At 70.1% G+C, this 50,870-nt stretch carries 51 protein-coding genes and 1 pseudogene; 26 read left to right on the top strand and 26 right to left on the bottom strand.

The annotated features are described in order from the left end of the window. Window positions 1-146 precede the first annotated feature (146 nt). Complete coding sequence (locus ACWGO6_RS16125) at window positions 147-602, bottom strand: VOC family protein (RefSeq protein WP_452327258.1); 456 nt, start codon at window positions 600-602, stop codon at window positions 147-149. A gap of 105 nt (window positions 603-707) precedes the next feature. On the opposite strand from ACWGO6_RS16125, the pseudogene ACWGO6_RS16120 reads away from it, so the two are divergent. The 7 genes and pseudogenes from ACWGO6_RS16120 to ACWGO6_RS16090 all read left to right on the top strand — a co-directional run. After that, a pseudogene (locus tag ACWGO6_RS16120) lies at window positions 708-1,316 on the top strand (helix-turn-helix transcriptional regulator); the annotation flags it as partial. Window positions 1,317-1,413: 97 nt separating this feature from the next. Beyond that, complete coding sequence (locus tag ACWGO6_RS16115; protein ID WP_029263097.1) at window positions 1,414-1,656, top strand: ribbon-helix-helix domain-containing protein; 243 nt, start codon at window positions 1,414-1,416, stop codon at window positions 1,654-1,656. Then, a complete protein-coding gene (locus ACWGO6_RS16110; RefSeq protein WP_452327257.1) occupies window positions 1,653-2,024 on the top strand; it encodes a type II toxin-antitoxin system RelE/ParE family toxin in 372 nt (123 codons plus the stop codon). Before ACWGO6_RS16115 ends, ACWGO6_RS16110 begins: the two co-directional genes overlap by 4 nt. Window positions 2,025-2,058: 34 nt before the next feature. After that, window positions 2,059-4,389 (top strand): phosphoribosylformylglycinamidine synthase subunit PurL, encoded by a 2,331-nt coding sequence (purL, locus tag ACWGO6_RS16105; protein ID WP_452327256.1) that lies wholly within the window; start codon window positions 2,059-2,061, stop codon window positions 4,387-4,389. Continuing rightward, window positions 4,386-4,541 carry a hypothetical protein gene (locus ACWGO6_RS16100; RefSeq protein ID WP_168429579.1) on the top strand — a complete coding sequence of 52 codons (156 nt, stop codon included), beginning with the start codon at window positions 4,386-4,388 and terminating at the stop codon, window positions 4,539-4,541. The genes purL and ACWGO6_RS16100 overlap by 4 nt, the downstream gene beginning before the upstream one ends. Before the next feature lie 286 nt (window positions 4,542-4,827). Then, entirely contained in the window at window positions 4,828-5,151 is a 324-nt protein-coding gene (locus tag ACWGO6_RS16095; protein ID WP_136041811.1) for a cupin domain-containing protein, read from the top strand. 154 nt (window positions 5,152-5,305) lie between these two features. Further along, window positions 5,306-6,010, top strand: coding sequence for a DUF2786 domain-containing protein (locus ACWGO6_RS16090; RefSeq protein ID WP_168429578.1), 705 nt, complete (start codon window positions 5,306-5,308; stop codon window positions 6,008-6,010). Between the two features lie 29 nt (window positions 6,011-6,039). Here ACWGO6_RS16090 and ACWGO6_RS16085 read toward each other — a convergent pair whose 3' ends face one another. Further along, window positions 6,040-6,612: a TetR/AcrR family transcriptional regulator gene (locus ACWGO6_RS16085; RefSeq protein WP_452327255.1), complete on the bottom strand. Its 573-nt coding sequence runs from the start codon at window positions 6,610-6,612 to the stop codon at window positions 6,040-6,042. Window positions 6,613-6,681: 69 nt separating this feature from the next. Between ACWGO6_RS16085 and ACWGO6_RS16080 the strand changes: the two genes are divergently transcribed. From ACWGO6_RS16080 to ACWGO6_RS16070, 3 genes are all read left to right on the top strand, one after another. Then, window positions 6,682-9,228, top strand: coding sequence for an MMPL family transporter (locus ACWGO6_RS16080; RefSeq protein ID WP_452327254.1), 2,547 nt, complete (start codon window positions 6,682-6,684; stop codon window positions 9,226-9,228). A 262-nt stretch (window positions 9,229-9,490) separates the two neighbouring features. Beyond that, a complete protein-coding gene (locus ACWGO6_RS16075; protein ID WP_136041807.1) occupies window positions 9,491-9,835 on the top strand; it encodes a TraR/DksA family transcriptional regulator in 345 nt (114 codons plus the stop codon). A 201-nt stretch (window positions 9,836-10,036) separates the two neighbouring features. Beyond that, window positions 10,037-10,474 carry a VOC family protein gene (locus ACWGO6_RS16070; RefSeq protein WP_136041806.1) on the top strand — a complete coding sequence of 146 codons (438 nt, stop codon included), beginning with the start codon at window positions 10,037-10,039 and terminating at the stop codon, window positions 10,472-10,474. A gap of 15 nt (window positions 10,475-10,489) precedes the next feature. Here ACWGO6_RS16070 and ACWGO6_RS16065 read toward each other — a convergent pair whose 3' ends face one another. From ACWGO6_RS16065 to phnD, 7 genes are read right to left on the bottom strand one after another with little or no spacing between them, the layout of a single operon-like run. Further along, entirely contained in the window at window positions 10,490-10,756 is a 267-nt protein-coding gene (locus ACWGO6_RS16065; protein WP_452327253.1) for a type II toxin-antitoxin system RelE family toxin, read from the bottom strand. Further along, window positions 10,753-11,013, bottom strand: a complete 261-nt coding sequence (locus ACWGO6_RS16060; protein WP_452327252.1) for a type II toxin-antitoxin system prevent-host-death family antitoxin — start codon at window positions 11,011-11,013, stop codon at window positions 10,753-10,755. Before ACWGO6_RS16060 ends, ACWGO6_RS16065 begins: the two co-directional genes overlap by 4 nt. 53 nt (window positions 11,014-11,066) lie before the next feature. After that, complete coding sequence (locus ACWGO6_RS16055) at window positions 11,067-11,693, bottom strand: TetR-like C-terminal domain-containing protein (RefSeq protein ID WP_452327251.1); 627 nt, start codon at window positions 11,691-11,693, stop codon at window positions 11,067-11,069. Then, window positions 11,690-12,457, bottom strand: a complete 768-nt coding sequence (locus tag ACWGO6_RS16050; RefSeq protein WP_452327250.1) for a tyrosine-protein phosphatase — start codon at window positions 12,455-12,457, stop codon at window positions 11,690-11,692. The genes ACWGO6_RS16055 and ACWGO6_RS16050 overlap by 4 nt, the downstream gene beginning before the upstream one ends. Next, on the bottom strand, window positions 12,454-13,305 hold the full coding sequence (gene phnE, locus ACWGO6_RS16045) for a phosphonate ABC transporter, permease protein PhnE (RefSeq protein ID WP_452327249.1): 852 nt from the start codon (window positions 13,303-13,305) through the stop codon (window positions 12,454-12,456). Before phnE ends, ACWGO6_RS16050 begins: the two co-directional genes overlap by 4 nt. Continuing rightward, window positions 13,289-14,200 (bottom strand): phosphonate ABC transporter ATP-binding protein, encoded by a 912-nt coding sequence (locus tag ACWGO6_RS16040; RefSeq protein ID WP_452327248.1) that lies wholly within the window; start codon window positions 14,198-14,200, stop codon window positions 13,289-13,291. Before ACWGO6_RS16040 ends, phnE begins: the two co-directional genes overlap by 17 nt. Next, entirely contained in the window at window positions 14,197-15,141 is a 945-nt protein-coding gene (gene phnD / locus ACWGO6_RS16035) for a phosphate/phosphite/phosphonate ABC transporter substrate-binding protein (protein ID WP_452327247.1), read from the bottom strand. Before phnD ends, ACWGO6_RS16040 begins: the two co-directional genes overlap by 4 nt. 155 nt (window positions 15,142-15,296) lie before the next feature. Here phnD and ACWGO6_RS16030 point away from each other — a divergent pair, with 155 nt between their 5' ends. Both ACWGO6_RS16030 and ACWGO6_RS16025 read left to right on the top strand, forming a co-directional pair. Then, window positions 15,297-16,160 carry a hypothetical protein gene (locus ACWGO6_RS16030; protein WP_452327246.1) on the top strand — a complete coding sequence of 288 codons (864 nt, stop codon included), beginning with the start codon at window positions 15,297-15,299 and terminating at the stop codon, window positions 16,158-16,160. Next, window positions 16,157-17,005, top strand: coding sequence for an SMP-30/gluconolactonase/LRE family protein (locus tag ACWGO6_RS16025; protein WP_452327245.1), 849 nt, complete (start codon window positions 16,157-16,159; stop codon window positions 17,003-17,005). Before ACWGO6_RS16030 ends, ACWGO6_RS16025 begins: the two co-directional genes overlap by 4 nt. A gap of 220 nt (window positions 17,006-17,225) precedes the next feature. On the opposite strand, the gene ACWGO6_RS16020 is transcribed toward ACWGO6_RS16025, so the two are convergent. Then, entirely contained in the window at window positions 17,226-18,080 is an 855-nt protein-coding gene (locus ACWGO6_RS16020; protein ID WP_136041798.1) for a fumarylacetoacetate hydrolase family protein, read from the bottom strand. A 13-nt stretch (window positions 18,081-18,093) separates the two neighbouring features. After that, window positions 18,094-19,068, bottom strand: a complete 975-nt coding sequence (locus ACWGO6_RS16015) for a C-terminal binding protein (RefSeq protein ID WP_452327244.1) — start codon at window positions 19,066-19,068, stop codon at window positions 18,094-18,096. A 238-nt stretch (window positions 19,069-19,306) separates the two neighbouring features. Here ACWGO6_RS16015 and ACWGO6_RS16010 point away from each other — a divergent pair, with 238 nt between their 5' ends. Then, entirely contained in the window at window positions 19,307-20,056 is a 750-nt protein-coding gene (locus tag ACWGO6_RS16010; protein ID WP_136041796.1) for an SDR family NAD(P)-dependent oxidoreductase, read from the top strand. Then, on the top strand, window positions 20,049-20,423 hold the full coding sequence (locus ACWGO6_RS16005; protein ID WP_240745049.1) for a nuclear transport factor 2 family protein: 375 nt from the start codon (window positions 20,049-20,051) through the stop codon (window positions 20,421-20,423). The genes ACWGO6_RS16010 and ACWGO6_RS16005 overlap by 8 nt, the downstream gene beginning before the upstream one ends. Window positions 20,424-20,811: 388 nt before the next feature. Here ACWGO6_RS16005 and dinB read toward each other — a convergent pair whose 3' ends face one another. Continuing rightward, window positions 20,812-22,008: a DNA polymerase IV gene (dinB, locus tag ACWGO6_RS16000; protein ID WP_136041795.1), complete on the bottom strand. Its 1,197-nt coding sequence runs from the start codon at window positions 22,006-22,008 to the stop codon at window positions 20,812-20,814. A 103-nt stretch (window positions 22,009-22,111) separates the two neighbouring features. Here dinB and ACWGO6_RS15995 point away from each other — a divergent pair, with 103 nt between their 5' ends. Continuing rightward, window positions 22,112-22,942 carry a zinc-ribbon domain-containing protein gene (locus ACWGO6_RS15995; RefSeq protein WP_452327243.1) on the top strand — a complete coding sequence of 277 codons (831 nt, stop codon included), beginning with the start codon at window positions 22,112-22,114 and terminating at the stop codon, window positions 22,940-22,942. A 184-nt stretch (window positions 22,943-23,126) separates the two neighbouring features. Here the strand turns inward: ACWGO6_RS15995 and ACWGO6_RS15990 are convergent, their stop codons facing one another. From ACWGO6_RS15990 to ACWGO6_RS15975, 4 genes are read right to left on the bottom strand one after another with little or no spacing between them, the layout of a single operon-like run. Then, window positions 23,127-24,203 (bottom strand): enolase C-terminal domain-like protein, encoded by a 1,077-nt coding sequence (locus ACWGO6_RS15990; RefSeq protein WP_452327242.1) that lies wholly within the window; start codon window positions 24,201-24,203, stop codon window positions 23,127-23,129. After that, a complete protein-coding gene (locus ACWGO6_RS15985) occupies window positions 24,200-24,955 on the bottom strand; it encodes an SDR family NAD(P)-dependent oxidoreductase (protein WP_452327241.1) in 756 nt (251 codons plus the stop codon). The genes ACWGO6_RS15990 and ACWGO6_RS15985 overlap by 4 nt, the downstream gene beginning before the upstream one ends. A gap of 53 nt (window positions 24,956-25,008) precedes the next feature. After that, window positions 25,009-26,400 (bottom strand): hypothetical protein, encoded by a 1,392-nt coding sequence (locus ACWGO6_RS15980; RefSeq protein ID WP_452327240.1) that lies wholly within the window; start codon window positions 26,398-26,400, stop codon window positions 25,009-25,011. A gap of 34 nt (window positions 26,401-26,434) precedes the next feature. Next, window positions 26,435-28,666 carry a peptidase C14 gene (locus ACWGO6_RS15975; protein ID WP_452327239.1) on the bottom strand — a complete coding sequence of 744 codons (2,232 nt, stop codon included), beginning with the start codon at window positions 28,664-28,666 and terminating at the stop codon, window positions 26,435-26,437. A 150-nt stretch (window positions 28,667-28,816) separates the two neighbouring features. On the opposite strand from ACWGO6_RS15975, the gene ACWGO6_RS15970 reads away from it, so the two are divergent. From ACWGO6_RS15970 to ACWGO6_RS15955, 4 genes are all read left to right on the top strand, one after another. Continuing rightward, on the top strand, window positions 28,817-29,467 hold the full coding sequence (locus ACWGO6_RS15970; protein ID WP_452327238.1) for a GntR family transcriptional regulator: 651 nt from the start codon (window positions 28,817-28,819) through the stop codon (window positions 29,465-29,467). 8 nt (window positions 29,468-29,475) lie between these two features. Continuing rightward, the gene (locus ACWGO6_RS15965) at window positions 29,476-30,318 is read left to right on the top strand and encodes an SDR family NAD(P)-dependent oxidoreductase (protein ID WP_452327237.1); all 843 of its coding nucleotides are present in this window, start codon (window positions 29,476-29,478) and stop codon (window positions 30,316-30,318) included. Between the two features lie 133 nt (window positions 30,319-30,451). Next, a complete protein-coding gene (locus ACWGO6_RS15960; RefSeq protein WP_452327236.1) occupies window positions 30,452-30,637 on the top strand; it encodes a hypothetical protein in 186 nt (61 codons plus the stop codon). Window positions 30,638-30,732: 95 nt separating this feature from the next. After that, a complete protein-coding gene (locus ACWGO6_RS15955) occupies window positions 30,733-32,175 on the top strand; it encodes an APC family permease (RefSeq protein ID WP_376102051.1) in 1,443 nt (480 codons plus the stop codon). A gap of 417 nt (window positions 32,176-32,592) precedes the next feature. On the opposite strand, the gene ACWGO6_RS15950 is transcribed toward ACWGO6_RS15955, so the two are convergent. From ACWGO6_RS15950 to ACWGO6_RS15910, 9 genes are all read right to left on the bottom strand, one after another. Then, on the bottom strand, window positions 32,593-34,746 hold the full coding sequence (locus ACWGO6_RS15950; protein WP_452327235.1) for a peptidase C14: 2,154 nt from the start codon (window positions 34,744-34,746) through the stop codon (window positions 32,593-32,595). Between the two features lie 109 nt (window positions 34,747-34,855). Next, entirely contained in the window at window positions 34,856-35,773 is a 918-nt protein-coding gene (locus tag ACWGO6_RS15945; protein WP_452327234.1) for a GNAT family N-acetyltransferase, read from the bottom strand. Beyond that, a complete protein-coding gene (locus ACWGO6_RS15940) occupies window positions 35,770-36,729 on the bottom strand; it encodes a hypothetical protein (protein WP_452327233.1) in 960 nt (319 codons plus the stop codon). Before ACWGO6_RS15940 ends, ACWGO6_RS15945 begins: the two co-directional genes overlap by 4 nt. Further along, window positions 36,726-37,739 (bottom strand): hydroxyacid dehydrogenase, encoded by a 1,014-nt coding sequence (locus tag ACWGO6_RS15935; protein ID WP_452327232.1) that lies wholly within the window; start codon window positions 37,737-37,739, stop codon window positions 36,726-36,728. Before ACWGO6_RS15935 ends, ACWGO6_RS15940 begins: the two co-directional genes overlap by 4 nt. Further along, entirely contained in the window at window positions 37,736-38,821 is a 1,086-nt protein-coding gene (locus tag ACWGO6_RS15930; RefSeq protein ID WP_452327231.1) for a dihydrodipicolinate synthase family protein, read from the bottom strand. The genes ACWGO6_RS15935 and ACWGO6_RS15930 overlap by 4 nt, the downstream gene beginning before the upstream one ends. Next, a complete protein-coding gene (locus tag ACWGO6_RS15925) occupies window positions 38,821-39,855 on the bottom strand; it encodes an NAD-dependent epimerase/dehydratase family protein (RefSeq protein WP_452327230.1) in 1,035 nt (344 codons plus the stop codon). The genes ACWGO6_RS15930 and ACWGO6_RS15925 overlap by 1 nt, the downstream gene beginning before the upstream one ends. Window positions 39,856-39,874: 19 nt before the next feature. After that, the gene (locus tag ACWGO6_RS15920; protein WP_376102038.1) at window positions 39,875-40,792 is read right to left on the bottom strand and encodes a carbohydrate ABC transporter permease; all 918 of its coding nucleotides are present in this window, start codon (window positions 40,790-40,792) and stop codon (window positions 39,875-39,877) included. Beyond that, complete coding sequence (locus tag ACWGO6_RS15915; RefSeq protein ID WP_136041780.1) at window positions 40,789-41,694, bottom strand: carbohydrate ABC transporter permease; 906 nt, start codon at window positions 41,692-41,694, stop codon at window positions 40,789-40,791. The genes ACWGO6_RS15920 and ACWGO6_RS15915 overlap by 4 nt, the downstream gene beginning before the upstream one ends. A 76-nt stretch (window positions 41,695-41,770) precedes the next feature. After that, the gene (locus ACWGO6_RS15910) at window positions 41,771-43,012 is read right to left on the bottom strand and encodes an ABC transporter substrate-binding protein (RefSeq protein ID WP_376102036.1); all 1,242 of its coding nucleotides are present in this window, start codon (window positions 43,010-43,012) and stop codon (window positions 41,771-41,773) included. 189 nt (window positions 43,013-43,201) lie between these two features. Here ACWGO6_RS15910 and ACWGO6_RS15905 point away from each other — a divergent pair, with 189 nt between their 5' ends. Genes ACWGO6_RS15905 through ACWGO6_RS15880 form a run of 6 tightly spaced genes read left to right on the top strand, consistent with a single transcriptional unit; the run spans window position 43,202 to window position 49,231 of the window. Continuing rightward, window positions 43,202-44,386 carry an ROK family protein gene (locus ACWGO6_RS15905; RefSeq protein WP_452327229.1) on the top strand — a complete coding sequence of 395 codons (1,185 nt, stop codon included), beginning with the start codon at window positions 43,202-43,204 and terminating at the stop codon, window positions 44,384-44,386. Next, complete coding sequence (locus tag ACWGO6_RS15900) at window positions 44,383-45,408, top strand: Gfo/Idh/MocA family protein (RefSeq protein ID WP_452327228.1); 1,026 nt, start codon at window positions 44,383-44,385, stop codon at window positions 45,406-45,408. Before ACWGO6_RS15905 ends, ACWGO6_RS15900 begins: the two co-directional genes overlap by 4 nt. Continuing rightward, entirely contained in the window at window positions 45,405-46,430 is a 1,026-nt protein-coding gene (locus tag ACWGO6_RS15895) for a Gfo/Idh/MocA family protein (RefSeq protein WP_452327227.1), read from the top strand. Before ACWGO6_RS15900 ends, ACWGO6_RS15895 begins: the two co-directional genes overlap by 4 nt. A gap of 40 nt (window positions 46,431-46,470) precedes the next feature. After that, window positions 46,471-47,688 carry an aminotransferase class III-fold pyridoxal phosphate-dependent enzyme gene (locus tag ACWGO6_RS15890; protein ID WP_452327226.1) on the top strand — a complete coding sequence of 406 codons (1,218 nt, stop codon included), beginning with the start codon at window positions 46,471-46,473 and terminating at the stop codon, window positions 47,686-47,688. Beyond that, a complete protein-coding gene (locus ACWGO6_RS15885; RefSeq protein ID WP_452327225.1) occupies window positions 47,685-48,434 on the top strand; it encodes an amidohydrolase family protein in 750 nt (249 codons plus the stop codon). Before ACWGO6_RS15890 ends, ACWGO6_RS15885 begins: the two co-directional genes overlap by 4 nt. Next, complete coding sequence (locus ACWGO6_RS15880) at window positions 48,431-49,231, top strand: amidohydrolase family protein (RefSeq protein ID WP_452327224.1); 801 nt, start codon at window positions 48,431-48,433, stop codon at window positions 49,229-49,231. The genes ACWGO6_RS15885 and ACWGO6_RS15880 overlap by 4 nt, the downstream gene beginning before the upstream one ends. A gap of 48 nt (window positions 49,232-49,279) precedes the next feature. Here the strand turns inward: ACWGO6_RS15880 and ACWGO6_RS15875 are convergent, their stop codons facing one another. After that, the gene (locus ACWGO6_RS15875) at window positions 49,280-49,555 is read right to left on the bottom strand and encodes a hypothetical protein (protein ID WP_136041772.1); all 276 of its coding nucleotides are present in this window, start codon (window positions 49,553-49,555) and stop codon (window positions 49,280-49,282) included. A 431-nt stretch (window positions 49,556-49,986) separates the two neighbouring features. Here ACWGO6_RS15875 and ACWGO6_RS15870 point away from each other — a divergent pair, with 431 nt between their 5' ends. Further along, window positions 49,987-50,781 carry an SDR family NAD(P)-dependent oxidoreductase gene (locus ACWGO6_RS15870; RefSeq protein WP_452327223.1) on the top strand — a complete coding sequence of 265 codons (795 nt, stop codon included), beginning with the start codon at window positions 49,987-49,989 and terminating at the stop codon, window positions 50,779-50,781. The last annotated feature ends 89 nt before the right edge of the window (window positions 50,782-50,870 follow it).

Genomic DNA, 50,870 nt, shown 5'->3' with positions numbered 1-50,870 from the left:
ACACCCCCTACCCCCGCAACCCTGTTTTTTCCTTTGTGGGGGGGGCTGTTTTTTTTTAATCCCACCCCGCTCGGCGCCCCCCCCGCCCCGTGGGGTGCGCACGCAAGGGGCCGGGTCGAACGGAAGGGGGTGGTTCGGCAGTGGGGTCAGCCGGCCTGCACGTCGAGCACCCAGGTCACGCCGAAACGGTCGGTGAGCATCCCGAACCCGGCCGACCACGCCGAGGCCGCGAGCGGCTCGATGACCGTCGCACCGTCGGCCAGACCGTCCCAGTAGCCGCGGATCTCGTCGAGTGAGTCCGCCCGCAGCGACTGGAAGAACGTCCGGTCGGTGATCGTCGCGCCGTTCTCCCGGCGTGTGGTGCCGGCGGTCGCCGTCGGGTCGGGGTCGTCCAGTCCCGGGATGTCGTACGCCATCAGGCGGAGGCCGTCCGACTCGAGCTGCCCGAACACGATCTTGTCGAAGCCGGGCACCCCTTCCGGCATGCCGAACTGCCCGTAGGTCGCGGCGGTGACCTCGCCTCCGAAGACGGACCGGTAGAACTCGAGCGCCTGCCGAGCCGTGCCGCGGAAGTTCAGGTGGGTCGTGGTGGTGATGCTCATGAGATGTCTCCTTCTCGTGCGGCCCGCCGTTCGGAACCGCCTGAGTGCAACGATCACAGGGGTAGCGGTCGGTTTCTGTCCTCTACCTCGGGCAGACTGAATCCCATGACCGGAAGCTCGTCGCGCATGCTCGCGCTGCTGTCGCTGCTGCAGACACCGCGCGACTGGCCGGGCCACGTGCTCGCCGAACGCTTGGAGGTCAGCCCGCGCACGGTGCGCCGCGACGTCGATCGGCTGCGCGAGCTCGGCTACCGGATCGGCGCGATCAAGGGCCCCGACGGCGGCTACCGTCTCGCGGCCGGCTCCGAGCTGCCGCCGCTGCTGTTCGACGACGACCAGGCGGTGGCGATCGCGGTGGCGCTGCAGACCGTCTCCTCCAGCGGTGTCGACATCGAGGAGGGCGCGGCGCGGGCACTCGCCACCGTGCGGCAGGTCATGCCCTCGCGGCTGCGGCACCGTGTCGACGGCATCCGCTTCACGGGTGCCGCTGCCGATGTGCGCGTCGATCCGGCGGTGCTCGAAGCGGCGAGCGCGGCCGTGCGCGACCGGCAGGTGCTGCGCTTCGACTACGGCTCCGACCGCGATCGCCCGGCCCGACGCACCGAGCCGCACGCGGTGGTCGCCCGCGAAGGCCGCTGGTACCTGCTCGCGTGGGACCTGGATGCCGCGGACTGGGGCACGTTCCGGTTGGATCGGATGCAGCCCCACTTTCCTCATTCTCTGCAACTGCGCCACCGCGGGAGGGAATCGCTGCCCCGGTGACGTTCACTAGTGCAATGACAAACTTTGCCATCGGTATTAGCGTGGAGGTATGGCCACGATGAACATCTCTCTTCCGGACGCGCTGAAGGACTTCGTCGAAACGCAGGTGGCCGAGCGCGGCTACAGCAACAGCAGCGAGTTCATGCGTGAGTTGATCCGCCATGAGCAGGCCCGCGAGCAGCTGCGATCCCTGGTTGTCGACGGGATGACGTCGGGGCCGGGTTCCGAAGTGGACCAGGCGTACTTCGATCGCCTCCGAGACCGCGTCCACGCAGACGCCGCCGACGCGTGACTGCAGGGCGAGTCGTCTCCACCAGGCGGGCGGATGAGGACATCGACGGCGCGGTCGCGCGCTACCTCGGCGAAGCAGGGCCGCCGGTCGCGATCGCGTTCATCGACGACCTCCAGCATGCGATGAGCCGGCTCGCTGCGTATCCCTCGCTGGGATCGGCGCGCTTCGAGCTGGTGACCGAGATTCCCGACATCCGCGCCTTCCCTCTTCGAAACCATCCGTACCTCGTCATCTACACCGATGATCCGGACGCCGTGCGAGTCCATCGCGTGCTTCACACGAGGAGAGACATCGCTGCCGCCCTCACCGAGAGCGATCTGACCGCCCGCGCTCGCGGGAGAGCCTCGCTACCCGCGCCGGTAGACTGAGCATGCCCCGCCGGCCCCTTCCTTTGGAGTGCGCGTGACCACCGCCCCTGCACCTTCCCACCAGCACGTCCCCGACTCCGTCGAGAACGCGATCGCGACGCCCGAGAAGGAGCAGCCGTACGCGGCCCTCGGACTCAAGCCCGACGAGTACGAGCGCATCAAGGAGATCCTCGGCCGCCGCCCCACGTCGGGCGAGCTGGCGATGTACTCCGTCATGTGGTCGGAGCACTGCTCCTACAAGTCGTCGAAGAACTACCTGCGCCGCTTCGGCCAGAAAGTGTCCGACGAGATGAAGGAACGGCTCATGGTGGGCATGGGCCAGAACGCGGGCGTCGTCGACGTCGGCGAGGGCTGGGCCGTCACCTTCAAGGCCGAGTCGCACAACCACCCGTCGTTCATCGAGCCCTTCCAGGGTGCGGCGACCGGCGTCGGCGGCATCGTCCGCGACATCATCTCGATGGGCGCTCGCCCGGTCGCGGTCATGGACGCCCTGCGCTTCGGCGCGGTCGACCACCCCGACACCGCCCGCGTCGTGCACGGCGTGACCAGCGGCATCAGCTTCTACGGCAACTGCCTGGGTCTGCCGAACATCGGCGGCGAGACGGTCTTCGACTCGGTCTACCAGGCAAACCCGCTCGTGAACGCGCTCGCGGTGGGCGTGCTGCGCCACGAAGACCTCAAGCTCGCCAACGCGACCGGCGTCGGCAACAAGGTCGTCCTGTTCGGTGCCCGCACGGGTGGCGATGGCATCGGCGGCGCCAGCATCCTGGCCTCCGACTCGTTCGACTCCACCGGCCCGACCAAGCGCCCCGCCGTGCAGGTGGGCGACCCGTTCGCCGAGAAGGTGCTCATCGAGTGCTGCCTCGAGCTCTACCGCGGTGAGCTCGTCGAGGCGATCCAGGACCTGGGTGCCGCCGGCATCTCCTGCGCGACCAGCGAGCTCGCCGCCAACGGCAACAGCGGCATGAAGGTCTCGCTCGACAACGTGCTGCTGCGCGACCCCACGCTCACGGCCGAGGAGATCCTCATGTCGGAGTCGCAGGAGCGCATGATGGCGATCGTCGCTCGCGAGAAGCTCGACGCCTTCCTCGAGGTCGTGAACAAGTGGGAGGTCGAGACCTCCGTGCTCGGCGAGGTCACCGGCGACGGACGCCTCATCATCGACTGGCAGGGCGAGCGCATCGTCGACGTCGACCCCTCGACCGTCGCCGTCGACGGCCCCGTCTACGACCGTCCGGTCGCGTACCCGACGTGGATCGACGCCCTGCAGGCGGATGCCGCCGAGAACCTGCCCCGCGCGAACGACCCGGAGACGCTGCGCGAGCAGTTTCTCGCCCTCGTCGCCTCGCCGAACCTGGCCGACACGAGCTGGATCACCAACCAGTACGACTACTACGTGCTCGGCAACACGGCCCTGAGCTTCCCCGACGACGCCGGCATGATCCGCGTCGACGAGGAGTCGGGCCTCGGCTTCGCGATCTCGACCGACGCCAACGGCCGGTACTGCCAGCTCGACCCGTACGCGGGTGCGCAGCTCGCCCTGGCCGAGGCCTACCGCAACGTCGCCGTCACCGGTGCCGTGCCCACGGCCATCACCGACTGCCTGAACTTCGGCTCTCCCGAGAACCCCGAGGTCATGTGGCAGTTCGGTCAGACGGTCGACGGCCTCGCCGACGGCTGCTACGAGCTCGGCACCCCGGTCACCGGCGGCAACGTCTCGTTCTACAACCAGACCGGCGACGTGCCGATCCACCCGACCCCGCTCGTGGGCGTGCTCGGCATCATCGACGACGTCTCGCGCCGCATCCCCTCCGGATGGCAGGACGAGGGTCAGAACATCTACCTGCTCGGCACCACCTCGACCGAGCTCTCGGGTTCGGCCTGGGCCGACGTCGTGCACGACCACCTCGGCGGACTGCCGCCCAAGGTCGATCTCGCCGGCGAGAAGCGCCTCGCGGGTCTGCTCTCCGCCGCCCGTGACGAGTGGCTCATCTCGTCGGCGCACGATGTCTCCGAAGGCGGCCTCGCGCAGGCTCTCGCCGAGGGTGTCATGCGCTTCGGCGTCGGCGCGCGCGTCTGGCTGAACGAGATCATCGAGAGCAACGGAGTGGACGCCGCATCCGCCCTGTTCTCCGAGTCGACCGGCCGCGTGATCGTGACCGTGCCGCGTGAGGACGACGTGAGGTTCCGCGGCCTGTGCGAGGGACGCGACTACCCGGTGATGCGCATCGGCGTGACCGACACCGAGGGCGCGAAGCTCGAGGTGCAGGACGTCTTCACCGTGTCGATCGCCGAACTGCGCGAGCGCTCGCAGGCCACGCTGCCCTCGTACTTCGGTCCCACGGTCACGGAGGTCAGCGCATGAGCGACCTGAGCCGGCAGAACCCGAACGAAGAGGACTACGGCGACCTCGGCGAGAAGCGCAACCGGCGCATCCGCATCGTCGCCTGGACCGTGATCATCGCGCTCATCCTCGGCGGTGGCGGCGCGACCGTGATCACGCTCATCCTCGGCTGAGGCCGCGGCTCCGGGCCGCTGGCGCCTCCGTCGTGCGTCGCTTCCGTCGGCATAAAGCAGTTCCCGCGGCCTCTTCGCGCCGAGAAGGCCGCGGCAGGCGTAGTTGGCCGAGGACGGCGCGGCTGGAGTCGCACGGGCGGCGCGCGTCGCTTCCGTCGGCAGAATGCACTTCCCGCGGCCTCGCTGCGGGCAGAAGGCCGCGGCAGGCGCTTTTCTCCGCAGGAACAGTCCTGACTCTCGACGCCGTCGCGCCGCGCGCGTACCCTCGGGCGGGAACGGAGGCACCATGACCATCCAGCCCAGAGACGTGGCCCGCGATGAAGACATCGAGGGATACCTGCTCGGCTCGCCCGTGAGCATCATGCGCGAGTTCATCACGACTCCCGGTCGAGGACCGCGACTGCATCAGCATCCGTATGCCGAGACGTTCGTCATCCACCAGGGCCGCGCGCTGTTCACGGTCGGCGACGAGCAGGTCGTCGGCGTCGGCGGTCAGATCCTCGTCGTCCCCGCACTCGTCTCCCACCGTTTCGAGGTGCTCGATGGCGGCACGTACGAGGCGACCCACATCCACGCGAACGACCGCTTCGTCACGGAGTGGCTCGAGTAGTCACGGCATCCGCTCGTACTCGCGACCGGCAACCGCGGAGCAATCCTCCACAGGTCATCCGAGAACAGCCTTCTCCCCACTCGTCGTGATCGCCCCTCTGAATGCGGGTGCCCCCGCGGAGGATACGAAGCATCACACCACCAAGGGGGATGCCATGACCGAGGCGAAACTCGATCTGATCACGAAACTGCTGGCGAAGGCCGAGAGCACGACGCCGGAAGAGGCGGAGGCTCTGACCGAGCACGCCGAGCGGCTGATCGTGAAGTACGGCATAGATCAGGCCCGTATCGACGAGCGTCGCGGTCGACTCGGGAAGGCTCAGGAGCAGATCGTTCACGAGCGGATGCTGTTCAGCGGCGTGTACGCCCGGGATCTGCAGGAGATCGGCTCGGGAGTCGCGCAGGCGCTGGGCACCGTGCGGCCGCTGGGTATCGACATCTCCCCCGGCGCGGCACTCCTCCTGGTCGGGCATGCGTCCGACGTCGCGCAGGTGCGCACCCTCACTGCGAGCCTCGAGGTGCAGGCGATGGTCGCGATGCGGAAGTGGTGGTCCGTGCACCGCGAGATCTACGGGCGGCACACGGAATCCGAGAAGCGGCGCGCGCGCAGCGGCTTCCTGCGAGGCTTCGCCCGAGGCGTCATGAGCCGCATCCAGGACAGCCGACGATCGATCGTCGAGGAGGCCGGCACCGGCACCGCACTCGTCTTGGCCTCCCGCCGAGATCGAGTGGACGAGGCGGTCGATGCGATGGCGACCCGGCACGCCCGGCCGCGGCGCAATCCCGATGCCGGTGCGTTCGCGTTCGGGCACCGGTCCGGCCGGGAAGCGCAGACCGGCGAACGAGGCCACCTGACGTGACCGCAATCCCATGTGCCATCCGCCGACACTCAGCGGCGGAGGAGGTACCCGACCAGTCCGACGACCGCCGCGGAGTCCCGGGCTTCGCGGCCGAGGGATTCCACGATGATCGCGCCGAGGATGGCCCTGCCGATCTGAGCGACCGGCGCATCGGCCGGCAGCTGCCCGTCGCGGATGCCGCCGCGCAGGCGCTCCGACAGATGCTGCTCGACTCCGAGACTCTCACTGAGATGCACACCCACGTCGGCATCATCGGCGGCTGCGGCGACGAGCGACCGCAGCAGCGCATCACCCTGGGGCGCCTCCAGGATCGACAGCACCGAACGCAGCCAGGTCTCGACGTCGGCGAGCAGGTCACCGGTGTCGGGCACGACGAAGTCCACGGGGATGAGACGGCCATCCACGAGGCAATCGGCGATCAGTGCACCGCGCGAGGGCCACCAGCGGTAGATCGTCTGCTTTCCGACGCCGGCTTCCTTGGCGATGCCCTCGATCGTGAGCCGGTCGTACCCCTGCGCGTGGAAAAGCCGAGAGGTCGCATCGAGGATCGCCTCGCGCGCCGCCGTGCTGCGCACAGGCCCGCTCCGATGCTCGTTCACCATGCGTTCAGGATAGCCACAGATCGCTAGACGAGACGTGCCGTATGATCTTTGAGTCTGAAGGAGACCACTGTGGCATCACTGCTGTACCGTCTGGGTTCGTTCGCTGCGCGCAAGGCGTGGACGGTGATCGTGTCGTGGATTCTGATCCTCGGTCTCGGCGTCGGCGCCTTCCTCACACTCGGGGGCACGCTGAGCAACAGCTTCGACATCCCCGGCACCGCCTCGGGCGCGGTGACCGACGAGCTCGCCGAGAAGCTCCCGGATTCCGCCGGCGGCACCGGAACGGTCGTCTACCGGACCACCGACGGTTCGGCGTTCACCGACGAGCAGAAGCAGGAGATCTCGGACCTCGCTGCCGGCGCGGAGGACCTCGACGGAGTCGCGTCCGTGATCGATCCGTTCGACGCACAGCAGCAGCAGGCAGATCGGGCCCAGGAGCTGGCCGACGGCGAGAAGCAGATCGCCGACGGCCGCACCCAGCTGGATGCCGCTCAGACGCAGATCGACGAGGGCAGAGCCCAGATCGAAGCCGGTCTCACGCAGCTCGCGGCCGCCCGCACCCAGGCGGAGCAGGCCGGCGCCGGTCCCGAGCAGCTCGCCGCCCTCGACGCCCAGGTCGCGGCACTGAACGCCCAGGCCGCCGAACTCGAAGCGCAGAACGCGAAGCTCGATCAGTCCCGCATCACCCTGCAGGAGAACGCCGACCAGGCGGAGCTGGGCTCGACCCTGCTCGACCTGGCCGATGGCATCGGCGTGGTGTCCGAAGACGGCTCGACCGCCATCGTCAACGTCTCGTTCGTCGACCCGCGCCTGGAGCTCTCGGAAGAGGTCAAGCAGGGCACGATCGATCACTTCGCCTCCGCTCCGGTCGAGGGGACCGAGGTGGACTTCGGCACCGACATCGCGCAGGGCGTGCCCGAGATCTTCGGCGTCGGCGAAGCGGTCGGCCTCGTGTTCGCCGCGATCGTCCTCATCGTGATGCTCGGCTCGCTCATCGCCGCAGCCCTCCCCATCGTCACCGCCATCGTCGGCGTCGGTGTCGGAGTCACGGCATCCCTCGCCTTCTCCGGTGTGGTCGACATGGCCTCGGTGACCCCGGTGCTGGGTGTGATGCTCGGTCTCGCGGTCGGCATCGACTACTCCCTCTTCATCGTCAACCGGCACCGCAAGCAGCTGCTCGCCGGCGTCCCGGTGCGCGAATCGATCGGCCTCGCCACGGGCACCTCCGGCACGGCCGTGGTGTTCGCGGGGACCACCGTGATCGTCGCACTGCTCGCGCTCAACGTGACCGGCGTGCCGTTCCTCGGCCTCATGGGCACGGTCGGCGCCGTGTGCGTCGCGGTGGCCGTGCTCGTCGCGATCACCCTCGCCCCCGCCATCCTCGGCCTCGTCGGCGACCGTCTGCTCAGCCGTCGCGCTCGCGCCACGGTCGGTCAGGAGCACGCGGCCGGCAAGCCCGTGAAGCGCATGTCGACCCTGCGCGCGGTCGTCACGACGCTCGCGAGCGTGGTCGCGCTGCTGATCATCGCGATCCCCGCCATGTCGATGCGACTCGGCCTGCCCGACGGATCGAGCGAGCCGAGCGACTCGACCAGCTACCGCGCGTTCCAGACCGTCGACGAGCAGTTCGGCGAAGGGGCCAACGGCCCGCTGCTGGTCACCGCCACCCTCGACGACGCGGTCAGCGACGACGACCTGCTCTCCACCCAGGTCACGATCGCGCAGGCCATCGCCGACCAGGACGACGTGGTGGCCGTCGCGCCGATCGCGGCATCCGACGACAACACCCTCCTCGCGTTCCAGGTCTTGCCGAAGGAAGGGCCGAACAGCGTCTCCACCGAGAAGCTCGTGCAGGACCTGCGCTCGATGCCGGCGGTCGGCGACGGGATCACTCTCGGCGTCGCCGGTCAGGCCGCGATCAACATCGACATCTCCGAGGCGCTGGCCGGAGTCCTGCCGCTGTACCTCGTGGTCGTGGTCGGGCTCTCGCTGCTGATCATGATCGTGGTGTTCCGCTCGCTGCTCGTGCCGCTCATCGCCACCGGCGGCTTCGTGCTCTCGCTGTTCGCGACGTACGGCCTGATCGTGGCGGTGTTCCAGTTCGGCTGGGGCGCCGAGATCATCGGGCTGCACAGCACCGGGCCGATCCTGAGCTTCCTGCCGGTGATCCTCGTCGGCATCCTTTTCGGGCTCGCGATGGACTATCAGCTGTTCCTTGCCTCCGGCATGCGCGAGGCGTACGTGCACGGCGCCTCGGCGCGCGATGCCGTGGCCCAGGGCTTCCGCGCCGGCCGCTCGGTCGTGACCGCCGCCGCCCTCATCATGGTGTCGGTGTTCGGCGGGTTCATCTTCTCGGAGTCGACCATCATCCGCTCGATCGGGTTCGGTCTCGCGTTCGGTGTGCTGCTCGATGCGTTCGTGGTGCGGATGCTGCTGATGCCCGCGCTCATGCACCTCCTCGGCCGCTCGGCCTGGTGGCTGCCGCGCTGGCTCGACCGCATCCTGCCGAACGTCGACATGGAGGGCGCGGCGCTCGAGCGCGACCACCCCGGCATGAAGGCCGTGGCCGTTCCGACGACGACCGACTCGGTGCCGACGGCACGGCACTCGTCCTGAGGGCCCGGTGTCGGCGGGGAGTGTCGGTCGACGGGCAGTCTGCGTCGGGCGGAGTTCTCCGTGTCGGGAGGACGAACTGGGCTGAAAGCTCCGCCCGACGGGGAGTTCTCCGCTTGGCGGGAAGTTCTCCGCCCGACGGGGAGTTCTCCGCCCGACGGGGAGTTCTCCGCCCGACGGGGAGTTCTCCGCCTGGAGGCCCGGGCGCCAAACGACACCCGCCGACGTCGACCCGGGTGTCGGTGGACCTGCCTAGAGTGAGGGCATGACCGCCCGGGAACGTCTGCTCGCACTGCGCGCTCAGGCCGAGGCGCGGGTGCAGGCGACGGCCGCGACCCTCGACGAGCTCACCCACGACCGCGAGAGCTCGAACGACGACGACGAGCACGACCCCGAGGGCGTCACCCTGTCGTCGGAGTGGTCACGGCTGACCGGGCTCGCCGAGGCCGCGGCATCCGAGCTCCGCCAGGTCGACGACGCGCTGGCCCGAGTGGATGCCGGCACCTACGGCGTCTGCGCCAACTGCGGCCGGCCGATCCCCGCGGGCCGGCTCCAGGCGCGCCCGTTCGCCGAGTACTGCGTGGCCTGCGCCGAGAAGCTCGGGCACTGACCCCGACTCCCCGTCCCCGCTCCCGTCATCTCCGCGCCATCCCGACTCCCCCGCCCGTCCGTCCCCGCACGCACAACTTCGGAGATCGCGAGCGACACGCCGATCACGAAGGGCATTACGTCGGCGCGTCGGTTCCAGGATCCGAAGTTGTGCGGGAACTGCCCGGGGACACGGCGGGCGCGCGCGAGTAGCATCCCTCCCATGCCCATCACACTCGAGAACGTCGGGATCGCCGTGCGCGACCTGGAAGCGACCATCTCCTTCTTCACCGACATCGGCCTCACGGTGCTCGGTCGCGACGAGGTCAGCGGGGAGTGGGCGTCGACCGCGGTCGGACTCGACGGCAACCACGCCAAGATCGCCGTGCTGCAGACCCCCGACGGACGCGGCCAGATCGAGCTGTTCGAGTACATCCACCCGGACGCGATCGAGACGGAGCCGACCCTGCCGAACGAGATCGGCATGCACCGCATCGCCTTCTCGGTCGACGACATCGACGAGTCGCTCGCGATCGCCGCCCGCCACGGCTACCACCCGCTGCGCGGCGTCGCGAACTACCAGGACGTCTACAAACTCACGTATCTCCGCGGCCCGAGCGGCATCCTCGTGATGTTCGCGCAGGACCTCACGAAGAGCTGACGCCGGCAGCACACATCACAGGTCGGCGTGCACGTCCCGACGATGCGCGACCCGGAACACGGACACCACCACGACATCGTCGACGACCTCGTACAGCACGCGGTGATCGCCGATCCGGATGCGCCAGGCATTGTCGAAGCCGGTCAGCTTGCGGACTCCTCTCGGACGCGGCTCCTTCTCCAGCGCGGCGATGCCGGCGAGGATGCGACGCCTGACCTGGGGGTCGAGCTTGCGGATCTCCTTCGCGGCCGGCGCAGTGAATTCGACGCGATACGCCGTCACGAGAACTCGGCGCGAAGATCGTCGAGCGAGATGCGCTCGCCGTCATCCGCAGCCTTCGCTGCACGGAACTCCGCCGCATCGCGCGCGGCCTCCAGTTCCTCCAGCAGCTCGAGATCGTCGACGCTGATCACGACCGCGGTGAGCTTGCCATGCCGCGTCACCCCGACGCGCTCCGACCCGTAAGCGACTCCACCGAGCACATCGGCGAGGCTGTCGCGAAGGTCCTTGGAGGGGATGCTGCGGGTGAGCGTGGTCATGCCTCCATTATAGGCATAAGTGCTATTAGAGGCATTATGTACATAATTGCCCCTCAGGCCACCATCCCGCGCCAGATCACCTGGATCGCGGCCCGCATCCGCTCGACCACGGCGGGGTCGCTGACCCGGTCGCCGCGAACCACGAGCTGGTAGTAGGCCACCCCGGCGATCGCGTCGAAGCAGGCCTCGACGTCGAGGTCGGGTCGCAGCTCACCCCGCGCCATCCCCGCGCGCAATGCGTTCTGCAACGGCACCCGGCGCCGCGACACGTGCGACTCCCAGTACGTCTTCTGCAGAGCGCGGTCCGCCATCACCAGACGGATGCGCTGCCGGAACCGCTCTTCGGAGTATCCGGGAGCCGAGGGGGCGACTCCCTCGGCACCGAGCCCGAGCCCCGCGAACAGGATCTCGTGCAGGTCGGCATCCGCCGGGTACTCGGGCGGCACCTCGCGGCCGACGTCGAGCGCCGCCGCGATCAGCAGCGTGAGCGAGGGCCAGCGTCGATACAGGGCCGCCCGGCTCACCCCGCTGCCGGCGACCACGCGCGACACCGTCACCTCGTCGCCGGCGTCGATGATCGCGAGCGTCGCCGCGACGATCTGCCCGTCGAGGTCTTCGTCGCGCGGACGACCGGGGCGGCGGCGAACCGCGGCCCCGGCGTCCGCCGTCAGAACCGTCACGCGGCGAGCGCCCGCTCGCGCAAACGGGCGATCGTGGCATCCGAGAGCCCCGCGGCGCGCAGCGGGGTCAGCGGGTCACCGTGCTGCGCACGGAGGGTGTCGAGCAGGCTGCGCATCGACACGTCCATCGAGCCTTCGAGCAGCGATGAGGTCTTCCCGAGCGCGTCGGCGTCGAAGCCGAGGGCCTTCCACATCGCCCCCATCACGGGTGCGGTGCGCGCCATGATCGCGACCATGTTGTCGCCCGTGCGAGCGTAGTCCGTGACGATGTCGTCGTCGTGCGCCCCCAGGGCGAGCAGCAGCATGGCCGCGAGCACCCCGGTGCGGTCGCGGCCCGCCGCGCAGTGGAAGGCCGCCGTGCCGGGGGTGTACGCGATCACGTTGAGCGCGATCACGAGCTGCGGCGCCGCCCCGTCGACCATGCGCCGGTACATCAGACCCATGGCCTCGTGCGTGAGGGCCGGCTTGTCGCGGTCCATCGACTCCCCGACATCCGCGATCAGGGGCAGGTGGTGGTACGCGACCGGATGCTCGCCCAGCGGTCCACGGCCGGTGACCGAGACCTCGAGCGGCGAGCGCAGGTCGATGATCGCGGTGAGCCCGCCCGCGACGAGCTCGTCCGCGACCTGCTCGGTGACGTAGGCGAGGTCGTCCGTGCGGATGGCGACCCCCTCGCGGAGCACGCCGCCGTCGATCGCGATGCCGCCGAGGTCGCGCAGGTTGACCGGTGCGCTGAGGACGAGGTCGGTGTCGATGATGGTCATGTGATTCTCCTTCGGATGAGGGCACTGCCCTGGTCGATCACCGTGACGAGCACGATGATGCAGATGATGATGGCGCTGAGGTGGCCGTAGTCGTACATGCGCATGGCGGTGGTCAGCTCGAGGCCGATGCCGCCGGCGCCGACGAGGCCGAGGATGGTCGCACCGCGCACGTTCCCCTCGAACAGCAGCAGCGTGTACGAGGTGAGCAGGGGCGCGGCCTGCGGGAGGATGCCGTACTGGATCACCTGGCGCTTCGAGGCACCGACGGCCTCCATCGCGACGACGGGTCCGCGGTCGACCTGCTCCATCGCCTCGGCGAAGATCTTGCCGATCGAGCCGATGGAGCCGAGCGTCATGGCCAGGATGCCGGCGAAGGGTCCGAGCCCTACGGCCGAGACGAACATGAGAGCGAACACCAGGTCGGGCACCGAGCGGATGACGTTCATGATCCAGCGCGTCGGGTAGTACAGCCACTTCGGCGCGAGGGTCGATGTGGCCCCGAACGCGACGATGAGCGACAGCACCGCACCGAGCACGGTGCCGACGACCGCCATCTGGAAGGTCTCGAGCAGCAGCGCCAGGATGGTGCCGATCTTCGAGAAGTCGGGCGGGAACAGGCGCGAGAGGAACTCGCCCATGTTGACCGCGCCCTCGCCGAGCTTCACGAAGTTGAACTCGGCGCCGTTGAAAGACCAGAGCAACAGCAGGAACGCGACCGGCAGGCCGATCAGGAAGCGGGCGCGTGGCACCCGGAACGCGCTCTCGAGCCGGGCGCGCTCGGCCGGATCGAGCGTGGGGCGCGCGGTGCGGTCCGTTCGGTCGGCCCGCGGTTCAGTGGTCGTGGTCATCGCCGTCCTCCTCGTCGTCGTACAGCGGGCTGAGTGTGGCGGCATCCAGCTGCGAGGTCACTCCCGAGACGAGCATCTCGCCGTGCCGCAGTCCCACGATCCGATCGCTGTGGGCGAGGGCCAGGGGCAGCACGTGCAGGCTCACCAGCACCGGGATGCCGTCCTGCGTCGCGATCTCGCGCAGCAGTTCGAGCACCGAGCCCGCGAGGTTCGGGTCGAGTGAGGCGACCGGCTCATCGGCCAGGATCACCTTCGGCTGCTGCATCAGTGCGCGCGCGATCGCCACCCGCTGCTGCTGTCCGCCCGAGAGCGAGCGCGCGGGGGCGGATGCCTTGTGCGCGATGCCGACCCGATCGAGCAGCTCGAGCGCCCGACGGCGGTGTGCGGTCGAGAAGCCCCCGGCGAGGTTGATCGGCCCCGCGCCGTGCAGTGCGCCCGTGAGCACGTTGGTCATGACGCTGAGCCGCGGGATCAGGTTGAACTGCTGGAACACCTGCCCGACCTCGGAGCGCAGCGTGCGCAGTTCGCCGCGGGCGAGGTTCGTGACGTCGTGCCCGGCGACCCGCACCGTGCCGGCGGAAATCGGCGCGAACCCGGTCAGACTGCGCATCAGGGTCGACTTGCCGGAACCGGAGGCCCCGAGCAGAGCCACCATCTCGCCCGGGAACAGGTCGAGGTCGACGCCGTCGAGCACGGTGTTCTCGTCGTACGCCACCTGCAGGCCGCGGACGGTCACGAGCGGGAGCGCCTGGCGCAGTTCGGCGGTGGGGGTGCGCACGTCGGAGGCCTCCGTGCCGAAACCCAGACCATCCGTGCCGGGTGCGGCGGGTCGGTCCGCGACACGCCCACCCGGAGCCGCTTCGTCTCCGTTTCGGCGGTGGATCAGCACGGTCACTTGAGGTCCTTGAGCTCGACGCCGGCGACGGCCGCGATCTGGGCGAAGGACTCGAAGTCCGCTCCCTCGGGGTCGGCCGTCTGCGGGGCGGCGGCGAACGCGCCGAATGCGCCCAGACGCTCGGCGTTCTCGGGGGAGAACACCTCGGCGATGCCGTCCTGGATCACCTTGCGGGTCTCGGCATCCAGCGACTGACGACCGAGCACGGCGCCCTGGATGTCCATCGCCGGGCTCTCGCCCACCGCGCGCCACTCGCCGTCCGCGAACGGGAACATCGGGGCGCCGAGCTCGGTGAGCATGACCGCGGTGCACGCGGCATCCACCTGCCCCTGCTCCAGCGCGGCGAAGCTGCCCTCGTGTCCACCCGCGAAGATGGCCTCGTAGTCGGCGCCCTGCTCGAGCCCGGCCTCGTGCAGCATGTACACGGGCATGAAGTAGCCCGAACTGGAGGCCTGGTCGGCGAACGCCACGGTCTTGCCCTCGAGGTCTTCGACGGTCTGGATGGGCGAGTCCTCGAGCACGACGCAGGTCGAGACCGGCTTGCCGTCGCCCTCGAAGGCGACCAGGGCATCGACCTCTCCGGTGTTCACGGCGAGCGCGGAGGGGAAGCCGCTCATGATGCCGATGTCGACGTGGTCGGCGCGGATCGCCTCGACGACGCTGAGGTAGTCGGGCACGTCGGTGACCTCGACGTCGCGGCCGGTCGCGGCTTCGAACAGCTCGGCGAACACCTCGATCGGGTTCTCGGCGGTGGGATCGTCGCCGACGGGAAGCGTGGCGATCGTGATGGGGGCGTCGGGATCGGCCGGGGCCGCCTCGGCGGTCGGGCTCTGGCATGCGGTGAGGGCGAGGGCGGCCACGCCCAGGAGGCCGACGACGGGCAGGGTGAAGCGGCGCATGATGACCTTTCGGGAGGAGAGTCCTCGGAATTCCGAGAACATCGGTATTCCAACTCCCGAAGGTGACGGGCAATTACGAGACCGCCGTACTCCGAATGGAACGTCGGGTGAACGGATGGTGTCGGCGCTCGGGTGCGCGGGTCTCCGACGAAGACCACGCATCGCGCGAGTACCCCGAGAAGTAGGCTGAACGCATCATGGACGAGTTCATCCAGGGCTTCTGGAACTTCGCGGGCAACTACTGGTGGCTCATCTTCCCCATCATGGGGATGGCCGGCGGTGCCGCGAAGGCATGGGAGCAGGGCTCCAAGCGTCGTCATGAGCGCCGCCTGGAGACTCTGCGCATGAAGGCGCAGCTGAAGACCGCCGAGATCGAAGCGCGCGCACTCACCCAGCAGGCCAAGCGCCGCGGACCCTCGGTGGTCGACACCACGGCATCCGTCGCCCCGAACGACCTCGTCGCGCGACTGTTCGCCGAGCACGACGAGATCACCGCGCGCTGGCTCGACTACGAACTCGACGTCGCGAAGCTCATCGCCTTCCCCGCCATGAGCGATGGTCGTCAGCCGCTGACCGCCGCGTTCCTGCGCGCCAAGAAGACGGCGGATGCGCTGCGACCGGCATCCGCCGAGGCGAAGGTGTCGGAGCAGCAGATCACCGAATACCTGCAGGCCGTGGGCGACTATGCGGTCGCGTTCGAGATCGCGGAGAAGGATGCCCGGCGGCTGCGCGACTCGACGTTCACCGAGCCGGAGCGCAAGCGCCTCGAGCGCGCCCAGCAGCTGCTCAAGGTCGCGGTCGACGAATCGGCCACGCAGGCCGAGCGCAACGTGGCCTACAAGCGGGTGCGCGAAGAGCTCGACGGCCTGATCCTGCTCTCCGACGACGCCGTTACGGTGCTCGAGAAGCAGGTGGCGCGCGAGCTTCCGGCCGGGGCAGCCACCGCTCCGGCATCCGCAACCGACTCCGCGCCCGGAACCGCACCGGAACCCGAGCGGATGCCGATCGTCGACCCGCTCCGCCCGGCACCCCCGCGAACCCAGCCGAGAGAAGAAGCATGACCCCGGAGAACGTCACCGGTCCCGTCGCCCATCACGCCGAAGGTCCCGTGTGGTGGCCCGGCTGGGGCGGGCTGCGGTGGGTCGACGGCGAGGCCGGCGATCTGCTCACGCTGCGCTCCGACGGGGTGACCCGCCAGCACATCGACGACGAGTACCTGGCCTTCGCACGGCCACGCACGAACGGCGGGCTGGTGGCCGTCGGCGCCCGCACGCTCTACCTCGCGGACGACGTCGACGGCGAGACCCGCGCGGCGGCGACCCTGGGCGACGACCCGCACGTGCGCATGAACGACGGATGCTGCGACCCGCGCGGCCGCCTGCTGGCCGGGTCGATGGCCTACGACTCGACCCCGGACGCGGGGTTCGTGCTGCGCGTCGACGCGGAGCTCGGCACTTCGACCGTGTTGCCCCGGGCCACCATCTCGAACGGCATCGGGTTCTCGCCCGACGGCCGCCGCGCCTACTACGTCGACACCGCCACGCACCGCATCGACGTGTTCGATGTGGCCGAGGGCGAGCTGCGCGGGCGGCGGGCGTTCGTCTCGATTCCCGAGGAGCAGGGATCGCCGGACGGGTTGACGGTCGCCGCGGACGGCAGCGTGTGGGTCGCCCTCTGGGGTGGCAGCGCCGTGCACGGCTACGACGCGACCGGGGCGCTCCTGCAGACGATCGACCTTCCCGTGCCGCAGGTGTCGGCCTGTACGTTCGGCGGAGATGACCTCGGCACGCTCTACATCACGACCTCGGCGCAGGGGCTCCCGGACGACCACGGCACGGAGGCGGGTTCGGTGTTCGCGGTGCGGCCCGGCGTGCGGGGGCTGCCCGTCGCGCTGTTCGCCGGCTGAGACGGGCGCGCCGCGGACTGCGCGCCCTTTCGGCCCCGCCGAATCAGGCGAGTCCACGAAAACAGGCTCCTTCGCAGCGCATCCGCCTGATTTCGCCGGATCGCCTGATCCGGGACATCCCTCCGCGACACCGACGGACCCCCGACGACCTCTGCCCGAGGCACGGTGCACTCAGCAAAAGGAACCGTGCCTCGGACACAGGCCGCCGGGTGGCGCAGGCTCAGCCCAGGTGCACCCGCTCGGTGCGCTGGTGCTGGCGGCCGAGACCCTCGATCTCGATCGTCATCTCGTCGCCGTCCTGCAGGTACGGGAAGCGGCCGGAGAGCGCGACGCCCTGCGGGGTGCCGGTGTTGATCACGTCGCCGGGTTCGAGCACGAGGTACTGGCTCAGCTCGTGCACGATCTGCAGCACCGGGAAGATCATGTCGGCGGTCGACGAGTCCTGACGCGGCTCGCCGTTCACGAACGAGCGCAGCCGCAGCGCCTGCGGGTCGACCTCGTCGGCGGGCACGAGCACGGGACCGAGCGGGTTGAACGTCTCGGAGCACTTGCCCTTCGACCACTGGCCGCCCGAGACATCGAGCTGGTAGGCCCGCTCTGACACGTCGTTCGAGATCGTGTACCCGGCGATCACCTCGCGCGCGGCATCCGGCGACGACAGGTACCGAGCCGTCTTGCCGATCACGATCGCCAGCTCGACCTCCCAGTCGACCTTCTCGGCGCCCGGCGGCAGCAGCACGACGTCGTTCGGGCCGACGACGGTGTTCGGATGCTTGAAGAAGATCACCGGATGCTCGGGCGGCAGCGACCCCGACTCGGCTGCGTGCGCGGCGTAATTCTGGCCGATGCAGACCACCGCGGTCGGACGAGCGACCGGGGCGCCGATGCGCAGCCCCTCGACCTCCGCCGTGGGCAGCTCGCTGCGGCTCAGTGCCGCGCGGACGCGCGCGATGCCGTCGGACGCGAGGAAGGCTCCGTCGATCTCGGCGGTGAGGGGTGCGAGGTCGTAGACGACACCGGCCTCGCGGACGTACGGGCGTTCCTGGCCGGAGGCGCCGAGTCGCAGCAGTTCCATGATGATCCTTCGGTCAGCGCGCGGGGGCGTAGGTCGGGTTGACGATCGGCACGGACTCGCCGGCGAGGTACCGGATGATGTTCTCGGCCGCGTGCACGGGCAGATCCGCCAACGCCTCGGGAGAGAACCAGGCGGCGTGCGGGGTCAGCAGCACCTGCTCGAGGTCGCGGAGCGGGGAGTCGGCGGCGAGGGGTTCGCCCGCGAACACGTCGAGGGCGGCGGCGCCGAGGTGCCCGGCGCGGAGTGAGGCCGCGAGCGCCTCCTCGTCGATGAGCGGACCGCGGCAGGTGTTGACGACGACGGCCCCCGGCTTCATGGTCGCGATGGCTGCGGCATCGATCAGGTGCCGTGTCTCGTCGGTCAGCGGCACGTGCAGGGTGAGGATGTCGGCCCGAGCCACGGCATCCGGGATCTCGACGAGCTCGCAACCGGCCTCGCGCACGGCGTCGGCGGGGGCGTACGGGTCGGCGACGAGCACCCGGAAGCCCAGCGCACGGCAGCCGCGGGCGACCATCGATCCGATGCGACCGAAGCCGAGCACCGAGACGGTGGTGGCCGAGGGGCGCACGGCGAGCGGGCGGGCGTCGACGGCCTTCCAGGTGCCGGCGCGCACGGCGCGGTCGTAGGCGGGGAGGCCGCGGGCCTGCGTCATGATCATCGCGATCGTGTGCGCGGCGACCTCTTCGATGCAATAGCCGGGGGTGTTCGCGACCGCGATGCCGCGCGCAGTGGCGGCCTCGACGTCGACCATGTCGTAGCCGATGCCGACGCGGCTGATGATGCGCAGGTTCGGCATCCGGTCCATCACCTCGCCGGTGATCTGCGCCCACTGCACGACGAGCCCTTCGGCGTCGGAACCGGCCGCGGCGATGTCTGCGAGGCTGCCGGAGGCGGCACGATCGGCACGCAGCCCCGCCTGCCGGAGGGTGTCTTCGATGACGGTTCCTGGCAGGTCGCAGTCGCTGACGAGGATGAAGGGCTCAGTCATGACAGCGATGCTATAGCATCTAGCAGATGTCTGCACGGCGCTGCTGCGAGCTGGCGCCGTGAGCTGGCTCCGTGGGGTGAGGCTGTGGGGCTCGCTCGGGTCGAGGCCACCGGGGCGAAAACCCAGACGAACCGATGCGGCATCCGCGTGTCGAGGCTCGGCGCGCCGTAGCCGCCCTCGATCGTCTCCCTTTTTTGGCCTCGGCGCCGCACCCGCATTTTGCTATAGCATCGGACGCATGACTACGCGCCGCGCTCTGATCACGGGGGCCAGTTCCGGCATCGGAACCGCCGCCGCCCTCGACCTCGCCCGGGAAGGCACCGCCCTCTGGATCACGTATGCGGGGCGGGAGGCCGAAGCCCTCCGTGTCGCCGAGGAATGCCGCGCTGCCGGATCGCCCGAGGTGCACGTCTCGCGCCTCGACCTGCGCGAACGCGAGTCGATCGACGCGCTGGTCGACGAGATCACGGCCGCCTGGGGCTCGCTGCACGTGCTCGTCAACAACGGCGGCGTCTGCCCGTACACCCCCTATGACGACATCGACTTCGACGAGTGGGACATGGTCCTCGAGACCAACGCCCGCGGCACGTTCTTCCTGACCCGCGGCGCCCTCCCGCTGCTACGGTCCGCCGAGGGAGATCGCTCCGTGATCAACATCGCCTCGATCGCCGGGCAGGTCGGCGCGCTGCAGACCGGCATCCACTATGCCGCGAGCAAGGGAGCGATGCTCGCCATCACGCGCAGCTTCGCCCGGCACCTCGCATCCGAGGGCATCCGCGTGAACGCCGTCACCCCCGGCCCGGTCAAGAGCGCGATCACCGACCAGTTGCAGGGCGCGGGCCGCGAGAAGCTCGAAGCCGGCATCCCGCTCGGGGCGTTCGGGCAGCCGGAAGACGTCGCCTGGATCATCTCCTCCCTCGCATCGGAGCGCGCTCGCTTCATCACCGGAGCCACCTACGACGTCAACGGAGGCGTTCGCATTGACTGACCTCATCTCCCGCTCTGCCACCTCCCGCTCTGCCGCCTCCCGCTCTGCCCTGGACACCGTGCAGGCGCAGCTCGACGCGTTCAACGCGCACGACCTCGACGCCTTCGTGGCCACCTATGCCGCGGATGCTGTGATCACCGGCGTCGCTCCCGAGCCCGTGGTGGGGTCGGCCGCGATCCGCGCGTTCTACGAGCCGCGGCTGCAGAACCCCGAGCTGTCGTGCGTGATCGAGACGAGCGTGCTGTTCGGTGCCCGGTGGGTCGTCGCGCAGGAGCAGGTCATCAACGGGGGCGTCGCCACCGAGACCATCGCGACCTTCGACGTGGTCGACGGGCTGATCTCCCGCGCCTCGATGCTCAAGGCCTGATGCTGCGCAGGACGCGGCGTCACATTCGGCGGTAGACGTCCGAGCGGTGGGCGATAGAGCCGTCCCGACGCGAAGGAGCCCTCCCAGCGAGAAGGCGCCCTCCTTACCTGAAGGAGATCTCGCGGCTAGGAGCCCTCCCGGCTACATGACCTCCGACATGAAAGAGATCTCGCCGCTAGGAGCCCTCCCGACATGAAGGAGATCTCACGAAATGAAGGAGATCTCGCGAAATGAAGGAGCCATCCGCGAAAAGACTCCTTCATATCGTGTGATCTCCTTCAGAACGCGCGGTCACAGCGGCCGAACGTGCGGTCACAGCGACCGAACGCGCGGGCACAGCTGCCGAACGCGCGGTCGCAGCGGCCGAACGTGCGAGGCCCGGCGCGGCTCACTCGTGCTCGGGCAGGATCGGCGACGACCACCCCGGGTCGCGACCCAGCTGCGCCGCCCGCGAGACCGAAGTCGACCCGTAGCGGTCACGCAGCGTGTCGAGCACGGAGTCGAGGCGCGCCTCATCACCCCAGTCGATCGGCAGCTCGGGCTGCACGTCTCCTGCGCGGTCGAGCTGCGACAGCGAGATGCCGATCAGAGTGATGCCGCGCGCGGTGATGTCGGCCTGAGCCGCGGCGAGCAGGGCACGGGCAACGGTGAGCACGATGGCGGTGCGGTCGGTGGGAGCGCGCAGCGAGCGAGAACGGGTGGCTTTCGTGAAGTCGCCGAAGCGCAGGCGCAGCACGACGGTGCGGCAGACGCGGTCGCCGTCGCGGAGCCGCCGAGCGAGCCGGTCGACGATCTGCGTGAGGATGAGGTCGAGCTCCTCGGCAGATCGCGGGCGTCTCCCGAGCGCACGCTGCGAGCCGATGGATCCCCGCCGCCGAGTGGCGTCGACCGGTCGCGGATCCCGTAGCCGAGCGAGCGCGTGCACATGCGCGCCCGTCGCCTTGCCCAGCATCCGCTCCGCTGTCGCGGCTTCGAGCTCGGCGAGCTCGCCGACGGTGCGGATGCCGTAGCGGTGCAGCTTCTCGGCCGTCACGGCTCCCACACCCCACAGCCGTTCGACCGGGAGCGGCAGCAGGAACTCCTCCTCCCGCTCGGGCTCGACGACCAGCAGGCCGTCGGGTTTGCTCACGGCGCTGGCGACCTTGGCGAGGAACTTCGTGCGAGCGACCCCGACCGAGATCGCCAGCCCGGCCTCCGCGCGCACGCGTTCGCGCAGCCGCGCCGCGATCTGCTCCGGCGTACCGGCGATGCGTCGCAGACCCCCGACCTCGAGAAACGCCTCGTCGATCGAGAGGCCCTCGACGAGCGGCGTGGTGTCGCGGAAGATCGCGAACACGTCTTTGCTCGCGGCGGAGTAGGCGTCCATGCGCGGAGGGACGACGACGGCGTCGGGGCAGAGTTCGCGCGCCTGCCGGCCGCCCATCGCCGTGCGGACACCGCGCGCCTTCGCCTCGTAGCTCGCGGCCAGCACGACCCCGCCGCCCACGATGACGGGACGACCGCGCAGCTCGGGCGCATCACGCTGCTCGACCGAGGCGTAGAACGCATCGAGGTCGGCGTGCAGCACCGTGGCTTCCCCGCGCATCCGTTCTCCCGTCGACGTGCGGATCGTCGCACGGACCGGGGACATCCGGGTCGGGATCGAGCAGGGGCGGCGGGATGTCGGTGCTCGCGGATATCGTCGGCGCGTGCCGGAACCGGTGATGCAGTGGTGGGCGCGACGGCAGTTCTCCCGCGGTCGCGCCGTTCCGTATGACGTGGGCACCTACCGCGCCGGATGGGCGGCGTACCCCGAGCTGATCCGCCAGTACCACCCGGAGCTGAACCACGGCATCGCCCTCTCGCAGATCCCGCTCGCCGCGGACGTGCTCCTGTGCTGGGAGTGCCCGGTCGGGCATCGGTTCGCCGCCACCCCGGCCGAGCAGCGCGAACGCCCTGGGCAGGTGCGGCGCCGCTCCGCCTGGTGCCCGGAGTGTTCCGCGCTGGCCCGCCCGCAACCGGTCGTGCTCGGCGAAGCACGCGCCATTCCCCGCAAGCCCCGTCGCCCCGCACCCGCACTCTGCACCAAGACTCCCGACCTTCCCGCCGGCACCGCGTTCGTGAGCGAGTGCGCGCCGCGGCCGGCATCCGCGGCGGAAGGACGCCTGCGCGCGGAGCTCGCGGCACGGATCGAGTTCGACGCGGCCGTGAACGCGGTGAAGGTGTCGCGTCCGTTCTTCCGCCACACCGAGATCTGGCCCGACATCGTGTTCCCGGAGCTGCGGGTAGCGCTCGAGTACGACACGGTCGGCCGTCACGGTCTGGAGCACGTCGGCAAGAGACAGGATGCCGATCTGCGGAAAGACCGCGCCCTCCGCGCCGCGGGGTGGGAGGTCATCCGCATCCGCACCGGGAAGCTCGAGCCCCTCGGGCCGCACGACCTCGCGCTGTCGTCGGTGAGCGGGAAGAGTATCGCGCGGATTCTCGACGAGCTGCGGGCGATCCGCGGCGCACTCCTCGTGGACGCGTATCTCCGGTGATGTGGGTCTAGGTATGCCAGGCGTCGAGCAGCGTCCGGCTCCGTGCAGCGTGCGGCGCTAGGTCGCTCTCCCCGGCCGCGCGGCCACCCGTCGCGAAGGAGAACTCTCGAAATGAAGGAGCCGACAGCGCAGAGCGGCCTTCATTCCGCGAGTTCTCCTTCAGAACGTGCGGCGGACCGTCCCCTCAGTCCTTCCCGAACCGGAACACGCCCGGATCGAGCGCGAACCCGAGGCCCGCAGCATCCGTCGGCCGGATCCGCCCCTCGAACGACGGACCGCCGCGCACGAACGACGGCGCCGGGTCATAGGGGTTGATGCCGCGCGCGAAGGTCTCGACGCCGATGCCGAGGTGGGCGGTGACTTCGGGATAGACGTGCCCCGAGACCGGCACGCCGCGCTCGGCGGCCCAGGCGATCAGCTCGCGCGCCGGGGTCACACCGCCGATCGCCACCACGTCGATCCGCAGCGCATCCACTTCACCGACCTCGACCAGAGCCTTCAGCACCGCAGGGTCGGTGACCTCATCGCCGACCGAGAGGGCAAGTCCCGACTCCCGACGGATGCGTGCAACACCCGCGGCATCTTCGGGCAGCAGCGGGTCTTCGAGCCAGGCCAGCTGCGGGTCGCCCCACTGCGCGATCTCGGCCAGGGCGGCATCGGCATCCGGCCAACCGAAGCCGACATCGACGATCAGGCCGGTCGCGGAGGGCAGCTCGGCGTTCAGCAGAGCGAGCAGCTCACGCATATATGCCGGATCCGGAATGCGCGAGATCTTCACGTGCGTCCAGCCGTCTGCCTGCGCGAGCACCTCGTCGGCGACCTCGCGCGGCGTGCGGGATGCCGACGGATACGCGGCGACGAGGATCGAGTCCCGCGGGGCGTCTCCGGTGCCGAGCATCTTCCACAGCGGCACGTCCGCCCGCCGGGCCGCGATGTCCCACAGTGCGATGTCGACGAGGCCGATCGCCCGCCGCACGAGACCCACCCGGCCGACGATGGCACTGCCGCGCAGCATCCGCTCCCACGTCGACGCGGGGTCGTCGGCATCCGCACCCACCGCATGCCCCGCAACTAGTCGGTCGACGATCTCGGCCATCGGCGCCTCGCGCGACAAGCAGTACGCCACTCCGGTCGTGCCGTCGTCGGCCGTCGCCCGCACCGCGCTGTACTCGCGGCGGGTCACGGTCATCGCGCCCAGCTGCAGCGGGGCGGGCAGGGGCAGCGCGGCCGTGGCCGTGTCGATGCGGGCGATCGCGCTCATTCGGGCTTCTTCGCCAGGGGCACGCCGTAGTCGACCATGAAACCACCGTCGACGTACAGGGTCTGACCGTTCATGTAGCGCGACTGGTCGGAGACGAGGAAGCTGACCGCCGCAGCGATCTCGCTCGCCTCACCCAGGCGCTTCGCGGGGATGCGCGACAGGATCGTGTCGAGGCTGAGGGTGCCCGCCTCGACGCCCTGCCGGAAGACACCCGTGTCGACGTAGCCGGGGGCGACCGCATTGACCCGCACACCGCGCGAGGCCCACTCCGCACCGGCGGTCGAGGTGAGGCCGATCACCGCGGCCTTCGTGGTGGCGTACGGCGCGCGCCCCGACGAACCGCGCGAGGAGATCGACGAGATGTTCACGACGCGGCCCTCGCCGCGCTCCAGCATCCGCTTGCCCGCGGCCTGCAGTGCCGAGAAGACGCCGTGCAGGTTGACGTCGACCACCGCCGACCACTCGTCCCAGCTGAGGTCTTCGATGCCGCGATGGCGCTGGATGCCGGCGTTGTTGACGAGCACCTCGATGGGTCCGAGCTCGGCCTCGATCTCGCCGAAAACCCGGTCGACGCCGGCGTGGTCGGTCACGTCGAGCTCGCGCCACAGGATGCTGGCGGGGTTCTCTCCCGCGGTGAGTCCGGGCACGCGGTCGGCGGCGACGACCGTGTAGCCGTCGGCGGCGAGGCGCTGGCCGATCTCCCAGCCGATGCCGGCGGATCCTCCGGTGACGATGGCGACGGGCGCGGTCATTGCTCTCCTCAGGGGTTCGAGATTTGCTATAGCAAGTGTAGTCGGAGGGCGGGTCAGCGGGGGATCAGGTCCGCCACGACCGCCGTGACGTGCTCCACGAGCAAGTCCAGGGCGCCCGGCGCGAGCGGGGTCTGCCACGCCTGATACGCCCCGCGCTCATACGCGTCCCGCGTCGGCAGGTACACGAAGCCGGGACCGTTGGTGAGGTTCATCACGACGATCGGCGTCTCCGGGAACCTCACCCGCAACGTCGTCTGCAAGCGCGAGTACGCCTCGCCGGGGTGCCCGAGGATCACGGCATCCCCGAGCCGCCAGGCCCAGACCGGATGCTGCACGGTCGGGCCGTCGATGTAGCCGTCGCGCAGGTTGCGCGCGCGACCGAGGCGCTCCTCGCGCGAGCGGGGGTCGATGTCCTTCCACTCCTCGGCAAGCTCGTCGAGCGTCGGCAGGACACGCAGCGGCAGCTCGACCGATGTCACCGAACCGGCCGCCCCTTCCCCACCCCGAGCAGCCTGCCCCGCCCAGATCGCCAACGGAGCACCGGACTCCACCACGCCCTCGAGCGTCAACTCCTCCCCGGGCGCCGGCAGCGAGTCGAGGGCCGCGAGCACCGCGTGCCCGAGCGAGCGTCCGTGGCGGTCGGCGACCGTGACGTCGCCGGTGTACTGCTCGCGCGGGGCCAGCTCGCCGGAGGCACCCTGCACGAACAGACACGGCGCACCCGTGGCGGCCTCGACGATCTCGCGCATCGCGCCGACGTAGTCCGGCGACACCTCCCGGCTCTGCCAGGCGAGCGTGGTCGGGTGGCACGCGTAATTCACGAGCGTGCCGAGCACCGCACCATCGACGCTGAGGCGGCCGATCATGACGGTGTCGTCGGCGGTGCCGGCCGGGTTGTACCCCACCAGCGCTCGACCGTCGACGTCGAGCTCGCGGTCGGCCGCGAGGGTGCAGCGCCCGGTGGTCCACTCGATGAGCCCCGGGACCGCGCCGTCGAGCGCCTCGCGCCCGGCGGCGATGCCCGCGGCGGCGAGCGCCTCGAGGTACCCGGGAATCAGCTCGCCGCCGGGCAGGTGCGCATCGGCGGCGCAGAGCACGGCACCGGCGTGAGTGTGCGAGAGCGAGAGCATCAGCTGGTCGGGATCGAGCCCGAGCCCGTCGAGGATCGCCCCGCGGACGCCTTGCTCGTCGGCCACCCGACGCCACCAGGTGCCGTCCGCCGCGAGCAGCAGTCGCGGGCGCTCGTCACCGCCGATCACGGCGAGCGCGGTCAGCTCGAACGGGCGATGCGCCCCCTCGGAGCGCTCCCAGTCGGCGGGCCCCCAATTCTTCGCGCGGATGCCGACGGGCGGAGTGATGTCCTGGCGGGCCACGCCGATACGCGCCCTCGTGCGCGGGATCCGGATGCGATCGCCGAGATGGGTGGCCGATGCCGTGTCGTTCACTCGAAGTCCTCCATGTGCTCCATGATGCCGTCGGTCACGCGCTCGTGAGCACGTCGGCGATCAGCACGCGGCCTCCGGCCTCGGGGAGATCCGCCTCGACGCCACGCTCGACGTTGTCGCTGTAGAGGAGCGTGGACGGCTCCGAGAAGCCGTCGGCCAGCCGCAGCCGTCCGCCGACGAATTGGCTGCCGGTGACGCGTGCGTGGTTGACGCCCGTGCCGATGTCGACGTGCGCCACGCCCTTCGGCGCCGTCGAGGTCACGCCGTTCAGACGCCAGGTGATGACCCCGGAACCGGCGGCTCGGGACAGCATGGCTCCCTCGCCGCGCTCGGTGCTGAGCTCGACCCCGTCCACCGCGATGACCTGGTCGCGCACCGCGGTCGCGGTGAGCAGGACATCGCGCACCGCGCCGCCTCGGATGGTCACCCGCGACGCACCGAACTCGGCCGCAGCACCCTTCGCGGGACCGCTCAACCGGCAGTCGACGAACTCGACGGCGCCGGCACCGCGCGCCTTCACCCCGTCGATCCCCGTGATCGTGCAGCGCACGAAGCTCACGGGCACCGTGACCGGGGTCTGGATGAGCACCTGGTCTTTGGAGAGCGCGAAGGTGCAGTCCTCGATCGTCGTCGGCCGCGAGGATCGGGCCGAGCGCTGACCGATGGCCAGCAGTCCGGCGGTGCAGCCGCGCAGCTGGGCGCCGTCGGCGTTGATCGTCATGGTCGCCTGCGGGTCGAAGGTCGACCGTCCGATGACGCGGACGTTCTCGAGCGTCAGATCGCTGATCTTGGTGCCGGCGACGAACCACGAGCAGACGTGATCGCGCACCGTGATCCGCTTGGCGGAGGTGCCCCACTGCGCGCCGGAGTTGGCGATGTCCATCAGCCCCGAGTTGCCGATGAAGGTGAGGTCGTGCTCGTACTGACCGTGGGTGGTGAAGGGGTTCCCGCCCTGATCGTCGCCGTCACCGTGGCAGTTCTCGACGATGCAGTACGCGCTGGCGGTCAGGTCGTTGAGGTGCCGCGCGTTCGACGACGTGCAGTCGCTCACCCGGCCGTAGAGGCAGTAGATCTGCTGCGTGAGGTACCCCGCGCCCCCGTAGAACACCGTGGGCGGGTTCTCGACGGAGCAGCGCTCGGTCGTGAAGTGGGTGTTCCACCTCCGCATCACGACCGGCCACCAGGTGCGGCTCGCGTGCACATCGGCGACATCGCATCCGATCGCGTACTCGAAGGCGATCGGATGCGATCCGGTCAGCTCGCGGGAGTCGGGAAACGAGCCGTCGGTGGGCCCGTCGAAGGGGCCGGCGCCGAGGAACCGCATGTTCGAGATGCGCACTCCTTCGACGGGGGCCATCTGTCGCCAGGTGAGCTTGCGTCCCTTGTCCAGCGGCCACCCGTTGAGGTAGTCGATCCGGATGTGCGTCCCGTCGATCTGCTGCGTCACCTGGACGAACCGCTGGATCTCGCGCTCATCGGCTCCGCCTCCGGCGACCGGGTCGCACTGCACCGCCCACCAGGAGTCCACCGGGAACTTTGCCGCATCGGGCACGGCGACGGCATCCGTCAGCTCGGGCCAGGCCTCCGCCAGCGGATGCTCGACGACGACGTCTCGCGACTCCCCGGTGAAGAACATCACCGCACCGAACGGGTTGTCGTGGGTGTTCGCCTCGATGCCCTCCGTCGAGATGACATGACCGCCGAAGTCGATCTCGAGGTGGGACCGCGTGAAGCGATGCCGCCGCTGGAACAGCAGATCCGTGTGCGCTTCGATCCGGGCGACGCGGGGATCGTTCACCATCGCGGCGAGCGCATCGTCGGCCGCCGTCTTCGGCCCCGTGATGCCGAAGACCCGGAAGTCGACGGTGCCGTCGTGCTGCAGCAGCCAGCTGGTGCCGCGCTTGCCGGCGATCACCGTGCCACCGTTGGGCTTGAGCTTCGCGTTCTCGCTGCCCACGTACACGAGCAGCCCCGCGTCGCCCGGCGTCCGGTACCCGGCGACGATCGCCACCTCACCGTCCCGCGCGCGGAGCCGCGACAGCTCGGCGACGGATTCCGCCCGGGTGATGTCTTTCGCCCCGGCGACGACGGGGGCAGCCTGCGCGGGTGTCGTGGCGGCGAGGGAGCCGGCAGCCCCGAGCGCGACCGCACCGAGCCCGGCCATGAGGGCGCGGCGACCGGCGGAGCGCACGCTCGCTTCCCGCGACATCGCCTCCGCGGGCGCATCCGCGGGCACATCCGCCACAACGGGCGATCCATCGGTCATGACAACCCCTTCGTCATCGGTTCAGAGTCTTTGCTATAGCATCTAGCAGATCTCCGCCGGTGTCCACCCATCCGCGAAATGCCATAGCATCGAGCGAACGAATGCGCGCCCGCTCGACGGGGCTGCGCCGCGGATCGAGAGGGCCCCCGAATGCGCAGCGTCTCGGATCAGAACATCGCCGAACAGGTCGCGGACGAGCTGCGCGCTGCCATCCACTCCGGAGAGCTCGCCCCCGGGGAGCGCCTCGTCGAGCGCAAGCTCGCCGACCGCCTCGGCGTGAGTCACATCCCGGTGCGTGAAGCCCTGACCCGCCTCGCCGAGGAGCGCCTGATCACCCGCGAGCCGCGCCGCGGCGCCCGCGTCGCGCAGTTGAGTGCGCAGGATCTGGAAGAGATCTCGAGCCTGCGGATCGTGCTCGAGCAGTTCATGGCCATCCGTGTGCAGGAGCGGTGGAACGAGGAGTCCGCTGCCCGACTCGGGGCCATCATCCAGGCGATGTCGGATGCGGCACCCGGCGACATCGACGAGGTCCTGCGCCAGGACCGTTTGTTCCACGAGACCCTCGCCGACCTCGCCGAGCATCGCTTCCTCGACGAGCTGAGCGGGCAACTGCGCGGCCGCATCACCGGCTTCCTGCATGCGGCGAACGCGGCGCTCGACCCTGCCGAGCAGGAGGGGCACGTGCACAGCCACCAGCAGATCGTCGACGCCATCGCCAGCGGCGACCCCGAACAGGCGCAGGCGGTCATCGCCGAGCACGTGACCCGGGCGGTCCGTCGCATCACCCCGACGGCCGAGTGACGCGACCCGTGCCTCAGAAGACGATCGTCCTCACCGGAGCATCCGACGGGATCGGGGCTGCGGCCGCCCGCCAGCTCGCGGCGTCACCGCACCGGCTCATCCTGATCGGCCGGTCCGTCGAGAAGACCCGCGCGATCGCGGAGGAGACCGGGGCGGAGTGGTTCACCGCCGACTTCGCCCGCCTCGACGACGTGCGGGCTCTGGCGGCGAAGATCACGGATGCCGTCGGCGATGAGGGCATCCATGTGTTGGCGAACAACGCCGGCGGCATCTTCGGGGATCGGACGCCCACCGTCGACGGCTTCGAGAAGACGATGCAGGTCAACCACCTCGCACCGTTCCTGCTCACGAACCTGCTGCTGCCGCAGCTGCGGGCATCCGGCGGGGCGGTCATCAACACCTCGAGCATCGCCCACCGCCTCTTCGGGCACATCGACGTCGACGACCTCGACAACACCCGCCGCTTCAGCCCCAACAAGGCGTACGGCGACGCGAAGCTCGCCAACGTGCTGTTCGCGAAGAGCCTGCACACGAAGTTCCATGCCGAGGGGCTCAGCGCGGTCGCGTTCCATCCCGGCACCGTGCAGACGAACTTCGCGTCCGACTCGTCGAGCGTCATGCGCCTGCTCTACCGCACGCCCCTCAAGCACCTGCTGCTGATCGGGGCCGACAAGGGCGGCGACACCCTCCGCTGGTTCCTCGAGGGCACTCCGGGAGAGACGTGGCTCTCCGGCGCCTACTATGACGAGCGCCAGCTCACCGCGAAGGTCAATCCGCAGGTGCACGACCCGGATCTCGCCGAGGCCCTCTGGCAGCGCAGCGCCGAGCTCGTCGGCATCCCCGCGCGCTGATCCCCCTCCCTTCCTCCCGTCCCCTCTCCGTCCCCCCTCGCCCCGCCCCCTCGCCCCGCCCCCTCCCGTCCCTCCCCCTTCGCCGAGTGCACGGCTTCCCGCCGAGTGCACGGCTTCGTCGCGGGAGCACCCCGTGCACTCGGCAACATCCCGCGCACTCGACAGCGGTGGCAGCGGCAGCGGCGGCAGCGGCAGCGGCGGCAGCGGCAGCGGCAGCGGCGGCAGCGGCGGCAGCGGCAGCGGCAGCGGCGGTGGTGGTGGCCCGACGGATGCTGCGGATGGACGCACGCACAGGCGCCGGAACTGGCCAGAAGTCTGATTGAGGAGCAACCGAGGCGGGCGTAACGTGTTACAGGCCAAAAGCTCAGCCATCGCACGCCGCCCCCACCAGGGCGGCCACTCAGGGAGGCAAGGATGCCCCGCACGAATCCGAAGAATCCGGCGTACTCCGTCTGGCGGCGCAAGCCGGTCGGCGATCTGAACGAAGAGGCGGAGAGCAGCGGTCTCTTCAAATCCCTCGGGCTGTGGCAGCTCACCGCGATCGGCGTCGGCGGCATCGTCGGAGTCGGGATCTTCTCGCTCGCCGGACTCGTCGCGCACGGCGATGCCACGAACCCCGGCGTCGGACCCGCCGTCGTCATCTCGTTCCTCATCGCCGGGCTGGCCTCGGCGGCCGCCGCACTCTCGTACGCGGAGTTCGCGGGAATGATCCCCCGAGCCGGATCGGCGTACAGCTACGGCTACGTCGCGCTCGGCGAGATCACCGGCTGGTTCATCGGCTGGGACCTGCTCCTCGAATACGTGGCCATCGTCGCCGTCGTGGCGATCGGGATCTCCGGTTACCTCGACGCGTTCCTCTCCGGGTTCGGCGTGCACCTGCCGACCGCGGTCACCGAGACGTTCGACCAGCCGGGCGGCGTCGTCAACATCCCGGCGATCCTGATCTGCCTGCTCGTGACGTTCCTCCTCAGCCGCGGCACCAAGACCTTCGGCCGATTCGAGCTGGTGGCGGTGGCGATCAAGATCCTGCTGATCCTGTTCATCGTGGGGCTCGGCATCTTCTACATCAACACCGACAACTACAGCCCGTTCATGCCGTCCGGCTTCGGTCCGGTCTTCACCGGGGCGGCGACGGTGTTCTTCGCGGTGTTCGGCTACGACGCGATGAGCACCGCGGCCGAAGAGGCGAAGGACGGGCGCAAGCACATGCCGAAGGCGATCATCCTGTCGCTCGTCATCGCCATGCTGCTCTACGTGGCCGCGACGCTGGTGCTCACCGGCATGCAGAACTACCAGGACATCGATCCGAAGGCCGGCTTCGCGTCGGCGTTCTCCAGCGTCGGGCTGCCCGTCATCGCGTCGATCATCTCCGTGTTCGCGGTGCTCTCGATCCTCACGGTCATGCTCACGTTCCTCCTCGGCGCCACCCGCGTGTGGTTCTCGATGAGCCGCGACGGACTGCTCCCCGGCTGGTTCTCGAAGGTCGACGGTCGCGGTGTGCCCCAGCGGGTGACCTGGATCGCCGGCATCGGGTCCGCGTTCTTCGCGGGAATCTTCCCGATCCGGGCTGTCGCCGACCTGACGAACATCGGCATCCTGGCGGCGTTCGTCGTGGTGTGCATCGCCGTCGTCGTGTTCCGCTACACGAAGCCGGATGCCCCGCGCACGTTCCGGCTGCCGTTCATGCCGGTGGTGCCGATCGTCGGCGTCGGCTTCTCGCTGTTCCTCATCTCGCAGCTGCACTGGGAGACGTGGCTGCGCTTCGGCGTCTGGCTCGTGATCGGGCTCGTCGTGTACTTCGCCTACGGTCGCCGCCACTCGCTGATGAACCCCGACAGCCCGCGCCGCCCGCGCTGACCACCGCGTCGGCCCTCGCTCGGCCACTCCCGCGCGGTCACTCCCGCCCCTCGCCCCCTGCGCCCCTCGCCCCTTTCGCCCCTGCGCCGAGTGCACGGCTTCGCGCCGAGTGCACGGCTTCTTCACGTCGAGAAGCCGTGCACTCGAGAACAACCCGTGCACTCGCGGGGCAGGTCCCGGTTTCCTCCCCGCGCCGACAACCGGTGGCCCCTCCGCCCCTCCCCCCTGCGCCCCTCCCCCTCACCCCTGCGCCGAGTGCACGGCTTCGCGCCGAGTGCACGGCATCTTCACGTCGAGAAGCCGTGCACTCGAGAACAACCCGTGCACTCGGCGACAGCGGGGGCCGGGGCGGCAGGGGGGTGGAGGTGGGCGGCGGCACTCGGCACGCGCAGCGGGGCGCGGGCGGCGCTCCGCGACTCAGACCACGAGGTTGGCGGTGTCGACGACGCGGTCACCCTCGGCGGGGAAGGCCGCGCGGGTGACGCCCGACTCGACGTTGCCGGTGTGCAGCAGGGTCGAAGAGCCGCCGAACGCGGCATCCGCCAGCTCCAGCGCGCCGCCCTCGAACCGGTTGCCGACCGCGCGATAGTGCGTCGCACCCTTCGTGACCGCGACATGGGTCGACGATCCCTCGGCGCGGAAGCTGCTGTCGGACAGTGTCAGGTGCAGCTCGCCGTCGCCCGTCCGGGATACACCGGTTCCGCCCTTGATCGACACATCCGATCCCGCGATCTCGACCACCTGGCGCTCCGCCCGCGCCGCAGCGAGGCGGGCGTTGCGCAGCGTCGACCCCTCGAACCGCAGCTGCGCCGACGACGACACGATCGGCGCCGCGTCATCCGCCGCGTTCAGCGTCGAACCGCGGAACGTGACCGCCCCCGAGCCCGCGATCTTCAGGCCGCCGACCCGGTCGAGCACGGTGTCGACGAAGGTGACCGGGGTCTTCACGGTGGCATTGGTGAGCTCGCCCGGCGCGACGAACGTGAAGTGCGAGTCGGCGATCACGGTCGGGCGACCGGAGTTGTCCGAGGCCTGCGTGATCACGAGCGTGTCGGATGCCGTGCACCCGCGCAGCTGCGCGCCGTCGGCGTTGATCCACAGCATCCCGGAGCCGGCGAGCGAGGGCTTGCCGATCACCTGCACGTCTTCGAGGGTGAGGTCGGTGATGCGCACGCGGGCGACGAACCACGAGCACACGTGCTTGCGCACCGTGATGCGCTTGGCAGCCGAGCCCCAGGCCGCCCCCGAGTTCGCGAACGTCATCAGCCCGGAGTTGCCGGTGTAGGTGAGGTCGTGCTCGTACTGGCCGTGCGTGACGAACGGACCCTGGTCGTCGCCGTCGCCGTGGCAGTTCTCGACCAGGCAGTAGGCGCTCGCGGTGAAGTCGTTCAGGTGCCGCGAGTTGGCGGTGTGGCAGTTGGCGACGTATCCGTACAGGCAGTAGATCTGCTGCGTCAGGTAGCCGGCGCCACCCCACGTCACCGAGGTGGGGTTCTTGAGCGTGCAGCTCACGGTCGAGAAGTAGGTGTTCCACCGCCGCTGGATGAGCGGCCAGAACGTACCGGTGCCGTCGATGTGGTCGACGTCGCAGCGCACCGCGTACTCGAAGGCGAGCGGGTGCGAGCCCGTGTACTCGTCCTTCCCCGTGCCGAGGAACTTCAGGTTCGAAACGGTCACGTCCTGCACCGGCACCACTCGGCGCCACGTCATCGTGCGGTCCTTGCCGAGCGGCCAGCCGTTCTTGTAATTGATGCGGATGTGCGTGCCGTCGACGATCTGCGTGACCTGCACGAGCCGCTGCAGCTCGCGCTCCCAGCGGCCGGCCAACGCGTTCACCTCGGCGGCGTACCAGTCGCCGACCGCGAAGAACGAGGAGTCGGCGACCGGGAAGACGTCGCCGAGGTCGGGGACCACCTCATTCAGCCGCGCCTCGTGCACGGCATCCGTCACCTCGCCGCGGAAGAACATGACCGCGGCGAAGGGGTCGTCCTTGCCGGCGTTCTCGATGCCGACCGTCGTCATGAGGTGGCCACCGAAGTCGAACGCGATGTTCGACCGCGAGAACTTGTGGCGGCGCACGAAGTTCAGGTCGCTGTGGGCCTCGATCCGATGGATGCTCGCATCGTTCACCATCGCGTCGAGAGCATCGTCGGCGTTGACCTTCGCGTCCATCACGCCGAACAGGCGGAAGTCGACGACCCCGTCGTGCACGAGCAGCCAGGCGCCGCCCTTGGGGGCCGCGAGCACGGTGCCGCCGTTCGCCTTCGGGGCATCCTTCTTCACGAACCGGTACAGCCCGTCGCCACCGTCTCCGGCCGCCGCGTACCCGACCGTGCGCACGAGGTCGCCGTCTTTGCCCTTGCGCTTCGCGAGGTCGGTCGCGGTGCCGCCGTTGGCGACGTTCGCCGAGCCCGACGAGCTCTGCGGTGCCACGGGTCCTGCGGCCTGTGCGGCGGCGGGCATGCCGACGGCGGCCACTCCACCGATCGCGGCGGCGCCGAACCCGGCGAGCAGCATGCGCCTGCTGCGCAGCGCGGCGGTTTCGGTCTGGGTCATCTCCTGCGGGGTCATGCTCATCCTTCCGTGCGGCGTCATCACCGCGGTCAGGCGTCCGGCCGTCCGGCCGAGCCGCATCATCCGATTGATCCCCAGTCCCCAGTGCCGTGCTCCGAGCGGATGCTCAGAAGTAGTCGCCCGCCGTGAAGTGGCGGATGCCGTGCAATCGAGCCGCGCGCCGAAGCGGGCGGATCATCCCGGTGCGGTCGTCTTGCCGCACGGCCTCGGGCGCGAAGTCGCGCATCACGAGGTCGTCTTCCGGCAGGGCGGGCACGGCGAGCTCGCACGAGGTCACACCCGCCGCAGCCCAGTCCGCAGCGACCGCGGCGAGCAGCTCACCGCGCGCGGCGGCGGCCTCCGGAAGCACGGCACTCTCCAGAAGAGTTCCGACCTCACCGCGGCGCTCGGCGATCACATAGCCGACCACCGTCGATCCCTCGACCCGCCGGTACAGGGTGGCGCCGCTCATCCGCACCTCCGCCATCGCCCAGTCGCGATCGCCGCGCACCGGGGCGAGCACGACCCTGCCGTCGCGCGAACGCTCGTAGATCTCGCGCAGCGGGCGCAGACTCCCGAGCCCGACGGTCTCCCGCTCGACGCGATCATCGGTCTCGACGGGAGCGGGAGCGCGCCAGGGCCCGGCCAGGGTGCGCGCCATCGAGAACGTCTCGAACCCGCTGGAGCGATACACCTCGGGGGTTCCGGTGAACAGCAGCGCCCAGTCGGCGTCGCGACCCGCCTGCAGCGTCGCGGCGACCAACTGACGTGCGAGCCCCTGACCCCGCGCCCGCTCGGCGACCGCGACACTGCCGATGGCGTGCACCTCGGCGATCCCGCCGTCGGCCTCCCGCAGCCGCTTGGGCAGTCCGTAGATCGACCCGCACAGACCGTCGCCGTCTTCGGCCACCAGCGTGTGCGCGAGCCGCTCGTCGTCGACGAGCCACTGGTCGGGGGCGAGCGGCGGAGTGAACACTGTCGCCCACAGCGCGGCGAGTGCCTGCTGGTCGGCGGCGCGGGCCACACGGATCGTCGCCGCGCTCACGAGACACCTCGAGCGATCTCGGCGGCACGGACGGTGTTCGCCACGACGCCCCGTGCCTCGCTCCAGGGAGCCGCGGTCGCGCCCTGTGCCGCCGCGTCGAGCAGTGCACGGATCAGGCCGAGGAAACCCAGCGTCGCGTTCACGCCCTCACCATCGGCACCGTCATCGACACCGAGCGAGACGGATCGGATGCCGGCGGCCATCACCACGTCCACCGCGTACGCATCCGCGCCGGGCGCCCCGGTGACGAGCACCTGCACCGGCACCTCGCGATGCGCCCCGGGCACGCGCAGCAGACCGTCGACGCCGGCGGCATCCTCTGACGCAGTGGCGGATCCGCCGCTCGTGCGCGTCCAGCCGGATCCGGAGACGAGGTCAGCTCCCGGCAGCAGCACGTCGACCATCTCCCAGGCGTGCACGCCGACCGTCACGGCGGTGCCCCCTCCACGCTGCGGGTCGTCCTGCCAGGAGCGGCCCGGCAACTGGAACGCTGCGTTGTCGTGCTGGACGTGCACCCGGAGCGCGAGGACATCACCGACCGCGATCTCCCCGGCAAGAGAGGCGAGCGCAGGGGCGAAACGGAGGACGGAACTCGTGCCGACCGGCACCGAGGATGCTGCGAGCGCGCGGTCGACCTCATCGAGCTGGGCCGCCGTCGCGGCGATGACCTTGTTCACGAACACCGGAGCGCCCCCACGGCCGAGAGCCTTCAGGAAAGGGACCGTCTCATCCGGCCGCGGTGTCGCGATCACGAAGTCGGGCTGCAGTGCGGCGAGGGCGCCGACAGAGTCCACCGCCGCACCGCCGAACCGTGCCGCGAAGTCGTCGGCCACCACCGCATCCGCATCGTGCACCCCGACGACCTCGGCGCCCAGCGCGCGGACGTTCGCGGCATCGGTGTACGGGTGCGAGTGCGCGAGTCCGGCGAAGGCCACCCGCAGCGCCGACCCGGTCATGCCATCGACGACAGCTGGTCGCGGGAGATGGTGTGCGCGAGCGGACGCCCCGCGGCGAAGGCCTCGACCTCGTCGACGACGATCCGCCCCTGACGCAATCGTCCCTGGCTCGTGCCGGCCGCCCGGTGCGGAGTGACCAGCACTCCGGGCAGCGTGCGGAACGGGCTGTCGACGGCGAACGGCTCCTCGTCGAACACGTCGATCGCGGCGCTGAGCCGACCGCGCTGCGCCTCCTCGATCAACGCGGCCTCGTCGACCAGCCACGACCGCGCCGTGTTCACGAGCCCCGCGCCGTCGCGCATGAGTGCGAGCTCACGGCGACCGATCAGGTGATGGGTCTCGGGCAGCGTGGGTGCGTGCACGGCGACGATCTGCGCGCGCTGCAGCGCCTCGGCGAGCGACACGAGCTCGGCACCGAGAACGGCAGCGGTCGCCGCATCGAGAGTCGGGTCGACCAGCAGCGGTTCGGCCCCGAGCGCACGGATCAGTTCGAGATACGCACGTCCGGTGCGCGAGGCCCCGATCACGGCGATGGGCGTGCCGAGGATCTCGCGCTGCACGCCCACGGCATCCGCGTCGTACCAACCGTCGCCATCCCGCAGGGCGTTGTGCATCTCGGGCACCCGGTGCAGCAGGGCGAGCGTGAACGTCAGCGACACCTCGGCGACGGGCCGCGCCATGCCCGCACCCGCCTGGGTCACGACGACACCGCGGTCGAACAGCGCATCCGTCGCGAAGGGCTTGATCGTGGCGCCGGTGTGCGCGATGAGCTCGAGCTTCGGCAGCGAGGCGAGCACCGCCGCGTCGAACGGGCCGACGCCCCAGCTCGTGATGACGATGCGCGCCTCGGCGAGTTCGGCGTCGGCCAACCGATCCACGCGAACGAAAGAACCCCCGAGACGAGCGGCCACCACGCGCAGCCGCCCCGCATCCTCCGCCGAGAAGAACTCCGCGAAGAGTTCCTCGGAGACGACCGCGACCACGGCCGGCGCACCCGTGCCCGCACTCATGCCAGCCAGGCCTCGAGGTTCTCGGCGATGAAGGCGTCGTCGTTCAGGTCGGGGTAGGCGTGGCGCACCCGCGCGATCTCCTCGGCCTGCCCCGGCGAGAGCCCTTCTGCGGGGTCGAGGCACCAGGTGCCGTCGAGCAGGCCCTGCTGGCGGAGCATCTCGTGCACGCCGGCGATCACCCCGTGGAAGTCGTTGCCCGGGTCGAACACGGCCTGGTTGACGTCGACCATGTCGGAGGCGACGAGCCCGAGTTCGCGGTAGGCCTCCGCGTCGCCGGCCATCGCCCGCTGGGCGCGTTCGAGGAGCGCGACGGCAGCACGCGTGCCGACCGCCCACTGGCCGAGCAGTCCGCCGACGAAGCGCAGCGTGCGCGGACCCGACGGCGACTCCACGTGGAACTCGGAGAGCAGGTCGGCGACGATCGCGTCGTCGTTGCCCGTGTAGAGGGCGATCTCGTCGGCGCGACCGGAGGCGGCGACGCCGCGCACCAGCTCCAGGGTGCGGTACCGGTCGAAGGGCGCGGCCTTGACGGCGACGACAGCGGGGATCGATGCGAACTCACGCCAGAAGTCGCGGTCGAGCACGGGTCCGCCGATCGCGGTCTGCAGGTAGAAGCCGACCAGCGGCAGCACCTCGCCGACGGCGCGGGCGCGTTCGAGCAGGGCACGCTCGTCGGCGCCCGCGACCCGGGGACTCACGAGCACGGCGTCGTAGCCCAGCGAGCGGGCCAGCTCCGCCTCGGCCACCGCCTGAGCGGTGTCGCCGGCCACTCCGGCGATGCGCACGAGGCTCGCGTCGTCGCGGGCATCCATCTCCTCGGCTGCGAGCGCGAGCACCGGCTCGAACAGCGCGTGCTCCGGGTCGCGGATCTCGAACTGGGTCGTGTGCACGCCGACGGCGAGGCCGCCGGCACCGGCATCCAGGTAGTACCGGGAGAGCGCGCGCTGACGACGCTCGTCGAGCGCGCGGTCGGCGGTGAGCGCGAGCGGATGCGCCGGGATGACCGCTCCGCGCGCGAGCGTGGCGGCGGCCTCGGGGCGCAGCGACGGCACGGTCGCGGTGCGTGCGGCGGACTCCGTCATCAGAACTTCCCGTCCCGCACGGCCCACTTGGTCGGCTTGGCGATCATCGGCAACTCCTTCTCGATCCAGTCGGCCTGCAGACCGATGAGGGTCTCGGCGGACACGGCCGGGTAGCCGAACAGCGCCATGCACCGGCGGGCGTCGCTGAGCAGCGCGGTCGGCTGCGGCTCGTCGACGATCTCGACCTCCCGGTCGAACAGCGTGCCGAAGCGGCGGGCGATCGACTCGACGCTCAGCAGCTCGGGACCGGTGAGGTTGATCGTGAACGGGTCGGTCGAGGCGTGCACGAGGCTGCGCAGCACGACCTCGTTCGCGTAGCCCTGCCAGATGACGTTGACGTTGGCGGTGGCGACCGACACGGGCTGCCCCGCATGCACGGCACTGCCGATGTCGGCGAGCACCCCGTAACGCAGGTCGACGGCGTAGTTCAGGCGGATGATCGCGACCTTGGTGCCGCGCTCCTGGGCGCCGAACTCGAACACCCGCTCGCGCCCGAGGCACGACTGCGCGTACTCGCCGATCGGCGCCGGCTGCACCTCTTCGGATGCGCCGCCCGACGAGGCGGGGAGGAACGGGTAGATGTTGCCCGTGGAGAGCACCGAGATGGCGCTGTCGCGGTAGCGGCGGGCGACGCGGTCGGGCAGGGCGGCGTTGACCTCCCACGCCCAGGAGGCGTTGGTCGCGGCGCCGAACTTCGCGCCGACCATGAACACCACGTTCGGGGCATCCGGCAGGGATGCGAAGTCATCGTTCTCGATCAGGTCGAACGAGACGACCTTCACCCCGGCGGTCTCGAGGCGCTCGCGGATCGCGGCGTCGCCGAAGCGGGAGACGGCGTAGACCGCGTCGTCCTTGCGGCCGGCGGCATCCATCCCTCGACGCGCGAGCATCGCCAGGGTCGGGCCCATCTTGCCGCCCGCACCGAGGATCACGAGGTCGCCCGCCCCGCGCGCGAGGTCGTCGATCAGGCCGGCGCTCGGGGTGGCGAGCGCCTCCTCGAGATCGGCTTCCGAAGTGAAACTGTGCTGAGTCATGTGGTGCTTTCCCTTCTTCTCAGCCCTTGATGCCCGTACCGGCCACGCCCTCCTGCACGTACCGCTGAGCGATGAGGTACGCGAGGAAGATGGGCAGCAGCGCCACGACGGATCCGGCGAGCATGGTGCTCAGCGGGACGTTCTGCTGCTGCAGCGACGAGATGCCGACGGTGAGTGTGAACATCGCGTTGGACTTCGCGATGATGAGCGGCCACAGGAAGTCGTTCCAGTGCCACAGGAAGACGAAGATGCCGAGGGTCGCGAGGATCGGCTTGCACAGCGGCAGCACGATCCGCAGGAAGATGCGGAACTCGCCCGCACCGTCGATGCGGGCGGCCTCGAACAGCTCGTCGGGGAGGCCCGAGATGAACTGCCGCATCAGGAACACGGCCTGCGCGTTGGCGAGCGACGGCAGGATCAGGCCCCAGTACGTGTCGACGCCGCCGAGGTTCGCCATGAGGATGAACGTCGGGATGAGGGTGACGTGGAACGGGACCATCACCATCGCGAGGAACGACCAGAACATCACCTCCTTGCCGCGGAAGCGCTTCTTGGCGAAGGCGTACCCCGCGAGCGCCGAGAGGAACAGCACCGCGACGACCGAGACGAGCGAGTAGATGAGCGTGTTGCCGAGCCAGCCGAGGATGTTCTGCCCGGCGAGCACCTGCTCGTAGGCCTCGAACGAGATGTCCTGGAACGGCAGCAGCGACCCGGGGAGCTCGACGACCATGCCCGGCTTCAGGCTCAGCACGACCATCGCGTAGAAGGGGAAGAAGCTGAGGATGCCGGCCAGGCTCAGCCAGATCCATCGTCCGACGATCCCCCAGCCGGTGGGCTGGAGTGCGCGGTATGCGCGGCGCTGCTTGGTCGACGTCTTCGGCGGCATCACCGGCGACTGCGTCGGCGGCTGGGTCGGCGGCTGCAACAGAGCGGTCATTTCTGCTTTCCGATCACCAGGCGCTGGATGAGCGCGACGACGAGGGTCATGATGAACAGGGCCACACCGATGGCGGCCGCGTATCCGTAGTCGAAGTAGCGGAAGCCCTGGTCGTACAGCATGTAGACGAGCGAGTAGCTGGCGTTCGCGGGTCCACCCTGGGTCATCACGTAGATGACGTCGAACACCTGGAACGCGGCGGTCGTCTCGATCACCGCGAGGAAGAAGAAGGTCGGACGCAGCACCGGGAGGATGACGTAGCGGAAGCGCTGCCAGGCGCCTGCTCCGTCCATCAGGGCCGCCTCTTCGAGCTCGCGCGGCACGTCCTGCAGCGCGGCGATGAGGATCATCATCCCGTAGCCGAATCGCGACCAGACGCCCACGACGACGATGGCCGGGATGACGAGCACGGTGCTGCCCAGCCAGGATCCGCCGAGACCCAGGGGGGTCATCAGCGCCGACCAGGGGCCGTTGGCCGAGAATATCCAGACGAAGATCGAGCCCGCCAGCACGAGCGAGGTGATGACGGGGAGGAAGAAGATCGACCGGAAGAAGCGCGCGCCCCGGAAGGCGCGGCGCACGCCGAGCGCCATCACGGTGGAGAGCACGAGCGCGATCGGCACAGCGAACACCGTGTAGATCAGCGTGGTGCCCATCGCCCGCCAGAACAGCGGGTCGGCGATCATGCGCTGGAAGTGGTCGAGCCCGCGCCAGGAGATCTCGCCGGTGATGTCGTAGTCGAAGAAGCTCAAGGCGACGCCGACGATGCTGGGGCCGAAGCGGAAGGCGATGAAGAGGAGGAACGCAGGGAGCACGAACAGGAACGCGATGCGCGCCTCTCGCCGTGCGAGCACCCGTGCGACCCGCCCTGCGGGCCTCTTCGCCGTGGTTGCCGTCGTCATCAGTGATTCCTCACGTGGGGGAGTGAAGGGAACGGGGGCGTGCGGAGTTCGGGCTCCGCACGCCCCCGGATGCTGCTTACTTCTTGGTGAGCGGTGCCGCGGCGGTCGCGGCATCCTTCAGGGCGTCCTCCGGGGACTTGTCCCCGAGGAGGGCGGCCTGGATCTCGGGCGCGAGCACGCCCATGAGCGCACGCGACGAGGCGTTGAGCTCGCCGACCGTGGTGTCGGGCACGTACTTCTCGACCTCGCCGAGCAGCGGGTCATCCGCGTACAGCGGCTCGGTGGTGCTGAGCGCCGAGAAGAATCCGGCCGCCTTGAGGTACGGCTCGATGACGTCGGCGCCGGTCGCGTATTCCGCGAACTTCGCCGCGGCATCCTGTGCCTTGGAGCCCTTGAGCACCGAGAGCGAGCCGACCGTGCCGTAGGCCACGGTCTCCTTCTCGGTCAGCGGTGCGAGGACCTTGACGTTCTCCTCGCCCCAGAAGGGTAGGACCTCGGGGACCGCGTTGTTCCAGGTGCAGGCGACCTTGCCCTGAGCGACGGCCGTCTGCTCGAGCGGGACGTTGGTGGTGAGCGCCTCGGGGTCGAGCGCTCCGGCCTCGGCCAGGTCGGTGAGGAAGGTGAGCGCCTTCTCGCCTTCCTTGCTGTCGAAGCCGACGTCGCCGTCCTTCGTGTAGACCTCGCCACCGGCCTGCCACAGCAGCGGGTAGTAGGTGAGGTTCAGGGTGTTCTCGGCGGATGCCGGGTAGTTGAGGGCGTACATGCCCTTCTCCGTGAACTTGGGGGCCATCTCGGCGATGTCGTCCCACGTCTCGGGGTACTCGGTGACGCCGGCGGCTTCGAACGCGGCCGCGTTGCACAGGAGGGGCTGGGCACTGGTGAGCAGCGGCGCTCCGAGGATGTCACCGTCGAGGGTGACCGAGGTCTTCACGTTGGGCAGCAGGTCGCCCTGGCGCTCTTCGCTCAGCAGGTCGTTGAGCGGTGCGATCGACTTCTGGTACGCCGCGAGCTGGTCGGGGATGAGGTAGACGACGTCGGGACCCTTGCCGGCCGCGATCGCCGTCTGCAGAGCCTCGTCGCGGTTGGCCCACGGGAAGATCTCGTAGTCGACGTTGATGTTCTCGTTCTTCTTCTCGAAGTCGGCGATCGTCGAGTCCCAGAAGTCCTTGTGCACCGCCTCGTCGGCGATGACCGGGTAGAGCCAGACCGTGATGTCCTGCTCACCCTCTGCGGTGTTGCCTCCGCCGGCCGAACATCCGGCCAACAGGGTGGCAGCCGCGACTCCCGCGGCGACGCCGATGAACTTGCTGACGCGCATGGTGCTCCTTTGCTTGAACCGTGCTGAGTACGGTTCATTATGACACTGGGATGGGATAATTCGTCAAGTACAAGTTCTCAGGCGCTTGTTTCAGGCGTGTTTCCCGTTCGAAAACAACAAAGCTTGATCTGAGAATTCGGTGTGCTAATTTGATCGCACCCGACGACGGAGAAGAAGAGGGGGCAGCACATGGCCGTGAACAGTCCGCGCTCGATCGTCGCGCGATCGGCTCTGCAGCTGCGCGACGCGGGCCCCGCGACCGTCAACGACCTCTCCCGCTCCCTCGAGATCTCGCGCACCTCGGTCGAGAATGCCGTGACCGCCCTGGGCGACTCCGGGCTGATCGTCGACGCCCCGGCGCAGAACGGCGGCGGAGCCGGTCGCCCCGCCCGGCGCTATTCGTTCCATGCCGCCGCCGGCACCGTCGTCGGCGTCGACATCGGCGTCGCCAGCGTGCGGGTCGTGCTGGCCGACCTCGCGGGAGCCGTGATCGTGCAGCGCAGCTACCCCGGCGTCGCCGAGCAGCCCGACGGCGCCTCCAAACTCACCGCCGTCATCGACGACGTGCGCCGCACCCTGTTCGACGCCGGGATCCCCGCGTCGAAGCTGCGCGCGGTCGGCGTCTCGCTCCCCGGCATCGTCGATGACGCAGGGCGGGTGACCACCTCGGTCGTCATCCCCGAGTGGTCGGGCATCGACATCGGCTCGCAGCTGCGGCAGGCGTTCGGCTGCCCCGTCGCGGTCGACAACGGGGTGCGCCTGGCCGCGGTCGCGGAACACCACCTCGGTGTCGCACAGCTCGTCGACGACGTCATCTACCTCTCGGTCGGCAACCGCATCGCGATGGGGCTCATCCTCGGCGGTCGCCCGCGGCGCGGCATCCACAACGCCGCCGGCGACATCGGCCGCCTCGCCTTCCGCGGACTCAACAGCGAGACCGGACAGATCTCGTGGCGCACCGCCCCGACCGCCGCCGAGGTCTTCGCTCTGGCGCGTGGCGGAGACGCCGCCGCCCAGCAGGAGCTCGACGGCTTCATCGACGAGCTCGCCCACGGGATCGCGACCCTGACGATGACGGTCGACCCGGCCATGATCGTCATCGGTGGCGGCCTCTCCGCCGCGCACGAGCAGCTGCTCGACCCGCTGCGGGCCGCGCTTCCCGGGCACCTCGGTCTGCCGTTCCAGGTGCCGCTCGCCGAGGCCCGTCTGGGCGCCGAGGCCGCAGCGCACGGTGCGGTGGTGCATGCCTTCCAGCGGCACGCCGCCGAGATCTACGGCATCGACGACATGCCGGCCCCGCCGATCACGCCCCTGCCGGTCGAGAACACCACCGTCGATAACACCACCGCCGAGAACACCGAGGAGAAGCAGTGAGCACGTTGAAGGTCGGACTCATCGGAGCCGGCGGCATCTCGCGCGTGCACGCCGACGCGTGGCGGGCGCTGGGCGCCGAGGGCTACGTCACCTCTCTCGCTGGCGCCGAGGAGATCGCCGAGGAGTACGGTTTCGCGCTCGTCCCCGACGTCGACGCGCTCATCGAGCTGGTCGACATCGTCGACATCGTGACCCCCAGCAGCACCCACGCCGACTTCGCGCTGCGGGCGATCCGGCGCGGGCGGGACGTCATCTGTGAGAAGCCGCTGGCCGCCACCGCCGAGGCTGCGGCGACGGTCGCCCAGGCAGCCGAAGATGCCGGTGTGCGGCTCTTTCCCGCCCACGTCGTGCGCTACATGGGCGAGTACGCGCAGATCAAGGCCGGCATCGACGCCGGACGCATCGGCACGCTCGCGGTGCAGCGGTTCAGCCGCGCCGGCTCCGCGCCGCAGACGCCCTGGTTCTTCTCGGAGAGCACGGGCGGCGGCGTCATCCGCGACCTGATGATCCACGACATCGATCAGGCGGTCTGGTTCGCCGGGCCCGTCGCCACGGTCTTCGCGGTGCAGAACCCGCCGACCGTCGACGACCGGGTTCCCGCGCCCGTCACGGCGCACGTCGTACTGACGCACCGCAGCGGCGTGATCAGCCATCTACACGCCAGCTGGGTCGCACCGGGCATGCCGTTCCGCACGAGCGTCGAGGTCGCGGGATCCGAGGGCCGACTGCGATACGACAGCGCCGAAGACGCCTCGCTGCGCACGGACGCCGTGCTCGACGCCGGAGCCACCGACTACCTGCCGCCGATGTCACCCGAAGAGAGCCCGTACTACGCCGAGATCGCCGACTTCGTGGCCGCGCTGCGCGAAGGCCGCGACGCGCGGGTCAGCCCGGCCGACGGCATCGAAGCCGTCGCGGTCGCCGAGGCCGCCTACGCCTCGATCGCCGCCGGCACGCCCGTCGCGCTGCCCCTCGCGGCCCCCGCCCCCGACCGCTCCGAGGCCGAGGAGGCCGTCCGATGACCGCCCCCCGCCCGCTGCGCATCGCCGTCCTGTCGTTCGCGCACACCCACGCCCTGAGCTACGTGCATGCGCTGACGCAGATGCCCGGCGTCGAGCTGATCGCCACCGACCCCGACGGCGCCACGGCGCCCGACGACGCCCCCCGCGGTGCCGCACTGGCCGCAGAGCTGGGCGTGGCGTACGTCGACACGTACGACGAGGCCTTCGCCTGGAAGCCGGACGCCGTCGTGATCGCCGCCGAGAACTCCCGCCACCGCGCCCTCGTCGAGCGCGCGGCCGCCGCCGGGGTGCACGTGCTGTGCGAGAAGCCGCTGGCCACGACCGTCGACGACGCGATCGCGATGCGCGAGGCCTGCGAGAAGGCCGGCGTGATCCTGATGGTCGCGTACCCGGTGCGCTTCGCCCCGGGCGTGCGCGACGCGATCGCCGAGCTGCGCAGCGGCCGGCTCGGCAAGGTCCTCGGCGTCACCGGCATCAACAACGGCAAGCTCCCGCAGGATCGCGCCTGGTTCACCGACCCCGAGCTGGCGGGCGGTGGCGCACTCGTCGACCACGTCGTGCACTGCGCCGACCTGCTCGATGAACTGCTGGGTGAGCGGGCGCAGTCCGTGCGGGCGGTGTCGAACAGCATCCTGCACGCGCAGCGCGAGCTCGCGGTCGAGACCGGCGGACTCGTCACCATCCAGTACCCGAGCGGTGTGATCGCCACGATCGACTGCTCCTGGAGCTGGCCGATGAGCTCGGCGACCTGGGGCGGCCTCACGCTGCAGGTCGTGGCCGAGCGCGGCACCGTCACGGTCAGCCCGTTCGCGAAGGGCGTGGCCGGCCACGATGCGCTCGGCGAGACGTGGAGTCCCGTCGGAGCGGACCTCGACGCCCTGCTGCTCGACGAGTTCGTCCGCGCCCTGCGCGAGGGCCGGCAGCCGCAGCCCGACGCCGGTGTCGGCATCCGCACGGTCGAGATCGCGAAGGCCGCGCAACTCTCCGCAACCCGCGGCGGCGAGGTCGTCACCCTCGCCTAGACACCACACCCGCAGGATCCGAACGGCAGAGAGGCCAGGCATGCACACCGCGCACACCACGACCGGATGGCGGCAGCGCGCGCTGGCCGTGATGCCGGTCGGGTCGAGCACCAACTCCAAGGCGCCGACGCTGCTGCCGGAGGAGCCCGAGGTCATCGTCCGAGGGCGCGGATGCCGCGTGTGGGACGACCGCGGCCGCGAGTTCATCGACTACCGCTGCGCGCTCGGCCCGGTCACGCTCGGGTATGCGGATCCGACGGTCGACGCCGCGATCCGCGCCCAGCTCGACGACGGCATCCTGTTCGGCCACCCGCATCCGCTCGAGACGACCACGGCCGAGCTGTTCTGCTCCCTCGTGCCCGGCACCGAGGCCGCGCGCTTCCTGAAGACCGGCGGCGAAGCGCTGGCCGCGATCATCCGCATCGCTCGTGCGCACACCGGTCGCGACCGTGTCGTGCAGATCGGCTACAACGGCTGGCTCAACTCGCTCGCCGCGGGCGCCCGCGTGCTGCCGGGTGCGACGACGGATGCCGTGCCCGGCGTGCCGGCCGCTCTCGCTGCGCTGCATCACGCGGTCGACTGGGAAGATCGCGCCACCCTCGACCGCCTGTTCCTCACCCGAGGTTCGGAGATCGCGGTGATCCTCGTCGCCGCCGACTACCCCGCCATCCCCGAGGCGGCCGGCTTCTATCGCTACCTGCGCGACCTCGCCGACCGGCACGGCGCCCTGCTGGCCTACGACGAGATGGTCACCGGCTTCCGGGTGGCGCTCGGCGGCATGGCCGAGGCGACCGGTGTCCTCCCCGACCTGTCGGCGTTCGGCAAGGGCATCGCGAACGGGATGCCCCTCGCGGTCTACTGCGGGCGCCGGGAGGTGCTCGGCGTGCTCGACCGCGGCGAGGTGGTCGTGACCTCGACCTACGGCGGCGAGACCCTGTCGCTCGCAGCCGCCACCGCGACGATGACCGCCATCCGCGACCGCGACGTGATCGCGCGACTGCTCGCCTCCGGCACCCGACTGCAGAACGGCATGAACACGATGTTCGCTGAGGCCGGCTCCGACATCCGACTCGTCGGGCACCCGGCGTGCCCGCAGTTCGTCGGCGCCGACGCCGAGATCCAGGCGTTCCTGCGGGCGGCGTTCCGCCACGGACTCTCCTTCTATCGAGTCGTGTACGTCAATGCCGCACACACCGAGGACGACATCGACGAGACGCTGCGCCGAGCCGCGGTCGCCGTCAGCGAGGCGATGGCATGATCGGCATCGACGCCCACACCCATCTCGACGAGGGCCGTTTCGATCCCACGGTGTTCGACGCCGGCGACCGCCTCGGCATCGAGCTGTTCCTGTGCAGCAACCTCGGAGGCTTCCAAGCCCACCCGAGCCTCGACGAGGTGCGCGAGATGAACACCGTGCTTGCCGGCGAACTGCGCCGATACCCCGACCGGCTGCGCGGCTACTGCTACGTCAATCCGCGGTTCGGTCGCGACAGCCTCGACGATCTGCGCCGCAACATCGAGGACCGGGGCATGATCGGCATCAAGCTCTGGATCGCGACGCTGGCCGACGATCCGCTCAGCGACCCGATCCTCGAGTACGCCGCCGAGCACCGCCTGATCGTGCTCGCCCATGCGTGGCGCAAGACCGTCGACCGCTTCCCCTACGAGTCCACGGCCGAGCACATCGCGGCCGCCGCCCGCCGCCACCCCGACGTGCGCTTCCTGATGGCGCATCTGGGAGGTCAGCCCGAGTCGGCGGTGAACACGGTGCGCTCGTGCGCCAACGTGGCGGTCGACACCTCGGGCACGATCATCGGCGCCGGCGAGGTGGCGCAGGCCGTCGAGCGGCTCGGCCCCGATCGGGTGGTCTTCGGCTCCGACCTGCCCCACATCGACCTCGCGGCCAACGTCGGCAAGGTGCTCGGCGCGGGGCTCGACCCCGAGGCGGAAGAGCGGGTCTTCGGCGGCACGGTGGCCCGCTGGCTCGCGGAGGTCGCGGCATGACCGTGCAGGCGCGACGGATGCTGCGCGCGTTCGCCGACCTCGGCGCCACCGACACCACCTGCTTCCTCGGGCAGTGGCCCTACCGTCTTTCCGCCGCCGCGGATGCTGACGCCCTGCGCGCCCACGCCGACCGCCTCGGCCTGCACTCGGTCTGGGTCTCGCATCTGGCATCGCTGTTCGGCTTCGACACGCGCACCGGCAACGAGGCCGCGCTCGCGGCGTGTGCCGACGACCCGCTGTTCCGGGTGTTCGCGACGATCGATCCGCGTGACCCGACGTGGCGCGAGGAGCTCGACGATGCCATGGCCGCCGGTGCGCGCGGCGTGCGCGTCGGTCCCGGTTTCCACCGCTACGAGGTCTCTGCCGTGCGCCCGGTGCTCGAGGTGTGCGCCGACCGCGGGTTGCCCCTGCAGCTAATCGCCCGGCTCGACGATGCCCGAGTGCGGCATCCGCTCTCCCCCGCCGGCGACCTCGAAGTGCACCGGATCGCCGACCTCGTGCGCGAGAGCCCTGCTCATCCACTGCTGCTGAGCGGGCTGAACCGCGCGGACTGGATCACGCTGAACCGGCACCTCGGTGACGCTGCGCCCGAATGGCTGCGGCTCGACCTGTGGCACGTCAACGGCCCCACGGCTGTCGCCGACGGCCTCGGTGACGACCCGGAGCGCTGGATGTTCGGCAGCGCCTTCCCCGTGCAGGCCCCGGAGGCCACGGCGCTGCAGCTCGCGGCCTCTGCGCTTTCACCCTCCGCGCTGCGAGCGATCACGTCCGATAACGCGACCGCCCTCCTCGCCTGACGCCACATCCCCGGAGACGCCGCTTCCGGCGCGACCCGGGCGCCGGCTTCAGCGTGATCCGTACAGCGGGCGGGAGGCGTCCGCGAGCGGTTCGGCCTCCGCTGCGATCAGATCGAGCTGCGTCCGCAGTGCCGCGTGCCAACTGCTCCCGGCGGCCAGGACAGCCGCGAAGACCCCGGCCGCGGCCGTCATGGTCACGGGCGAATCGATGGCCGCACCGTAGGCGAACCATGCGACGATCAAGATCATGGCGCTCGCGGCGCCGCCGACGAGCCAACGCAGTCCGAGTCGGAGCCGTGTCGCCCGATCCGTTTCGTCGTCCATGGAGACGCCTCGCAATCCATTCCTCGCACCTGCCCGGCAGAGTCGAGTGAAATGTTACACGTTGCAGGACGAGAGGCCAACGAAACGCCGCGTCAGGATCGCGTGGACGACACATCCCCCCGACGTGGACCCTCGGGTTCCACGTCGGGGGGCGCTGCCCGGTGCGGGAGGGGGAGGCGCACCGAGAACAGGCGGCTCTCGCCGCGGCCAGTGACGCGCGGCAGCGAAGGGATCGCGGCCCGCGTCTGTGCCCGGACGGCCTTCCCCAGTCCGCCCCGAGCAACGACAGATCCATCCTATACGACATTTGACCAGCTAACGTTTTACTTTCGTCCACAATCGCTTCTCTCGCGTATGCCGGACGCCCCGGGCATGAAATCGCTGCGACCACCGTTGCACCAGCTGGCAGCATCCATCACGGAGGGAACACCATGCGCATCGATCTCACGGGCAGGACCGCACTCGTCACCGGCTCCACGCAGGGCATCGGGCGGGCGATCGCCGCGGCACTCGCCGACGCGGGCGCACGCGTGGCGGTCAACGGCCGCAAGCCCGAAACGGTCGCCTCCGTCATCACCGAGCTGCAGCAGGAGAATTCTGCACGGGATCTCTTCGCCGCAGCGGGAGACGTCACCGACCAGGCAGGAGCGGATGCGGTGCTGGCCGCGACCGGCGATGTCGACATCCTCGTCAACAACCTGGGGATCTTCGGCGCGACGCCCGCACTCGACATCACCGACGACGAGTGGCGGCGATACTTCGACGTCAACGTCCTGGCCGCGGTCCGCCTCATCCGCGCGACGCTGCCGGGCATGACCGAGCGCGGCTGGGGCCGGGTGCTCGACATCGCCAGCGACTCGGCCGTGGTGATCCCCGCCGAGATGATCCACTACGGAATGTCGAAGACGGCCCTTCTCGCGGTGTCCCGCGGATTCGCCAAGGAGGCGGCGGGCACGGGGGTCACCGTCAACTCGGTGCTGGCCGGCCCGACCCACACCGGCGGCGTCGAGGACTTCGTGTACGAGCTGGTCGACCCGACGCTGCCGTGGGACGAGGCGCAGCGCGAGTTCATGCGCCTGCACCGCCCGCAGTCGCTGCTGCAGCGGCTGATCGAGCCCGAGGAGATCGCGAACATGGTCGTCTACCTCGCTTCTCCTCTCGCTTCCGCGACGACCGGCGCCGCCGTGCGGGTCGACGGCGGCTACATCGACTCGATCGTCCCCTGAGACACATGTGGTGGGCCCGGGGGGGGGCGGGCGGCCCCACCCAACCCTCACAGCAGCGCACAACGAGGTGGGGACGCCCCCCGCGCCCG

The organism is Microbacterium sp. NPDC055665 (assembly GCF_053618035.1).
The sequence above is the reverse complement of the archived record's forward strand: the minus strand, read 5'-3'. Positions and strand labels throughout refer to the sequence as shown.

Coding starts and splice junctions, on each gene's coding strand:
- ACWGO6_RS16125 (WP_452327258.1), bottom strand. CDS start 602: ATGAGCATCACCACCACGACCCACCTGAACTTCCGCGGCACGGCTCGG.
- ACWGO6_RS16115 (WP_029263097.1), top strand. CDS start 1,414: ATGGCCACGATGAACATCTCTCTTCCGGACGCGCTGAAGGACTTCGTC.
- ACWGO6_RS16100 (WP_168429579.1), top strand. CDS start 4,386: ATGAGCGACCTGAGCCGGCAGAACCCGAACGAAGAGGACTACGGCGAC.
- ACWGO6_RS16095 (WP_136041811.1), top strand. CDS start 4,828: ATGACCATCCAGCCCAGAGACGTGGCCCGCGATGAAGACATCGAGGGA.
- ACWGO6_RS16090 (WP_168429578.1), top strand. CDS start 5,306: ATGACCGAGGCGAAACTCGATCTGATCACGAAACTGCTGGCGAAGGCC.
- ACWGO6_RS16085 (WP_452327255.1), bottom strand. CDS start 6,612: ATGGTGAACGAGCATCGGAGCGGGCCTGTGCGCAGCACGGCGGCGCGC.
- ACWGO6_RS16075 (WP_136041807.1), top strand. CDS start 9,491: ATGACCGCCCGGGAACGTCTGCTCGCACTGCGCGCTCAGGCCGAGGCG.
- ACWGO6_RS16070 (WP_136041806.1), top strand. CDS start 10,037: ATGCCCATCACACTCGAGAACGTCGGGATCGCCGTGCGCGACCTGGAA.
- ACWGO6_RS16060 (WP_452327252.1), bottom strand. CDS start 11,013: ATGACCACGCTCACCCGCAGCATCCCCTCCAAGGACCTTCGCGACAGC.
- ACWGO6_RS16050 (WP_452327250.1), bottom strand. CDS start 12,457: ATGACCATCATCGACACCGACCTCGTCCTCAGCGCACCGGTCAACCTG.
- phnE (WP_452327249.1), bottom strand. CDS start 13,305: ATGACCACGACCACTGAACCGCGGGCCGACCGAACGGACCGCACCGCG.
- phnD (WP_452327247.1), bottom strand. CDS start 15,141: ATGTTCTCGGAATTCCGAGGACTCTCCTCCCGAAAGGTCATCATGCGC.
- ACWGO6_RS16030 (WP_452327246.1), top strand. CDS start 15,297: ATGGACGAGTTCATCCAGGGCTTCTGGAACTTCGCGGGCAACTACTGG.
- ACWGO6_RS16025 (WP_452327245.1), top strand. CDS start 16,157: ATGACCCCGGAGAACGTCACCGGTCCCGTCGCCCATCACGCCGAAGGT.
- ACWGO6_RS16020 (WP_136041798.1), bottom strand. CDS start 18,080: ATGGAACTGCTGCGACTCGGCGCCTCCGGCCAGGAACGCCCGTACGTC.
- ACWGO6_RS16015 (WP_452327244.1), bottom strand. CDS start 19,068: ATGACTGAGCCCTTCATCCTCGTCAGCGACTGCGACCTGCCAGGAACC.
- ACWGO6_RS16010 (WP_136041796.1), top strand. CDS start 19,307: ATGACTACGCGCCGCGCTCTGATCACGGGGGCCAGTTCCGGCATCGGA.
- dinB (WP_136041795.1), bottom strand. CDS start 22,008: ATGCGCGGGGAAGCCACGGTGCTGCACGCCGACCTCGATGCGTTCTAC.
- ACWGO6_RS15990 (WP_452327242.1), bottom strand. CDS start 24,203: ATGAGCGCGATCGCCCGCATCGACACGGCCACGGCCGCGCTGCCCCTG.
- ACWGO6_RS15985 (WP_452327241.1), bottom strand. CDS start 24,955: ATGACCGCGCCCGTCGCCATCGTCACCGGAGGATCCGCCGGCATCGGC.
- ACWGO6_RS15975 (WP_452327239.1), bottom strand. CDS start 28,666: ATGACCGATGGATCGCCCGTTGTGGCGGATGTGCCCGCGGATGCGCCC.
- ACWGO6_RS15970 (WP_452327238.1), top strand. CDS start 28,817: ATGCGCAGCGTCTCGGATCAGAACATCGCCGAACAGGTCGCGGACGAG.
- ACWGO6_RS15955 (WP_376102051.1), top strand. CDS start 30,733: ATGCCCCGCACGAATCCGAAGAATCCGGCGTACTCCGTCTGGCGGCGC.
- ACWGO6_RS15950 (WP_452327235.1), bottom strand. CDS start 34,746: ATGACCCCGCAGGAGATGACCCAGACCGAAACCGCCGCGCTGCGCAGC.
- ACWGO6_RS15940 (WP_452327233.1), bottom strand. CDS start 36,729: ATGACCGGGTCGGCGCTGCGGGTGGCCTTCGCCGGACTCGCGCACTCG.
- ACWGO6_RS15935 (WP_452327232.1), bottom strand. CDS start 37,739: ATGAGTGCGGGCACGGGTGCGCCGGCCGTGGTCGCGGTCGTCTCCGAG.
- ACWGO6_RS15930 (WP_452327231.1), bottom strand. CDS start 38,821: ATGACGGAGTCCGCCGCACGCACCGCGACCGTGCCGTCGCTGCGCCCC.
- ACWGO6_RS15925 (WP_452327230.1), bottom strand. CDS start 39,855: ATGACTCAGCACAGTTTCACTTCGGAAGCCGATCTCGAGGAGGCGCTC.
- ACWGO6_RS15920 (WP_376102038.1), bottom strand. CDS start 40,792: ATGACCGCTCTGTTGCAGCCGCCGACCCAGCCGCCGACGCAGTCGCCG.
- ACWGO6_RS15915 (WP_136041780.1), bottom strand. CDS start 41,694: ATGACGACGGCAACCACGGCGAAGAGGCCCGCAGGGCGGGTCGCACGG.
- ACWGO6_RS15910 (WP_376102036.1), bottom strand. CDS start 43,012: ATGCGCGTCAGCAAGTTCATCGGCGTCGCCGCGGGAGTCGCGGCTGCC.
- ACWGO6_RS15905 (WP_452327229.1), top strand. CDS start 43,202: ATGGCCGTGAACAGTCCGCGCTCGATCGTCGCGCGATCGGCTCTGCAG.
- ACWGO6_RS15895 (WP_452327227.1), top strand. CDS start 45,405: ATGACCGCCCCCCGCCCGCTGCGCATCGCCGTCCTGTCGTTCGCGCAC.
- ACWGO6_RS15890 (WP_452327226.1), top strand. CDS start 46,471: ATGCACACCGCGCACACCACGACCGGATGGCGGCAGCGCGCGCTGGCC.
- ACWGO6_RS15885 (WP_452327225.1), top strand. CDS start 47,685: ATGATCGGCATCGACGCCCACACCCATCTCGACGAGGGCCGTTTCGAT.
- ACWGO6_RS15880 (WP_452327224.1), top strand. CDS start 48,431: ATGACCGTGCAGGCGCGACGGATGCTGCGCGCGTTCGCCGACCTCGGC.
- ACWGO6_RS15875 (WP_136041772.1), bottom strand. CDS start 49,555: ATGGACGACGAAACGGATCGGGCGACACGGCTCCGACTCGGACTGCGT.
- ACWGO6_RS15870 (WP_452327223.1), top strand. CDS start 49,987: ATGCGCATCGATCTCACGGGCAGGACCGCACTCGTCACCGGCTCCACG.